Here is a 55477-nt window from a genome sequence, read left to right as displayed (position 1 = left end):
ACGGCCAAGGGTGCGCGGGTTTTCCGTCAGCCGAGCGATATTCCCGGCACCGGACGTTTCGCGATCCTTGCCGATCCGCAGGGCGCGGCTTTCGGCGTGCTCCAGCCGAATATGAGCGAGATGACAGATGAGCAGATCGCGAATATAGAATCGGGCGAAATCGCGGGGGCCTTCGATCAGAACCGCGCCGGACATGCCAACTGGAACGAGCTGATGACCAGCGATCCCGAGGCCGGGTTCGCCTTCTATGCCGGTTTGCTGGGCTGGGAGAAGGGCGAGGCGATGCCGATGGGCGAGATGGGCAACTACCAGCTTTTCCGCCGCAACGGGAAGGATATTGGCGCCATGATGGGTCTGGGCAATGCGCCGGTGCCGAACTGGCTGCCTTATTTCGGCGCCAACGGCTCCTGCGCGGCGAAGGCGGAGGAGATCACAGCGGCAGGCGGCAAGCTGCTTCACGGCCCGGTCGAGGTGCCCGGCCCGGCCTATATCGCCGTATTCCAGGACCCGCAGGGCGCAGGCTTCGCAATCGTCGCGCCGGAGAAATGAGCTGCAAGGCCGGGTCGAAAGGCCCGGCCCCGCACGCCGCGCAATCACATACGCGCGGGAGATCAGCTTCCGGGAACGGCTGATCTGTAGCTGACAGAAGGACGACCGCCATGATCCGACCCGGCCAGAATATCGCCATGAAAGTCCCCGCCCATAAATGGGCCGACACGGTGGCCTTCTATCGTGACCGCGTCGGGCTGACGGTCCAGAAAGAAAGCGGCGAGACGGTCGCATTCGCGTTCGGAAAGATCGTCCTGTGGATCGATAAGGTGCCGCATCAAAGCCAGACCGACATCTGGCTTGAACTGCTGTCGGATCATCCTGACGAAGATCTCGAACGGCTTGGCAGCCCGCGCCGCGACACGCTGGAGCCGCTGGACGGGACAGAGGGCCACTGGACCTCCGATCCTGCGGGCACGGTGCTGCTGCTTCGCAAGCCCTGATTCGGGAAGCAGGCCCGATCGGGGATTGGTGCAATATGCCTACCCGGGGGCATATGGGACAAATCCCATCCTTCCCGGGCCGGAAGGAAAGCCGGAAGGCTATAGCCCGCCCGAAATCCGGCACTCGCAATGACGGTCGGCGGCGGCGGCAAGCGAGATAATCGCGGAAAAGCATTTCCGCCGATTTAAAGGGTTCAGGATTTTCGTTCCAATCCACCTGCGAAAACAAGCCTGCCCGAAGCTGAAAACTCCGCCGGACAGATCATGCTCCAAATCCACCTGACCCGGCCGGAGCCATCGAATGGCATAAGATTCATGTTGCCAGCGGAATAAGGGGAATAACTCTTTGTCAGCATACAAAAATCTGCGATATTTCAATATATTCAAATGCTTAAAATAATCGTCAATTCAAATAATCATCACTTCGTATTTTCTGCCGTTGCAGCAGGAGCGGCATCAAAAGACATTTGTATCGAGAGCGTAGTCATGGAATTTCATACCTATCATTTCGAGGGATTTAAGGCGGAAACGAATATGTCGCAAAGCCAGCTATACGGGCTTGCGAACAATATCTATTCCTTCACCGGCTCCAACGCAGTGGTGTGGGATACCGGCAGCTATCGCTGGCAGGACAATGAAAGGCTCGGCGCGACGAACGGCTCCCCGCAGATCGAAGACAACAACCTGCTGAGCGACGATGATCGAAAGCCCGACCCGGACAGATCTTCCGCAAATGAGGGAATTCTGGTCAACGGGGCATTTCAGAAGGTGCAATCCGTCGGCTGCTATGTCGGTTCGACGGTGACGATGGACGATAACAACAGCTACCAGGTCAACGTCACCTCCGTCCTGTTGCAGGATGGAACGCTTCTGCTTCAGCTTCCCGATGGGGTCATCACAAATTTACGCTCGAAGGGCTACGGCTCGGCGCGGCTGAAATCGATCAAATTGGCACCTTCCTACCGGGAGGACGTGGCGCGCAATCCCACGAGGTATAATGATCGCTTCATCTGCTTCGCCGCAGGCACTCTGGTCGAGACGGAAGCGGGGCTGCGCCAGATCGACACATTGCAGGAAGGCGACCTTGTCCGCACGCGCGATCACGGGTTGCAACCGCTCCGCTGGATCGGATCGCGCAGTGTCGTTCAGCAACTCGGCACCAAAGAAACCGGACAGTTGCCGGTGCTGATCGAGGTCGGGGCGTTAGGGCCGGACCGGCCGCAACGCGAATTGATGCTGTCCCAGCAGCACCGTGTCCTGCTCAACTCCCCGATATGCCGGCGCATGTTCAGCAGTTCGGAGGTGCTGGTGGCGGCCAAGGAATTACTGGCGCTCGACGGGGTCCGGCTGCTTGAGGAATGTACGAGCATCAAATATTTTCACCTGCTGTTCGACCGGCACGAGATCATCTGCGCAAACGGGCTGGAGACCGAATCGCTGTTCACCGGTCCGGAGGCGCTGAAAATGCTTGGCGGCGCCGCGCGCGATGAAATTCTGGAACTGATGCCTGACCTTGCCGCGCCGGATTATCAGCCGGAGCCAGCGCGTCCGATCATTCGCGGACCCGCTTTGCGCAGGTTGATCGCGCGGCATTTGAAGAATGAGCAGCCCGTGTGTCAGGTCAGCAGGCGGCAGATTACGGGAGGGGCCAGTGCGCCCGGTATGACCTTCGACAAGGGGTCCGCTTCGATGCTGCGTGACACCCGTGACCATGATCCGCGCAACGGTCCCGTCTTGTCGTCTGCGGTTTCGGGCCGGGTAAAAAGCCGGAAGCGCGCCGCTTAGGTCCATCATCTGAACGGCTGCCCGCTGCGTGACGCGGGGCGTGAACCGGGGCGGGATCGGGCGGCATGGTCCCTCTCGGGCGGCGTCCTGTTGACCGGCAAGGTTTCTCTTGGAAATCCGGCCCGGCTGCGCCTATCACTGCGTCACGAAACAGATACGGGGAGCGCCCGATGAGAAATGCCATTGCCGCCGGTTTGATCGCATTCGCGGCCCCGGCCGCCGCCGAGACGACGGTCGGGCTGCTGCTGCCTGCCTCGGGCAATTACGCGGCACTCGGCCAGGATATCGAAGACGGTTTCCGCATGGCGATCACCGAGGCCGCACGCGACGACATCCGCATTCTGCGCGAGGATACGGAGGCCAAGCCGCAGGCCGGGCTGACGCGGGCGCGCAAGCTGATCATGCAGGATCAGGCGGATGTGTTGGTCGGCGTGGTGTCGTCGGCGGTGCTGGGTGCTGTGCGGGACGTGGTCCATCAGGCGCAGGTGCCGCTGATCGTCGCCAATGCCGGGAACAGCGACGCGACGGGCAAGGACTGCTCGCCCTATATCACGCGCGTCAGCTTCTCCAACGACCAGCTCAACCGCCCGATGGGGGAGTGGATGGCGGCACAGAGGATCGGTTCGGTCTTTACGCTGGCACCGGACTACGCGGCGGGCCAGCAGATGATCGGCGCGTTCTCGGAGGCGTTTACAGCGGGCGGCGGAGAGGTGGTCGGCGGCGATTTCACGCCCTTCGGCAAGACCGAGGATTTCGGGCCGTATCTTGCCAAGGCACAAGCCTCGGGCGCGGAGGCGCTTTATGTGTTCTACGGGGGCGCCGACGCGATCAGCTTCGTCAAGCAATATGACAGTTTCGGACTGCGCGAGAAATTGCCGCTCTATTCGGTCGGCTTTCTGACCGCGCCGCTTTACCTGCGCGCACAGGGCGAGGCGGCGGAGGGTGTGATCGGGGCGCTGCATTACTTGCCCTCGCTCGACACGGCGGAGAATGACAGCTTCGTCGAAAGCTATGCGCTTGAGCATGACGGCAATCTGCCTTCGGAATATGTCGTGGCCGGATATGATGCGGGTCGGCTGCTGCTCGGCGCGCTTGAAACCGGGGCCGAGGGGCGCGCGGAACTGGCCGCGGCCCTGCCCAAGGTGGCTTATACCGGCCCGCGTGGCCCGCTGGAGATCGACCCGGCGACGAATAACATCGTCCAGAATGTCTATGTGTTCGAGACGGTCAGCCGCGACGGAGAAATGACCCACCAATTGCTGGACACCGTCGAGGCAGTTCGCGATGCCCCGAATGGCTGCGAGATGGGCTGAGTGGCGGCGTTCTGGCTTCTTCAGCTTCTGAACACGCTGCAATATGCGGCGCTGCTGTTTCTGATCTCCGCCGGGTTGTCGGTCAGTTTCGGGCTGATGGGGTTTGCCAATCTGGCGCATGGGGCGCTGTATATGCTGGGTGCATATCTCGGCATTTCGGTCGCGGCAAAGGCCGGGTTCTGGGTTGCGCTGATCGCCTCGCCGCTGATCGTCGGGCTGACCGGGGCGGCGCTGCATCTGGGTTTGCTGCGACGGATCGCAGGCAAGGGGCCGATGCCGCAGGTGCTGGTCAGCTTCGGGCTGGTCTTCATCGCGGTTGAGCTGGTGCGCATCGTCTGGGGCGACGTGCCGCTGACACTGGCCGCACCCGAAGCCCTGTCCGGCACCGTGCGGATCCTTGGCGTTCCCTACCCCGCCTACCGGGTGTTCGTCATCCTGACCGGCGCGGCGGTTGCGATCCTGCTGTGGCTGATCGTCCACCGGACCGGCATCGGCGCGGCGCTGCGTGCCGCCGTCGAGAACCCGGATATGGCGCGCGCCATCGGGATCGACACCGGACGCCTGTTCCTTGGCGTGTTCACACTTGGCGCCGCGCTTGCCGGGCTGGGCGGGGTGGTTGCGGTGCCGATCGTCTCCGCCAGCACATCGATGGCGATGACGGCGCTGATACCGGCGCTGATCGTCACGGTAATCGGCGGCATGGGGTCGGTCACCGGCGCGATGCTGGGCGCGGTCATCGTTGCGGTGATCGAGGTGTTCGGCGCAGCGCTCTGGCCGGATGCGAGCGCGGTGCTGATCTATCTGGCGCTTGCCGCCGCCCTGATCTGGCGACCGCAGGGGTTGCTGGCTTCGGGGGCAAAAAGCTGATGTTCCGCCTGACGCCGATGCGCAGCGGGGTTTTCGCGCTGACGGTTGCCGCGCTGGCGATCTGGGCGGGGCTTGGCGGTTTCTTCGCGCGCGAGATGGTGGCGGAGATCGCGATATTGGCGATACTCGCCCTGTCGCTGGATCTGGCTGCGGGGTTCGGCGGCATGGTCTCGCTGGCGCATGGCGCGATCATGGGGGTTGCGGCCTATGGCTATGTGCTTGCCTGTCAGGCCGGTCTGCCGCCCTGGCCTGCGGCGGTTGTGGGGATCGCGGCTGCGGCACTGACCGGCGGCCTGATCGGCGCGGTATCGGCGCGCACGCAGGGCATCTTCTTCATCATGGCGACGCTGGCGTTTGGCCAAATGATCTGGACCGCCACATTCCGCAGCGATGCGCTTGGCGGCGATAACGGCATGGGCGGCATTCCGCGCCCGCCGCTGCCGCTGGCCGATAGCGGCGACCCGCTGGTCTTTGCGACCTATGCGCTGCTGCTGCTGGTCGCGGCATTTCTACTGGCGGCAGCATTGCTGCGAAGCCCGTTCGGGCGCGCGATGGAGGCCGTGCGCGACAACCCTGCCCGCGCCGCCGCCATCGGTCTGCCGCCCGCCCGTATCCGGGCAACCGGCTTCATGCTTTCTTCCGCCGTTGCCGGGATCGCGGGCGTTCTGGCGGCGCAGCATATCCAGTTTGTCTCACCCGAATTGATGGTCTGGACCGCCTCGGGAGAGGCGCTTGTGGTGCTGATCCTCGGCGGGATCGGCACGCTGACCGGGCCGGTGATCGGGGCTGCGATCTTCGTCGTGCTGAAGCACTGGGCCGCTGGCTGGACGGATCACTGGCATCTGGTGATCGGGGCGCTGCTGATCGCCGTCGTCCTCGCGGGCGGGCGTGGGATCTATGGCCTGATCGACCGGGGCCGCGATGCTTGAGATCGCCGACATCGCCAAAAGCTTCGGCGGGGTGGAGGTGATCCGCCCCCTGTCACTGCGTGTGGCATCGGGCGAGCGGCTGGTGATCCTTGGCCCGAACGGCGCGGGCAAGACCACGCTGATGCGGCTGATCGCCGGGGAAATCGCGCCGGATCGGGGATGCATCCGGCTGAACGGGCGCGACGTCACCGCCCTGCCCGCCGATGCCCGCGCCCGCGCCGGTCTCGGGCGCGGTTTTCAACGGACGAGCCTGTTTGACGGGTTCAGCCTGCGCGAAAACCTGATCCTCGCCGCGGCGTCTGCGGCTGGTCGAACCGGGCCGGGCCGCGATCCCTTGCGGGACGCAGCGCTTGAGGCGAAGGCCCGGGAGGCGGCGAGGCTGACGCATCTGAGCGATCTCGACCGCCCGGTTGCCGCCGCCGATCACGGCACCCGCAGACGGCTGGATCTGGCGATGGCCCTTGCCGGGGCGCCGCGCTTGCTGCTTCTGGACGAACCCGCCTCCGGCATCGGCGCGGGCGGGGCTGAGGAGCTGCACGGGCTGATCGCCGGATTGCCGCGCGCGCTGACCATGATCGTGATCGAGCATGACCTTGATCTGGCCTTCGCCATCGCGGACCGGATCGCGGTCATGGATCGCGGCGCGCTTATCTATCACGGCGCGCCAGAGGGCGCACGAGCGGTCTTGCGGGCGATCTACGATGCTTGAGTTGACCGACATCAGCGCCGGATATGGCCCGGTGCAGGTTCTGGACGGCCTGTCCCTTCGCGCCGAGGCGGGCCAGATCCACACCCTTCTGGGCCGGAACGGTGCCGGCAAAACCACCACGCTGCGCCGGATCATGGGGCTGCTGACCCCGGCGGGGGGCGCAATCCATCTGGACGGGCGGGACATCACTGCCTGGGCCACGCCCCGGATCGCCCGCGCCGGAATCGCTTGGGTGCCGGAGGGGCGGGAGATCTTCGGGAGCCTGAGCGTGCGCGAAAACCTGACGCTGGCGGGGCGGATCGGGAAAGGTGACTGGTCGGTGCAGCGCATCACCGATCTGTTTCCGGGTCTGGCCGGGCGGCTGGACGCGCCGGGGCGCGCGCTTTCCGGCGGCGAGCAGCAGATGCTGGCGATTGGCCGGGCGCTGATGACCTCGCCCCGCCTGCTGCTGCTGGACGAACCGACGGAGGGGCTGGCGGTCCCGCTGGTCGCGGCACTCAGCGAGGCGCTGCAAAAGCTGCGGGCTGAAGGGCTGACGATGATCCTCGTCGAGCAGAATATCCGCTTCGCGACCGCACTGGCCGACCGGATCACGCTGATCGCGCGCGGGCGGCATGTCTGGGGCGGCGACCCGGACGCATTCGCCGCCGCAACCGACATCAGGCGGCGTCATCTGGGGGCCTGAGCGGGCTTTGCCCTTTCGCCGACCTGTTGTCGCGCCTATATCCCCGGATCAGACAAAGGAGCTTCCTGATGGGCTACAAAATCGCTGTTGCCGGGGCCACGGGCAATCTTGGCCGTGAAATCCTGAATATTCTTTCGGAGCGGGAGTTTCCGGCGGATGAGGTGATCGCGCTCGCCCCCCGCCGCTCGCTGGGAACCGAGGTGAGCTATGGCGACGACACGCTGAAAACCCGTGACATCGACGGATTCGCCTTCGAGGGCTGCGATATCGCCCTGTTCGGAATGGGCCCGGAGGACGCACGCAAATACGCGCCGGTCGCGGCACAGGCGGGATGCGTGGTGATCGACTGTTCAGAGGCATGGCGGATGGATGCGTCCATCCCGCTGGTCGCGCCGGAGGTGAACGCCGCGGCGATCGAGACCTACCGTGAGAAGATGATTATCGCCTGCCCGGACGCGGCAACCTCGGAGCTGGTCGCGGTGCTGAAACCGCTTCATGACCGGGCGCGGGTGCGGCGTGTGGTCGTCTCCACCTACCAAGCGGTGTCGGGTGCCGGGAACGAGCAGATGGACGAGCTGTGGAACCAGACCAAGGGCATGTATGTGCCCGGTCAGGAGGTGGAGCCGGAGCATCTGCCGCGCCAGATCGCGTTTAACGTGATCCCGCAGGTCGGCGCGTTCATGGAAGACGGGGCGAGCCGGGCGGAATGGCAAATCGTGGCGGAAACCAAGAAGATCCTCGATCCCTCGATCCGGGTGTCAGCGACCTGCGTGCGGGTTCCGGTCTTTGTGGGCGACGCAGAATCGGTGAATGTGGAGTTCGAGGATTTCCTCGACGAGGACGAGGCCCGCGACATCCTGCGCGAGGCACCGGGGCTGCTGGTCGTCGATAAGCGCGAGGATGGCGGCTATGTGACGCCGACGGAAACGGTCGGGGATTTCGCCACGTTCGTGTCGCGCATCCGGCAGGATTCAACGGTCGAGAACGGGCTGAATCTGTGGCTGGTGGCGGATAATCTGCGCAAGGGCGCGGCGCTGAACGCAGTGCAGATCGCGGAGATATTGGGGCGCGAGCATCTCAGGAAAGGCTGAGGTTTTCTGCGCGAGGCCGGGGGTGCTACCCCCGGACCCCCGGGATATTTGGGCCAGGCTGAAAGGGCCGCGCGGGGTCAGGTTTCGCTGGTTTCCGCCGGGGTTTCTTCGTCTTCCGCCGGGGCTTCGCCATCGGTTTTGGCGAGGCTGCGCATGGCGCTGCGGAAATCGTCGGCGCGGGCCGTGGCGAGGGTGACCGGGGTCTGATCGGGGCGCGCGGCGAGATGTTCCGCGATCAGCCGGTGGCCGAGGCCGTAGCCGGACCATTTGCGGATCTTGCCGCTGCCGAAGAACCATTCGGCGTGATCGTAACCGAGCCGCGACCACTCATTCGAGGCGCGGCGGGCGAGCCCCTGCGAAGGGTTCACGGCGTCCCACGGATCCGGCTTTCCGCCCAGCACCTGAAGGACGAAATGACCGGCGAGCCCTTCGCTGACAAGCGCCTCGCCCAGCGATTTTCCATAGCCCGGACCGTCCCAGCGAATCAGGTGGTGGAATTCGTGAACGAGTGTGCGAACCACATAATCCGGGTTGTAGCGATCGGGGTCTATGGTCAGGTTTATCAGGCCCGGAGCGGGGCAGTTTCCGGCGACGCCCCAGTCGGGGATGACCTCGGTTCCGGTGCGGATGACGAGGTCCATGCGGGGCAATTCGACATGGTCGGAGGCGGCGCTGATTGCAGCGCGGATGGAGGTCCGGACCTCCGGGAGGATCCGGGTCACGCTGTTGCGCGCGTTCAGGAAATGGGTGTGCCAGACCGTCATGCGCGCAGTTTGACAGGTTCAAACGGCATTCGCCAGCAGGAACGGGGACGCGATCCGGGGTATCGGCGAATATATGCGGGTGGGGTGCAACGGGTGCGGGCGTTGCATCGGGTGCCGTTGCGCGGTGCGGGCGGTTTGGGGCAGTGATTGCTGGGGATTTTGGTGTGTCATGCGTACACGGGCGGTGCACAGGGTGTACACAGGCTGTGCACCGGGGAGGCATGGAAAGGGGTGCGACCGGAAGGGAGTGGTGCGTGGGAGGGAGTGGTGCACGGGAGGGATGGTGCGCTGAAGCGCACCCTACGGGGTTTGGAGGTTAGAATGGGATATCGGGGTGGTGTCAGATTTCGGGGACGAGGACTTCGCGCTTGCCGACATGGTTGGCGGCGCTGACGACGCCCTGATCTTCCATCTGTTCCACGATGCGCGCAGCCTTGTTATAGCCGATGGCCAGTTTCCGCTGGATATAGCTGGTCGAGCATTTGCGGTCCTTGGCCACGATCATCACCGCCTGATCGTAAAGCTGATCGTCGCCATCGGCGGAATTGCCGAGACCCAGCACGGCGTCAATATCGCCCGCGACCTCATCCTCGGGGCCATCGACGACGCCGGATTTATATTCCGGCGGGCCGAAGCTCTTGAGATGGTTCACCACCTCCTCGACCTCTTCATCCGACACGAACGGTCCGTGAACGCGGGTGATGCGCGAGCCGCCGGCCATGTAGAGCATGTCGCCCTGACCCAGAAGCTGCTCCGCCCCCTGTTCGCCCAGGATGGTGCGGCTGTCGATCTTTGACGTGACCTGGAAGGAAATCCGGGTCGGGAAGTTCGCCTTGATCGTGCCGGTGATGACATCGACCGAAGGCCGCTGCGTCGCCATGATCAGATGGATGCCGGAGGCGCGCGCCATCTGCGCCAGACGCTGGATACACGCCTCGATCTCCTTGCCCGCGACCATCATCAGATCGGCCATCTCATCGACGATGACGACGATATAGGGGAAGGTTTCGGGCTGAAATTCCTCGGTCTCGAAGATCGGTTCGCCGGTATCTTCGTCAAATCCGGTCTGGACGGTGCGCTTGAACAACTCGTCCTTCGCCAGCGCCTCGCGGACGCGGCCGTTATAGCCCTCGATATTGCGGACGCCCATGCGGGACATCTTGCGATAGCGTTCCTCCATCTCGGCCACGACCCATTTCAGCGCCACGACGGCTTTCTTCGGGTCGGTCACAACCGGGGAGAGCAGATGCGGGATGCCGTCATAGACCGACAGTTCCAGCATCTTCGGGTCGATCATGATCAGCCGGCAGTCCTCGGGCGACAGCTTGTAGAGGAGCGACAGGATCATGGTGTTGATGGCGACGGATTTGCCCGAGCCGGTGGTGCCCGCGATCAGCAAATGCGGCATCTTGGCGAGGTTGGCGACGACCGGGCCGCCGCCGATATCCTTGCCGAGCGCCAGCGGGAGCGGATAGGAGGCATCGCCATAGGATTTTGCCGACAGGATTTCGCGCAGCAGCACCTTTTCGCGGCGCGCATTCGGCAGTTCGATCCCGATCACGGTGCGCCCCGGCACGGTGGAGACACGCGCCGACAATGCCGACATGGAGCGGGCGATGTCATCGGAAAGCCCGATCACACGCGATGCTTTCAGCCCCGGCGCGGGTTCGAGTTCATAGAGCGTGACCACGGGTCCGGGATGGACGGCGGTGATCTGACCCTTGACGCCGTAATCGTCCAGAACCGCCTCCAGCATGCGGGCGTTTTCGGCCAGTGCCTCGTCCGAGAGGCGGTGGCGCTCGATGGTCGAAGGTTCGGTCAGAAGCGAGAGCGCCGGTTTCTCGAACTGGTTGCCGGTTTCGTCGAAGCGCAGGGCGGGCTGTGCCTCCGCCTGTGCCTGACGGGAGGGGGCGACGGGCTTCTTCGCCGGGACGACGACACGGGCGGTGTCCGCGCCGAAAGGCTGCGGGTCGGCGGGTTCGACCGGGGCGGCGTCATTGGCCGGGTCATGCAGGGCGCTGTCCTGCTGGCGGGCGTTCAGCCGCCGGGTGACAGAGCTGAGCAGGTTGCCCGCACCACCACGGGCGTTGATCGCGTCACCTATGCGGGCGCTGACTTCTTCATCGGTCGGGGCGTCGGCATCATGGGCCTGCGGTTCGACCAATTCGGACTCCGCCTCCCATTCGTCGCGCTGGCGTTTGCGGCGGAAGAGACCGCGGCGGGGTTCGTCGGGTTGTTCGGCGGTGTCGTCGGATTGCGCGCGTTCGGCGGCCCGGGCCTTGACGCCGCGCGCGGCCCCGACCGCACCTTGCGCGCCCTTGCCGAGCAGGTTCAGCAGGATTGCATAGGCGGTGACAAGGCCGACGAACAGCCAGTTGCGCAGGCGCTGAAGCTCTTCAAGGTCGAAGCCGAGGACGAAGCCGTAGAATGCGAGTGCGGCGAGCGCCATCAGCAGGGCACCGAATTTCAGCGAGGCGGCGGGGCCGAAGGGCAGCATATTCATCAGCCCGCCCATCATCATGTCGCCGAAATGGCCGCCGAGGCCGAAATTTTCCTGCCAGCCCGCAGGCGGCACCAGCGAGGCGCAGTAGACGGAGCCGAGGGCGACGGCAATGGGCAGGAACAGGCCGCGCATCAGCCGCTCCTCCCCCTTATGCAGCATCAGGCGCAGGCCCCAGACAAGCGCGCCCAGCACCAGACCCCAGACGCCGTATCCGGCGATCATCATCAGCGGTGCCGCGACATAGGCACCGAACCGGCCGAGCAGGTTTTCGGGCGGCTGGTCGGTTGCGGCAAGGAAGCTGGGATCGTCGGGTGACCAGCTCCACAGGATCAGCGAGAGCATCGCCGCAAGGACGATCAGACCCGCCCCGATCAGCTCTTTCCCGCGCCGTTCCAATGCGGCCTGCGTGTTTTGGTCAAACAGCGGATCGCGTTGTTTTGCCTGCCAGCTCGCCATAATCCTGCCCTTACTCGAATATCGTCTGTTTCAGGCGTTCGAGCGCCCGTTCGGTTTCGTCTTCGGTCGCGACCAGTGCGACGCGGATATATCCTTGGCCGGGGTTCTGCCCGTCCACCTCGCGCGAGAGATATGCGCCGGGCAGCACCTGAATGCCCGCCTCGCGCCAGAGGGTTTTTGCCGCCGCCTCCCCATCCGGGACCGGCAGCCACAGGAAGAAGCCGCCTGCCGGGGGCTGATAGCCCGGCACATTGCCCAGCACCCGGTCTGCGACCGCATATTTGCGCTGATAGAGTGCGCGGCTGGCGGTGACGTGGTCCTCGTCATTCCAGGCGGCAGCGCTGACCATCTGGGCGGGCAGCGGCAGGGGCGCGCCGGAATAGCTGCGAAGCTGGCGGAGCTGACGGATCGCCTCCCGCCCGCCTGCGGCAAAGCCGGAGCGCAGACCGGGAAGGTTGGAGCGTTTCGAGAGCGAGTTGAACATGACCACCCGGTCGGGCAGGCCCATGCGGGTGGCGGTCGCCAATGCTCCGGGGGGCGGCGTGTCGCGCCAGATCTCCGAATAGCATTCATCGGCGAAGATCAGGAAATCATGCTGCTCGGCCAGCGTCAGCAGGCGTTCGAGGTAGTCCTCATCCGCGACCGCGCCCTGCGGGTTGGCGGGCGAGCAGATATAGGCGATGGCGGTGCGATCCAGCAGATCGGCGGAAAGTGCTGCGAAATCCGGCAGGTGGCCGGTATCGGCGGTGGCGGGGACGAAGACAGGTTCCGCCCCCACGGCGGCGGCGGCGACGGCGTAGACCTGATAGAACGGGTTCGGGATCAGGATCGCGGGCTGCTTGCCGTTCTTGCGCTCCGGGCAGAGTGCGAGGGCGGCGTTGAACAGCCCCTCGCGGGTGCCGTTGAGGCTGGTGATCTGATCATGCGCGATATCGAGGCCGTAGCGGCGCGACAGCCAGCCGGAGATGGCGGCCAGCATCGGCGGATTGCCCTCGTTCGGGGGGTATTTCCCGAACAGCGCGATATTCTCCGCCATGATGGGGGCGACGAAATCGGGGATGCCATGACGTGGCTCGCCAATGGTCAGGACCATCGGTTCGCCGCCGGGTTCTATGCCCGACAACAGCGTCCGCAGGCGCGGAAACGCGTATTCCGGCAGGTTCGAAAACCGCTCGGGATTTGCCATGACTGCCTCTCACGATCGGGGTCGTCTCGCCCCGTTATGCTGTGAGGTTACAGAATCAGTGGCGTTCCGTCCAGTCAGTCTAGGCCAAAAGCGCGGTTTCCATTGCCTTTGCCACGCGCAGCAGCCGCAGATCGTCGTTTGCCGCGCCCATTGCCATGATGCCGCAGGCGGGACGCGCCGTCGGGAGGGTCGCGGCAGGCAGGCCCAGCAGGTTGCCGATGCGGGTATTTCTGAGCGTCAGCAGGTTCTCTGAGGCGAAGAAATCCGCATCTGCCAGCAGCCTCTCACGATCCGGCGGCAGGATCGGCACAGTGGGCAGGATCACGGCGTCGAAGCCGGCCACGGTATCGGCCCAGATCGCGCGCAAACGGCGAAGCGTTTCCCAGCCGGCGACGTAATCCGGGCCGGACACCTCTGCACCGGCACGGAACCGGGCGAGGATCGGGGGATACATCGCCTCCGGCGCGGCCTCGATATGGGCCTGCCAGATGCCGTATGCCTCCGGCGCGAACAGGATCGGGGACAGGGCCATCGCCTCCGCCACGCAAGGCGGCGCGGCGCGGCTGATGCTGGCCCCTGCCCGTGCTAGGCGTTCGACGCTTTCCTCAAACGCGGCCACGGGCGCATCGCGGGCATCTTCGAAGGGGACGCCGTCAAGGACCAGCAGGTTGAGGGACATGCGGTCGGCATCCGTCAGATCGGGCGTGCGGCAGGCGGTAATCGCGGCAAAGAGGTTGGCGCAGTCCTCAATATTGCGGGCGAGCGGGCCCGCGACGTCGAACTGACGGCAAAGCGGCAGGACGCCACGCGACGGCACGGCCTCCGGCGTCGGCTTGAACCCGGCAAGCCCGTTCCAAGCCGCAGGCGCGCGGATGGAGCCGCCAGTGTCCGACCCGATGGTCGCCGCCGCCAGACCAAGCGCCACCGATACCGCAGAGCCGGAGCTTGACCCGCCCGGCGCAAGTGCCGGATCAAGCGCATTTGGCGGGGTCGCGGTCATCGGGTTGAGGCCGAGCCCGCTGAAGGCGAGTTCCGTCATATGGGTCTTGCCCAGACAGACCAGCCCGGCGAAATCCGCGTTTTCCAGCACAGCCGCGTCGCGTTCCGGGACGCGGCCCTTCAGCAGCGCCGATCCATCCTCCGTCGCGACGCCTGCGCTGTCGACATTGTCCTTCCAGCTTATCGGCACCCCGTCCAGCAGGCCGAGACGCTGTTCGGCCTTGGCGCGATCATGCGCCGCAATCGCCTGCGAGCGGGCGCGTTCCGGCGTCAGCCGTGCATATATCTTATCGCCATCGGGGTGTTTTTCCGCCGCATACAGATAAGCCTCCGCCAGATCGACGGGCGACACCAGACCGGCCATGATGGCGCGGCCCTGTTCACTTGCGGGTTTGGTCAGCCAGTCCATCGCTCTCCCCTTCGCTTTAGGGAAGGCTAATGCGGGTAAACGGTTCCGTCCATCGCTTTTGCCGCATGGACGCGGCGCGGCCCGGGGCGTAGGTTCGGGCCATGAGAAACGAATATGATGTCGTGATTGCCGGGGGCGGGCTGAATGGTCCGGCACTTGGGCTTGCCCTTGCTGACGCGGGGCTGCGTGTGGCCGTTGTCGATGCCGCCCCGGAACGGGCGCGGGCCGATGACAGCTTTGACGGGCGGGCTTATGCGCTGGCGCTGGCCTCCGTCAGGTTGCTGGGCGGGATCGGCGTCTGTGACGGGCTGGCAGAAACCGCCCAGCCGATCCGCAAGGTGATTGCCCGGCAGGGGCGAGGGACCGAAATCGGGCCGTTCGGGTTGTATTTTGACGCAAACGAGATCGAAGAGGGCGTGCTGGGCCAGATGCTGGAGGACCGGTTCCTCTATCGCGCTTTGCTGGGCGCGATGCGGGACCGGCTGACCCATATTCCCGAAACGCAGGTGGTGGGCGAGGCCGCCGATGCGGGCGGCATCGATGTCAGCCTGTCGGACGGGCGCATCCTGCGGGCACGGTTGCTGGTCGGCGCGGATGGCCGCAGGTCCGGGGTGGCCAAGCGGGCCGGGATACGGCGGAGCGGCCATGATTACGGGCAGACCGCACTGGTCGCGGCGCTGGATCAGGAAATTCCGCATGACGGCGCGGCGCATCAGATCTTTCTGCCGACCGGGCCGCTGGCGGTGCTGCCGCTGAAAGGGGACCGGTCATCGATTGTCTGGTCGCTGAAACGGGACCGGGCGCAGGTGATTGGCGGGCTGGGGGATGAAGATTTCCTCTCCGTGCTTGGTCAGCAGATCGAAGCGATCACCGGGAAGGTGACGCTGGCCGGGCCGCGTTTTTCCTATCCGCTGAACCTGACGCTGGCGAACAGCTATATTGCCGAGCGGGTGGCGCTGATCGGGGACGCGGCGCATGGCGTGCATCCGATTGCCGGACAAGGCCTCAATCTGGGTCTGCGGGATGTCGGGGCGCTGGCGGAATGCGTCGTCGAGGCGGCGCGCAACGGCGAGGATATCGGCTTTGCGACGACGCTGGACCGCTATCAGGGCTGGCGGCGGTTCGATTCCACCTCATTGGCCTTGGGGATGGATGGGGTGAACGGTCTGTTCTCCAACGACAACCCGGTGCTGCGCGGGATGCGCGGGCTGGGGATGGGGGCGGTGAATGCCGTCCCGGCGCTGCGGCGGCGGTTCATGCGCACGGCGGCGGGGCTGAATATCGACCCGATGCCGAGGCTTTTGGCGGGGAAGGCGCTTTAGGGCGCCATCCATCTGCCCTGTTAATCTGAAGTATTTGCGAGGACAGAGCTAAGCTAAAAGCGGTCGACCGGGAGAGCTTGGCGGACACATCAGCGACGGGGTCGCGCGACGTTTTAATCCGCCTTCAGCAGCCGCGCCTCGTCCACCAGCATGATCGGGATACCGGCGCGGATCGGGAAGGCCAGACCGGCGGCTTTCGACACCAGCTCCTGCCGGGCGGCGTCGTAATGCAGCGTGGTGTGGGTCACCGGGCAGACCAGAGCCTCAAGCATGTGGCGGTCGAAACCGGGCGCGTCGGGCTGGGTGTTTTCGTCGGTCATTGGATCACCTCGTCATTTTCGCTCTGGCGGAGTTCATATTCCAGCAACCCTTCCAGAAGCGCGCGCCGCTCCGGCAGGGTCGGGGTTTCGAGCAGCGCCTGCTTGTCCTGAACCTCCAGCGGCAGGGCCATTGCGAGGGAATTCACCAGCAATTCCGCCTCGGCATCGTCGGCGGCCTCCCAATCGGTCGACAGGTCGTGGCGGTCCATGTAGCGGCGCATCAGCGCGAGGAAATTGTCGCGATGCCAGTCGGGGTCCTGTTCTTCATCGCCGCCATCCAGTTCGAACCCAGCCCAGTCAACCTGACCCAGGGGATAGGGGTGAAAACCCTGCTCCGCCTCGTTCAGCCGGAAGCGCGACACCTGCCCGAGAGAGATCAGATAGCGCCCGTCATCCTGTTCCGAAAACCCGACGATCCGCCCGGCGGAGCCAATCTCCGCCAGCACATCGCCGGATTCGTCCAGCGGCTGGATCATGCCGATCAGCCGTTCCGGTGTTTTCAGCGCGTCCTCGACCATCTGGAGATAGCGCGGCTCGAAAATATTCAGCGGCAGCCGGGTGCGCGGCATCAGCACCGCGCCCGGCAGGACGAAAAGCGGCAGGGTCGTCGGCAGATCGTAGTCGCGCCGCATCAGGCGAAGATCAGGCTGGACAGGCGGCGGCGGCCCTTTTGCGCAATCGGGTCGGTCGGTTTCAGGGCGTCGAAAATGGTGATGAGTTGGGCCTTTGCGGCGCTGTCATTCCATTCGCGGTCGCGGCGGAAGCTTTCGAGAAGCTGGTCCACGGCCTCCTCCACCTGACCTCCGGCATGCAGGGCGGTTGCATAGTCGAAGCGGGCCTGCTGATCGGCGGGATCGGCCTCTACCTTCGCGCGCAGATCGTCGAGGGGGCCTGCCGTCGCGGCCTGCTGGGCCAATTGAAGCTGGGCGCGGGCGGCCTCCACCGGCGCGGCGGAGGTGATGGCGGCGGGCACCTGCTCCAGCGCTTGTGCAGCGGCATCGGCATCGCCGCCTGCGAGCCGGGCGCGGATGAGGCCGCCCCATGCTTCGGCGTTTTCCTGCTCCTCACCGATGATCGCGGCGAAGGTCTCTGCGGCATCGTCATGCGCGCCCTCGGCCAGCATCGCCTCGGCAGCTTCAAGCGCCTCGCCCAGACCGCCATCGTCGCCGGACAACTGGGTGAGCTTGTCGATAAAGGCCTTCAGCTCGCTTTGCGGCAGCGCGCCCTGAAACGCATCGACCGGCTGGCCCTGCCAGAATGCGTAGACGGTCGGGATCGACTGGACGCGCAACTGGCTGGCGATCATCTGGTTTTCGTCGACATTGACCTTGGCCATGACGACGCGGCCCTTGGCCTTCGTCACCTCCGCCTCAAGCGCGGGGCCGAGCGTCTTGCAGGGACCGCACCACGGCGCCCAGAAATCCACGATCACAGGGACCTGCTGGGATTTCTCGACGACCTCTTTCATGAAGTCGGCCTCGGTCACATCCTTGATGATATCCCCCGCCGCAGGTGCCGCAGTGTTTTCTCCGATCAGCATTTCAGCCATTTGAACCTCGAATTCTCGTTTGACGCCAATATGGGGCGTGACACCCCTGCGCGAAAGGGGTGGCTACAGGTCGAAGCTGGCAAAAACCGGCACATGATCCGACGGTTTCTCCCAGCCCCGGAGCGGTCGCAGAATGCGGCTTCCGTGAGCGGCATTGGCAATATCCGGCGTCGCCCAGATATGATCGAGCCGCCGCCCACGGTCGGACGCGTCCCAATCCCGGTTGCGATAGGACCACCAGCTGTAAAGCTGACCTTCGGGAATATCCTTGCGGGTGATGTCGACCAGCTTGCCTGCGTCCTGCGCCGCGCCAAGATGTTCGACCTCGATCGGGGTGTGGCTGACAACCTTGAGAAGCTGCTTATGCGACCAGACATCATCCTCTCGCGGGGCGATGTTGAAATCGCCGACCATGATCGAGCGCTGCGGCTTTTCGTCGTGAAACACATCGCGCATCTCGGTCAGGAAATCGAGTTTCTGGCCGAATTTCTCATTCACCTCCCGGTCCGGCACATCGCCGCCCGCAGGAATATAAAAATTATGGATCACCACGCCGTTTTCCAGCCGCGCCGCAACATGGCGGGCATGGCCGAGCTTCGCATAGTCGCGGTCCCCGGCATCCTCCAGCGGCAGGCGCGACAAAATGGCCACGCCGTTATAGCCCTTCTGACCACGGGCAACCATGTGGTTATAGCCGAGCGCGCGAAACCCCTCGACCGGGATCTTATCGACCGGGGATTTGCATTCCTGAAGGCAAAGAATATCCGGTGCCTCCTCGCGCAGCAGGCGTTCGACCAGACCGGCACGCAGGCGGACCGAATTGATATTCCAAGTGGCGATGGTGAACATGGACGGCCTTTCTGTGAGCGCACGGACCCTAACGACAGCGTCCCTGACTGTCGAGAGCGGCGTTTTAAAACCTTTGCCTATAGCACTCAGGCAGTTACAACACCGCATCCGTGAACGGGGGACAGAATATGAAAATGACGATTGACGAGGCGCTGGCACGGGGTGGCGCGGGAACTTTCCAGAAACGGCTTCTCGGAATTTTCGGGCTGGTCTGGGCGGCAGATGCGATGCAGGTGATCGCCGTCGGCTTCGCCGCGCCCTCGGTCGCCGCGACATTCGGGATTGAACGTACTGTGGCGCTTCAGATCGGAACGCTGTTCTTTCTTGGCATGTTCGTCGGTGCCTTCGTCTTTGGCCGCGTGGCGGACCGGATCGGGCGGCGGAACGTGCTGCTGCTGACCGTCGCCGCCGATGCGGTCTTCGGCCTCGCCTCCGTCTTTGCGGGGGATTTCACGATATTGCTCGCGCTGCGCTTCTTCACCGGCGTGGCGGTCGGCGGCACGCTGCCGGTTGATTATGCGATGATGGCGGAGTTCCTGCCGCCGAAAAACCGGGGGCGCTGGCTGGTGTTTCTGGAAGGGTTCTGGGCCATCGGCACCATTGTCGTCGCGCTGACGGCGTGGATTGCCAGCGTAAATGGTGCGGCGGCACCGTGGCGTTGGATTTTCCTTGTCGCCGCCCTGCCCGCGCTGATCGGCATTTTCCTGCGCCTTTGGGTGCCGGAATCGCCGATGTATCTGCTGAAAACCGGGCGCAAAGAGGACGCATTGCGCGTGGTCAATCGCGTGCTGAGCGTCAACGGTGCCGAGACGCTGCCGCGCGGTACGGAACTGACGCTTGCCCTGCCGCCGGAAGGTGCGCCGACCTCCATCCTGTCGGACAGCCTGCTGCCGCGGACCATCGGTATCATGGCGGTCTGGTTTCTTGTCTCGCTTTCCTATTACGGGGTGTTCATCTGGGTGCCGGGCTGGCTGGCCGGTGAGGGCATGGGCTGGGTGCGCGGCTATGGCTTCCTTGTGATCCTCGCATTGGCGCAGATCCCCGGTTACGCTCTGGCCGCTTACGGGGTGGAGAAATGGGGCCGGCGCGCCACGCTGATGGGGTTCCTGATCGCCTCCGCCGCCGGATGCTTCCTGTTCACCATGTCGCTGAGCCCCGCCATGATCGCGTTTTCGCTGATCCTGATGAGCTTTGCGCTGCTGGGAACATGGGGGGCCTTGTATGCCTTCACGCCGGAGCTTTATCCGACCAATCTGCGCGGCACCGGCATGGGCACGGCCTCGGCGGTTGCGCGACTGGGCGGGCTGTTTGCGCCGTCGCTGCTGACCTTCGCCTTCGCCAAGGGCTTCGCCTTCGCCATCGGCGTCTTCGCAGCGCTTCTGGTGCTTGGCGCGCTGGCGCTGCTGATGGTGAAGACAGAAACAAAGGACCGGGCCATCGGCTGACCCGGTCCCGGCGCGGGCTGATCTGCATCGGCCCGCACCAGGCGCATGGATCAGGAATTCAGACTGTTCTGCGCGCGCACAGACGCCTGCGTCGATTTACCTAATTTGCCACGAATTTCTTCGCCTGAACGGCCCTGATAGCGGGAAATTGACCGCGTTTCCGCAGGTGAAAGCAACGTTCACCATTAAAATCCGCCGCGAAACCCTGTAAGTGCATCCAATATTGTAGCACCTCATGCTGGTCCATATTCTGTCCGGCGAGACTTACTTGTCTACGACATTGTTTTCATTTCATTTTTAACGACGGGTTGAATAAATTATGTCCGTATATAATCTCATTACGAATCCCGAGTTCGATCAAGGACTTAATGGCTGGCAGACAGATGGAAATGTCTCCCATAATTTGGGCTATAACACCGTAACCATCGACGGGGGCAGTAAAACGGGCGGCGGATATGTTTGGCAGGACATAGATGTCAGACCAGGTAAGCTTTACGGTTTCAGCTGCTTTTTCGGGCTATCAAGCGTTTTAGCGGCCAATGAGACTATGCCCGTCAGTATAAAATGGGAGATTACCGCTGTCCCGGAACCCGGATCCTCGGCCCCACCCGAGGTCTATAAGACTGGTTCCGCGTCCGACAGCCGGCCAAGCTATAATGGCACAACTGGACAGGCTGCCGACGTATTCATCCACGACAATTTTACAATGCCCGCCGGCGTTACCAAGGTCAGGGTTAAAATTTACCTCCGTGCTATGGACACCAACCGGCAAGACGCCGTCTTGGGCAAGGTTGCATTTGGATCGGTCGTGTGTTTTTCCCGCGGCGCGCTGATCGAAACCGATACGGGTGAGCGCGCTGTCGAGACCCTGCAGGCTGGCGATCTGGTCAAAACGCTCGGCAACGGGCTGCAGCCGATCCGCTGGATTGGTCATAAGAAGCTGAACCGCGCGGCGCTTCGCAAGAACCCCAAGCTGCGACCGATCCTGATCCGGAAGGATGCGCTTGGTCCGGGTTCGCCCCGGAACGATCTTGTGGTTTCGCCGCAGCATCGCATGCTGGTTTCATCCGAGATCGTTCACCGGGTTTTCGGCGAAAATCAGGTTCTCGTCCCTGCCTGCAAGCTTCTGCCGATCGATGGTGTTTCCGTGGTCGAGGATGACGCGCCGGTCGAGTACTGGCATTTTCTGTGCGACGACCATCAGATCGTCAAAGCCAATGGTGCGCTGACCGAGACACTGCTGCTGGGGCCAGAGGCGCTGAAAACGATGAGCGGCGAGTCGCTGGAAGAAATCAACGCCATTTTCCCTGAGCATTCCTCAAACGACGTCGCGGTGCCCGCAGCAGAGATCGCAGACGGCCGACGTTGCCGCAAGATGATTGCGCGGCATCTGAAACATGAGAAATGTCTGATACCGCAGATCGGCACTCGTTGGGACAATATGAACCAGCCTGTGAAAGCGGAGCTCAGGAAAATCGCCTGAACCGGCCCGATCCGAAACCCCGGCTTAGGCCGGGGTTTTTTGACAGGTTGGGTCCGAACCCGACCATTGGGCTAGCCAAATACCAGGTGCAGCGTATCCATTTGATGCACGGCAGTCGTGGGCTCCAAGATCACCCGCCACATATCCTTCTGATAATCAAAGAAAATAGCTCCCATCTTCCGTCTTGAGGTGTCGAGACGGGATAATCGCCTTATTTTATGGACTCAAAACCCCTAAATTTGTAAAGTTCCGGCGCTTGGAGATTGCGGCAGAAGGCCAAGCACCGGCCCGCATTCCCCGTTGTTCGCGTAACGATCTTCGGATCGCTTTGGTTAGTAGGTATAGTAACGATGCCGCCGCCCAATCTGGTCGTAAATCCAAATTTTAACAGCCTTCTGTCAGGCTGGAATTACGACGGAAACACGAGCTACTATAACAACCCAAAGGTTGCCGTCTTTGACATAGCCGGCAATACTGGTGGTGGGTCAATCTGGCAGGAAATTGAGGTCAAGCCAGGGAAGACTTACGATTTCAGCTTCCTTTACGGATTGGCGGTTAACGAAGTAAGCGGCGGCTCTGCCAATATTTCGTATGAAATCATAACTGTCCCAGATGCCGGTTCGACGACCCCTCCGGTCGTGCTGCTTTCGGGGAGCGGCTCAGACACGACAGGTACGCAATATTCAAATAATAATCCTCCAAGCAAGCCCTATGCAGCAGACACCAGCGCTGCGGGACAAATCACGATCCCTGCCGGCATTACCAAGATCAGGATCACCATCTCAGGCAACGTCAGTGCTACCGACAAAAGAGATGTCGTCGTCGATGACGTCAGCCTTACGAAGGTCGTCTGCTTCACCCGCGGCACATTGATCGGGACTGACGCGGGAGAACGCCCCGTAGAAACCCTGCGCAAAGGTGATCTGGTGCGTACGCTGCATAGTGGTTTGCAGCCAATCCGCTGGATCGGGCGCCGTCGTCTGACATCTGCCGATCTGGCGAAGCAGCCAAAGCTACGTCCCATCCTGATCCGCAAGGACGCGCTTGGGTCGGGGGTGCCTGCGACCGATCTCATCGTTTCGCCACAGCATCGGATGCTGGTTTCATCGACGATCGTTCACCGTGTCTTTGGCGAGAATGTCGTTCTGGTCTCAGCAAAACAATTGCTGCCGCTGGACGGCGTCTCGGTGATTGAGGACGAGCATCCTGTCGAATACTGGCATTTCCTGTGCGACGATCATCAGATTGTCACGGCAAATGGCGCTATGGCGGAAACCCTGCTGTTAGGGCAGGAAGCGCTTAAAACGCTCAGCGGCGATGCGCTGGATGAAATCCGGACGATTTTTCCCGAACTTGATCTGCAGGATACAGCCATCCCGGCGGCGACAATCGCCCGCGGCCCGCGCTGTCGGCAGATGGTTGCGCGGCATCTCAAGAATCGTAAAGCACTGGTGCAGCATCTGAGCCTGCCTGGCGACAACCTGAATGCGCCTGTCGCCGTGAAAGCCAAAGAGCGCGCCTGACCCGTCAGGCTGATTGTTTTCAAGTCGTGTTAAAAAAGAACCCCGGCTTTCGCCGGGGCTGTCAGAGACGTTGAGGGCGTGGCCGTATCCCCGAACCACTGGGCTTCGGAGTAAAAACGCCGTCGACTGCGACGGGTTCCCGCCCCGCCCTCACGCTTACGCGACCAGCCGGTATCCGCCGCTTTCGGTGACCAGAAGCCGCGCATTGGAGGGATCCGGCTCGATCTTCTGGCGCAGGCGGTAGATATGGGTTTCCAGCGTGTGCGTGGTCACACCGGCGTTATAACCCCAGACCTCATGCAGCAGCACGTCGCGGGCCACGACGTCATCCTGTGCGCGATAGAGATATTTGAGGATATTCGTCTCTTTCTCCGTCAGGCGGATCTTCCGCTCCTTCTCGTCGATGAGCATCTTCATCGCGGGTTTGAATGTATACGGTCCAAGCTGGAAGATCGCATCTTCCGATTGCTCATGGGTCCGAAGCTGCGCCCGCAGGCGCGCCAGAAGCACCGGGAATTTGAACGGCTTGGTAATGTAATCATTCGCGCCGCTGTCAAGGCCGAGGATCGTATCGGCGTCGGTATCATGCCCGGTCAGCATGACGATGGGGCATTTGACGCCCTGCTTGCGCAGCCGCTTGCACAGCTCGCGGCCATCGGTGTCGGGCAGGCCGACATCCAGCACGACGAGATCGAAAATCGCGCCCTTGCATTTCTCGACCGCTTCCGCGCCCGTACCTGCCTCGAACACGTCGAATTCTTCGGTCGCGACCATCTGTTCGGCCAGCGCTTCGCGCAGGTCCTCTTCGTCATCTACCAACAGAATCTTTTTCAGTCCGGCCATACTCTTGCCTCCTTTGGCTTTGTCACGCATGAAGCTGACTTGCGAAGGACGCTGCGTCCAGCGATGTTGCGAAATCCTCACGTGCTGTTGTCACGGGGGCGAGAAATGTTTCAGTTTGTTTCAAGATGAGCCTGCTGCCGACCCTTTCCGAACGGATTTCCCGCGCCCGCGCCGATCTGCGCATGGGGCTCGCGGTCGGTATTGATGGCTGGCTGGTGGCGGCCATCGAGACCCTGCGGCCCGAGCGGCTGACCGCGCTGCGCGAGATGGGCAGCATCGTCGTCGCGATCACGGCACGGCGGGCGGAGACCCTGAAGATCCAGATCTATGACGGCGATCTGGCGCGGATCGAGGCACCTGCCGGGATGGACCTCGGCTGGCTGCGGGCCGTCGCCGATCCGTCAAGCGATCTGATGACGCCGATGAAGGGCCCGTTCCATCCGCTGCGCGGCGGCGATACCACGGCGCATATGGCCGCGATTGCACTTGCGAAATCTGCCCAGCTTCTGCCCGCCGTGGTGATGGTCCGGGCCGAGGCCCCGGCAGAGTTGGCGCGGCTGAGTGCGTCGCCCCTGCTTGAGACGCTCGCCGCCGAATCGGTCATGTATCCTGTCGCCGCAGCGAGGTTGCCGCTGGAATCGTCGGAGAGATCCCGGCTGCATATCTTCCGGCCCAAAGATGGCGCGGCTGAGCATTACGCGGTCGAGATCGGTGATCCGCCCCGTGACAGCGCGCCACTGGTCCGGCTGCATTCGGCCTGTTTCACCGGCGATGTTCTCGGCAGCCTGAAATGCGATTGCGGCCCGCAGCTTCACACCGCATTGGCACGGATGGGAGAAGTTGGCGAGGGCGTGCTGCTCTACCTCAATCAGGAAGGGCGGGGGATCGGGCTGGCCAACAAGATGCGGGCTTATGCGCTGCAAAATCAGGGGTTCGACACCGTTGAAGCCAATCACCGACTGGGTTTTGAAGATGACGAACGCGATTTTCGCATCGGTGCCGGGCTGCTGCGGGAAATGGGATTTTCACGGGTCCGGTTGATGACCAACAACCCGCGCAAGGTCACGATGCTCGCCACGCACGGGATCGAGGTGGTGGAACGGGTGCCTCTGGTTCTGCCGACCAACCGTTTCAACCGCGCCTATCTGGCGACGAAGGCCGCCAAATCGGGGCATATCTTGTGAAGCCGGGCGATATCGTCCTGACCCCGCAGGGGTTGCGCGTTCTGGGCCGGATAATTCCATGTAGCATCGGCCGTGGCGGGGTGACCAACAGAAAGCGCGAGGGTGACGGGGCGACGCCAGCCGGCATCCACCAGATTGCAGAGTGCTGGTATCGCCCCGACCGGCTGCCACGCCCTGCTGCCTGGGCGCGAGCCATCGGACCCAATGACCTTTGGTGCGACGAGAGCGGTCATGATGACTATAACACCCATGTCTGCAAGCCTTTCGCTGCCAGCCATGAGGTATTGCGTCGGCCTGATCCGCTCTATGACATCATCCTGACGACGAACTGGAACTGGCCGGATGCAAAACCCGGCAGAGGTTCTGCGATCTTTCTTCATCAATGGCGGCGTCCCGGATTTGTGACAGCTGGCTGTATCGCCATGAGTCGGTGCGACCTGATCTGGCTTGCCGCAAATGCGCCGCCGGGAACGCGGCTGATCATTCCCTCTTCAATCCCGAAATATCAACGCATTCGCAGCGCCAGCCCAAAAACCCGGATCTGAGGTTCAATGCTTGGCGGAATAATCCCGTGCGCCAAAAATGGCGCTACCGACACGGATATGGGTCGCGCCTTCAGCGATGGCAGTTTCGAAATCCGCGCTCATCCCCATCGAGAGTTTTTCAAGCCCTTCAGCTTCCGCCAGTTTTTTCAGCATGCGGAAATGCGGGACGGGATCTTCCGATTCGGGGGGGATGCACATCAGACCCTGAGGTTTCAGGTTGAGCGCCCGGACCTGCTCCAGAAAGCCTGAAAGCTCCTCGGGAAGGATGCCAGCTTTTTGCGGCTCGTCCCCGGTATTCACCTGTACGAAAAGGTCCGCCGCGCGATCCAGCGTCTCAATGGCGGTGGCGAGTTTCCGCGCCAGCGACATTCGATCAAGCGTATGGATGGCATCGAACATGCCTACCGCGAGCTTGGCCTTGTTGGATTGCAGCGGCCCGATCATATGCAGTTTCACACCATCGAACCGCGAGCGCCATTCCGGCCACTTGGCTTGCGCTTCCTGCACATAATTCTCGCCAAAAATGCGCTGCCCCTCAGCAAGCACTGCCTCGACGCGTTCTGCCGGTTGCACCTTGCTGACCGCAATCAGCTCGACCGAGCCTTTCGCCCGGCCCGCAGCCGCCTCTGCCGCATAAATGCGGCGCTTTATGTCGTCCAAACCCATGAACGGTAATTCCCAAAAGAAAAGAGCGGGCGCAAGGCCCGCTCTTCCAGAAGATTGTCCGACTTCAGATCAGAAGTTGAACTTGATGCCCATGTCGGAGCGGATTTCTTCCTGGTAGCCACGCTCGATCGAGCCAGCGACGATCGCGCCGCCCAGGTCGTATTTCACGCCAACGCCGAACGCGTTGTCGGTTTCTTTGGCCATGTCGCCGTCGTTGTTGGCGATGTAGGCGCTCAGCGTGGTCATCGGTGCAACTTCGTAGTCACCGTACAGAACGATGGTGTCGCCGGTAGCGTCGTCGCCGTTGTTGACCCAGTTCAGACCAACGCCGTTCGAGGTGCCGGCCATGGTGTAGTAAGCGCCGACGAACTGCTGGTCGTTGCCGTCAATGCCAGCGCCGTTCTGAACAGCAGCGGCGGACAGTGCCAGGTCGTTCCATTCGTAGTCGATGGCGACGCTGAGCTCTTCCTCTTTGCCCTGCTGATCACCGCTGACGGTCTGGTCAGGGTCGACATAGGACAGGCGACCGGTGAAGCCACCAGCGCTGTATTTGACAGCGAAGCCCATGCGGTTTTCTTCGTCGCCGTAGCCATTGGTGTCGAAGGCGTAGAAGTCGCCCATCGAGTTGCCGAAGGAGCGCGAGATCAGGCCGACTTCCGATTCGTAGATCAGGCCAGCGGAGTCGTAAGCGGTGCCGACGTTACCGACGGACACTTCGAAGCCGCCCGAGGTGACGTAGATGTAGGCCGGCGACAGGGTCGAGTTCGAGCTGCCATCGTCGTACTGCATACGGATACGAGCACCGAAGTCGACGCCTTGGTCGGTGGTGGTCGAAGCGTCGAAGTTCATACGAACGCGGGTTTCGATGGTGGCTTCCTGATCGCGGTTGTCCTGATAGTCAACTGCGGCACGGCCGTAACCGGAAATGGTCACGTCAGCGGCGGCGACGCCAGCGGTCATGACGAGCGCGGTGGTCGCAAACAGAACCTTTTTCATAGTAATTTCCCTCTTGTCTCTCGGTGTTGGCCCCAACGGCCAGTGCCTTTGGGTATGGGCCATATGTCGCGCTTTCGACTTTGCAATGCAATGAAAACGCCTGAACTCTGCCGGATTGAGCTTTTTGTGGTGCTTATTGGTCACACCCGGTTTCACCCGGCTTTTTATGCGCCAACCCGGTCAATTATGGGAAAAGCTTGTCCGCCCTGCCCGTTCCGCGCTAATGAGCAGCAAGACCGTTTTAAGGCTGTAATACAAGGACTCTGTCATGACCCGTTTCGCTCTCCGCTCAGCCGCGACGATTGCACTGACGATGACTCTGACGGCCTGCGGCGGCGGCGGCATATTCGGGGGCGGGAATCAGGCACCGCAGCAGCCGGAGGTCGAGGAACCCGAGACGACGATCTGGGACCTGTTTTCGAATCGGCAAAACCCGAACGACGCCGTTGCGGTCAACAAATACCTGTGGAACGCCAGCCTCGACGTGCTGAACTTCCTGCCGATCCAATCGGTCGATCCGTTTACCGGGGTGATCGTCACGGGTTACGGCACCCCTCCGGGCGGCGGTCGCAGCTATCGCGCCACGATTCACATCACCGATCCGGCGCTTGACGCGCGCTCGCTGAAATTGTCGCTTCAGGGACCCGGCGGCACGGCTGTCGCCCCCGGCACGGTGCGCGCGGTCGAAGACGCGATTCTGACCCGTGCCCGTCAGATGCGCATCGCTGACGGTCGTCTTTAAGCCCCGGCTGGACCAGACCGCGGCCAGAGGCTAAACCCTGCGGGCAGAATAACGCCCGGAGGCCCCATGTCCTATAATCCCGCCACCAGCGAGCCGCATTGGCAGCAGGCTTGGGCCGATGCCGACAGCTTCAAGGCTGTGCGGGACGAGCGGCCCAAATATTACGTATTGGAGATGTTCCCCTATCCTTCGGGGCGCATCCATATGGGTCATGTCCGCAACTACACGATGGGCGACGTGGTGGCGCGGTTCAAACGCGCACAGGGGTTTTCCGTGCTGCATCCGATGGGCTGGGACGCATTCGGGATGCCCGCAGAAAACGCCGCAATGGAACAGGGCGGCCATCCGCGCAACTGGACCTATGGCAATATCGCGACAATGCGCGACCAGTTGAAGCCGCTGGGTCTTTCGATTGACTGGAGCCGCGAATTCGCCACCTGCGACGACGATTATGTCGCGCAGCAACAGGCGCTGTTCCTCGATTTCCTCGACGCCGGGCTGATCACCCGCAAATCGGCGCAGGTGAACTGGGATCCGGTCGACATGACCGTGCTGGCGAATGAACAGGTCATCGACGGCAAGGGCTGGCGCTCGGGTGCGCCGGTCGAGCGCAAGGAACTGACGCAGTGGTTCTTCCGAATCTCGGATTACTCCGAGGAGCTGCTCTCGGCGATTGACGGCCTGGAAGGCTGGCCGGAAAAGGTCCGGCTGATGCAGCAGAACTGGATCGGCAAGTCGCGCGGCCTGCAGTTCCGGTTCCACACCGTAGACGCGCCGGAAGGCTTTGACAGTATCGAGGTCTACACCACCCGCCCCGACACGCTGATGGGGGCGAGCTTCGTGGCGCTGTCGCCCGATCATCCGATGGTCAAGTACCTGGCCGGAAACTCACCCGAAATCGCTGCCTTCATCGAGGAATGCCGCCGCATCGGCACCACCGAAGAAGCCATTGAAACGGCCCCGAAAATGGGCTTCGACACCGGGCTGACCGTTACCCATCCGCTTGATCCGGAATGGAAACTGCCCATCTGGATCGCAAATTTCGTGCTGATGGATTACGGCACCGGCGCGATTTTCGGCTCTCCGGCCCATGACGAGCGCGACCACGAATTCGCCACCAAATACGGCCTGCCGATTCGCGCAACCTTCGGTGAGGAGGGCATGGACCTCGCCGCTGCCGATGCGATGGTGGCGAAAGCACCCTATGTGCCGCTGAAATCCGAAACCGTATCCTATGTGCGCGGCTTCTCGGGCCGGCCGGAACAGACCGGCGAGGATGCCGTGATCGCCGCCATCGCCCATGCCGAGGAACAGGGTTACGGCGAGGGCGTCACGAAATACCGGCTCCGTGACTGGGGCATCTCGCGGCAGCGCTATTGGGGCTGCCCGATCCCGGTCGTGCATTGCGCGAAATGCGGCACCGTGCCCGAGGCGAAGGAAAATCTGCCGGTGCTGCTGCCGCAGGATGTCAGCTTCGACCAGCCCGGGAATCCGCTCGACCGCCATCCGACATGGCGTCAGGCGACCTGCCCGCGATGCGGCGGCGAAGCGACCCGTGAAACCGACACAATGGACACCTTCGTCGATTCGTCCTGGTATTATGCCCGCTTCACCTCGCCCCACGCGGCCACGCCGACCGACCGGGCCGATGCGGATTACTGGATGAATGTGGACCAGTATATCGGCGGGATCGAACATGCGATCCTGCATCTGCTCTATTCCCGCTTCTTCGCCCGCGCCATGGTCAAGACCGGCCACCTGCCCGAACGCGCCTCCGAGCCGTTCGACGCGCTGTTCACGCAGGGTATGGTCACGCATGAGATCTACATGACCCGCGACGCCAAGGGTCGGTCGGTCTATCATCTGCCTGAGGATGTGACCGACGGAAAGCTGTCCGACGGCACGGCGGTTGAAATAATCCCTTCGGCCAAGATGTCCAAATCCAAGAAGAACGTCGTCGACCCGGTGAATATCGTCGCGAATTTCGGCGCCGATACCGCCCGCTGGTTCATGCTGTCCGATTCGCCGCCCGAGCGGGATGTGGAATGGACCTCTGCCGGGGCCGAGGCCGCGTTCAAATTCCTGTCCCGCGTCTGGCGGCTGGCGGATGACGCACCAGATGGCGGGGATGACCCGGAGCTGACCCGTGCCGCGCACCGGGCCATTGCCGATGTCACGAAATCCATCGAAAGCTTTGCGTTCAACAAGGCGGTCGCGAAGCTCTACGAACTCGCCAACGCCATCGGTAAATCGAAGGCAGGGGGTGAGGCGCGGCAACGGGCATTGCGGATCATGGCCCAGCTTCTGGCCCCGATGGTGCCGCATCTGGCCGAGGAGATCTGGGCAAAATCGGGCGGCACCGGCATGGTCGTGGACGCAGGCTGGCCCGAGGCTGACCCGGCGATGCTGGTCGATGACACGGTAACGCTGCCGATCCAGATCAACGGCAAACGCCGGGCGGAGATCAGCGTTGCCAAGGATATGCCCAAGGAAGAGATCGAATCGCTCGTCCTCGCCGATGAGACGGTGCAGAAATTCCTCGACGGGGCGGCGCCCAAGAAGCTGATCGTCGTGCCGGGGCGGATCGTCAATGTCGTGGCCTGACCGCCTGACCCGTCGCGGCCTGATCGGCGGCGCGCTTCTGCTGCTGACAGCCTGCGCACTGACGCCGGCCTACGGCCCGGGCGGCAGCGGCACCGCACTGCATGGACGCGTCGCACTTCCGGTGCCGGACGATGTCGACAGCTTCGCGCTGAACCGGCGGCTGACGGAACGGCTTGGCCCGGAAAACGCCGCCGCCTTTGCGCTGGATTACCGGCTGACCACGGCCATTGTCGGGCAGGGAATTACACCTGACGAGGTCACGACGCGGTATTCGCTGAACGGCACCGTTGATTTCGTCCTGACCGATATCGCGACAGGGGCGACGGTCACGCAGGGCAGCGTCTCCAGCTTCACCTCCTACTCCGCAACCGGCACCACGATTGCGACAACCTCGGCAGAGCGTGACGCGCATGAGCGGCTGATGATCATGCTCGCCGATCAGATCGTCACCCGATTGCTGGCCAACGGTCCGCGCGCGCCATGATCGTCAAGGGCGCGGAGATCGGTCGCTATCTGGCAAAACCTGACCCGACCCGGCCGGCGCTGTTGATTTACGGGCAGGACGCTATGCGCGTCGCGCTGAAACGCGCCGAAGCGGTTGCGGCGCTGACCGGACCCAATGCGGATGAAGAGATGCGCCTGACCCGAATCGCCGGGGGCGATCTGCGAAAGGATGCCGCGCAGCTTCTCGACGCGGTCAAGGCGGTCGGTTTCTTCCCGGGCCAGCGGGTTGTTCTGGTCGAGGACACACCCGACGCAGCCGCCCCCGCCGTCGCCGCAGCACTTGAGGAATGGGCGCATGGCGATGCTGTCATCGTCGTGACGGGTTCCGGCCTCGCCAAATCCTCCGCACTGCGAAAACTGTTCGAGAAACACGCCAGCGCCGTAACCGCGCCGATCTATAACGACCCGCCCGGAGAAGAAGAGATCACCCGCTGGCTGAATGATGCCGGGCTAAGGGATGTCGCCCGCGATGCCATGCGCGATCTGATGACCCTGTCCCGCGCCCTCGATCCCGGCGATTTCCGGCAAACGGTCGAGAAAATCGCGTTGTATAAATTCGGCGACGCCGCCCCACTGACACCAGCGGAAGTTGCGCTGATGGCCCCCAGCACCATTGACGCCGAAGTCGATGAATTGATCGACGTGGTCGCTGAAGGCAACGCCGACCGCTTCGGCAAGATCATGCGCCGGATCGAGGGACAAGGCATCGCGCCTGTCACCATCTGCATTGCGGCGCTGCGTCATTTCCGTGCGCTCCACGCCGCCAGCACAGACCCGGGCGGCCCGCAGGCCGGTCTGTCCCGCCTGCGCCCGCCCGTATTCGGCCCCCGTCGCGACCGGATGGCGCGGCAGGTGCAAAGCTGGGGCATGCGCAATCTGGAGGACGCCGTCCATCACCTGCTGGACACGGACCTGCAATTGCGCAGCTCCACCCGTGCCCCGGCAATGCCACTGGTGGAACGCGCCCTGATCCGGCTGGCGATGATGCCACGCGGCGGGCGATAGTGGTGTGATGACCGAGGCGCTCGTCATCGGCGCAGGCCCTGCCGGATTGATGGCCGCCGAAGAACTCGCCCGCGCCGGACATGCTGTGATCATTGCGGAGGCGATGCCGACCCCGGCGCGGAAATTCCTCATGGCGGGGAAATCGGGGCTGAACCTGACCAAGGACGAACCGCTTCCAGCCTTCATGCGAAATTTCAGCGTCGGCACCGGGGGCGGCCTGCCCCCGGACCCCCGGGGATATTTGTGCCAGGATGAAAGCCAGTTCGGTCCCGAGGACGTCATGGCGTGGGCGCGCGGGCTTGGGATTGAATTGTTTACCGGCTCCACGGGCCGGGTTTTTCCTGTGGGGATGAAGGCATCGCCTTTGCTGCGCGCTTGGGTCTCGCGTTTGCGGGAGATGGGTGTGGAACTGCGGACGCGCTGGCGATGGCGGGGTTTTGATGGCAGCGGTTTGGTCTTTGATACGCCCGACGGCTCACAGTTGTTATCACCTGAGGTCACCGTTCTTGCCTTGGGCGGGGCGAGTTGGCCGCGACTTGGATCCGACGCGGCCTGGGTGCCGTGGTTGCGGGACATGGGTGTCGGGATCACACCATTCCGGCCCGCGAATATGGGGCTGCGCGTGGACTGGTCGGGTCCGATGGCGCGGTATTTCGGCCAGCCGGTGAAGGCCGCCGCGATACATGCCGGGGAACAAATCAGCCGGGGGGAATGGGTGATCTCTCGCCGCGGGATGGAGGGCGGCGGCGTCTATGCCGTCAGCGCTGCGATCAGGGACGGCGCGGATGCGACACTGGATCTCGCACCCGACATGGAAGCGGACCGGCTTGCTGAAAAATTCGCCCGCAATCGGGGCAGATTGTCCATCGGCAACTGGCTGCGCAAGCTGCTGGGCGATCCGGTCAAGGTCGCACTTCTCCTGGAATGGGGCCGACCGTTACCGGAGACACCCGAAGCATGGGCGGCGCGCGTCAAGTCGCTGCCGATCCACCATGACGGCCCGTTCAGCCTTGACCGCGCCATTTCATCCGCCGGGGGTATCCGCTTTGACGCAGTGACCGGGGATCTGGAACTCCGCGCGCTTCCCGGCATCTTCGTCGCCGGAGAGATGCTGGACTGGGAAGCCCCGACCGGCGGTTATCTGATTACGCATTGTCTGGGTCAGGGACGCCATGCGGGGCGGGCGGCGGCGCGCTATCTTTCCTCGGTCCGGCGATAGGCCGGGCGGGCGCGCATCCGCGCCTGATATTCGTTCAGCCAGTCCCCTTCGATCGGAAACCGTGCCGCATTCGCCCAGATCAGGCAATGTGTCAGGATGATATCCGGCACCGTCATCTCCTCCCCCATCAGGAACGGGCCGTCACTGGCACGCTGCTCCAGCGTTTTCTGGCTGTTCTGAAACTCCCAGCGAAGCGTATCCTTGATACCGGAGACCCGCAGCGCCTCGGGCAGCACGAATGTATGCCGGGCCGCCGTCCAAAGCACCGCATCGAACTCGTCGAGCAGAAACTGCGTCATGCTGTCCTGACGGGCGCGCGCCCGGCTTCCGGCAGGATGGGTCAGCGCATTGTGGCGATCCGCCAGATACTGAATGATCGCCGTCGAATCGGTGATCGGCATACCGTCATCGATCAGCACCGGCACCTTGCCCGCCGGGTTGAAGGCGATCACCTTTTCGGATCGGGGTGCCGCCGGAACATGTTCAAACGGCTCGCCCAGCTCTTCCAGCATCCAAAGCACTCGAAAAGCGCGGGTCTGTCTGGTGCCAATAACTCGGTACATCTGTAGCTCCTCGATAAGGCGAGGCTAATTTGATCGAGGCCCGGCCACAAGACGATCATCCGGGACCGGCAGGATCACGCAGTTCGGCTTGACCTTCCCCGACCAACTCCGCAAAGCTGCCACGAAGCGCGGAGCCCGACATGTCGTCATCATCAAAACTGTTTACCCCGATTCTCATCGGGGGGTGTATCATCCTGCTGATCAACTTTGCGTTGCGCGCCAGTTTTGGCGTGTTTCAGATCCCGGTGCAGGAGACCTTCGGCTGGCCGAGGGCGGATTTCTCGATGGCCATCGCCATTCAGAACCTCGCCTGGGGGATCGGGCAGCCGCTGTTCGGCGCGCTTGCGGAACGCTGGGGTGATCGCTGGGCAATCATCCTTGGCGCATTGCTTTACGCAATCGGCCTGGCCATGTCGGCGATGGTAACCACCCCCGCTGCCATGCAGTTCTGGGAAATCGCCGTCGGCTTCGGCATTGCAGGCACCGGCTTCGGCGTCATCCTCGCTGTGGTGGGCCGGGCCGCAAGTGACGAGAACCGCAGCCTCGCACTCGGCATCGCGACCGCCGCCGGTTCTGCCGGGCAGGTCTTCGGTGCGCCGCTGGCCGAGGGGCTGCTGTCGATCATGGAATGGCAAAGCGTCTTCCTGACCTTTGCCGGCCTGTCGCTGACCATGATGCTGTTCCTGCCGCTGCTCGGCCCCGGCAAGCCCGCCTCTCCAAGCGAGTTGGAAGAAAGCCTCGGCTCCGTTCTGAAACGCGCCTTTCGCGACCCGTCCTATCTGATGATCTTCTTCGGATTTTTCTCCTGCGGCTATCAGTTGGGGTTCATCACGGCCCATTTCCCGGCACTGGTGACCGAAATGTGTGGCCCGATTGCGCCGGGCAGTCTGCTGCACAGCATCGGGATTACCACCACATCCTCACTGGGGGCATGGTCGATCTCGCTGATCGGGGCGGCGAATATCGCGGGCACCATCTTTGCCGGATGGCTGGGCAACCGATTCTCACGCAAATATCTGCTGGCCGGGGTCTACACGCTGCGCACGATCATCGCAGCGGCGTTTATCCTGTCCCCGATCACACCAACCAGCGTCATGCTGTTCAGCGTCGGCATGGGCGCGCTGTGGCTTGCCACCGTGCCCCTGACCTCGGGCCTCGTCGCCTATATCTACGGGCTGCGCTATATGGGCACGCTGTATGGCTTCGTGTTCCTCAGCCACCAGATCGGGTCTTTCCTCGGCGTCTGGCTGGGCGGTTCGCTTTATGACCAGTACGGAGACTACACGCTGGTCTGGTGGGTCGGTGTCGGCGTCGGTGCGTTCTCCGCACTTATCCATTTGCCGGTCCGTGAGGCCCCGTCCCGCCTGCCCGCAGCCGCCTGATACCCCGTTTCAGCGGCGATGATAGGTCAGCGCCGCCGTCACCAGCAGCCGCAGCCGGTCCACGGGCGGCGGCGCGCCGTCCGGGAACATCACGGCACGGTTGCCCTCATAGCTGAAATCATCCGGGAAAGGCGCTTGGAAATCTGACATGATCGTCGTCTGGCAATGGGTGAAAACCGCATATCCGCCTGATTTCGGCACGCCAAGCCGGATGGTCGACCCCGATTTCGTCTTTGACGTCAGATAGGCGGGCTGCCCCCATTTCAGCGCCTCCTTCACAGGACCGATCTGCGGCACCTCCGCCGCCACCTGAAAGATCATCTCGCGGATTGCCAGAAGCTCGGGGCGCGCGCCCTCGGGGAAGGCCGCAAATGCAGCCTCGACGGCCTCGTCCTCGAAAGGTGTTTGCGCAATCGTCATCGCCCCAGCCTATCGCCCGCCGGATAGCGAAACAATAACAGCCTCAGCCCTTCAGCGCCGCCGGTTCCTTCCAGATGATCGTCATCTGGGTCTGCGTGACCCGCGCCGCGACCTTGCCGTCGCCACGCGTCACCTCCACCTGCCAGATCTGGGTGGTATTGCCGATATGCACCGGCGTCGCCGTCGCCCGCGCGACATCGCCAACCCGGATCGGGCGCAGGAAATTCACCTTGGATTCAAGCGTCGTGGTCCGCTCCCCCTCCTTCAGATTCACCGTCGCCCCGGTTCCTGCGATGTTATCGGTCAGCCCGAGGATTGCGCCGCCATGCATCACCCCGTTGCGGTTCGACATCGCCTCGGTCACCGGCAACTCCATCACGATACGGTCCCGCGCGGCCTCGATCAGCCGCATCCCCAGCGTCTCGGCAAAAACGGGTTGCAGCGCGGCAATCTCCTGAACACGGCTCTCATCACTCATTATCAGTCCTTCAGGGCAAACGCCGCAACGCAGCGAAACAGGGTCGCGCGCATATTCCGGTGGCAGGCCGGGAATGGCAAGCACCCCCCTCGCCAAGGCGTCGGCATCGCGTTATTCATCGCGCATGATCTGGGACACGATTGCCAATATTCCGACAGCACAGCTCCTGACCTTCATCGGGGGTGGATTGCTGTTGAACCTCGCGCCGGGGCAGGACGTCATGTTCGCCTCTGCCTGCGGGATCAAGGGCGGCCCGCGCGCCGGGGCGCTTGCCGGGATCGGCGTCGGGCTCGGTGTGATGTTCCACGTTGTCCTCGCCACCATCGGCCTCGGCGCACTTGTCGCCACCAATCCCGGCTTGCTGATCTTCATCAAATATATCGGTGCCGCCTATCTGCTGTTCCTCGCCTGGCAAAGCTGGAACGCCAAACCCCACAGCCCCGCCACAGCCGCGCCAGAAAAACCATGGCGCATTATCCGGCGCGGCGCGCTGTCGAATATGCTGAACCCAAAGCCGGTGCTGTTCCTCCTCGCCTTCCTGCCGCAATTCACCCATGTCGATTACGGCCCGATCTGGCAGCAAATCTTCGGCCTTGGCCTGATCTTTGCAGTCCCTGGAACACTGGTCACGATTGCTTACGGCGTCGTGGCGGGCTGGCTTGGCCTGCGTCTCGGCAAGCATCTGGGGATCATGAACCGGGTGGCGGCGGTGATCTTCGCCGGCCTCGCGGTGCGTATGGTCGCAAAGTGAGCTTCACCTACGCGCCGCCCCCAGATCCGCCGGTGATCCTGCATGACGACCACCAGATCCTCGTCGTCGACAAACCGCCCGGCCTGCTCTCCGTCCCCGGACGGGGCGAGGACAAGAGCGACTGCCTGATCAACCGGCTGCGCGGCGCCTTCCCGACCGTGCTGCTGGTTCACCGTCTGGACATGGACACGTCGGGCGTGATGATCTTCGCCCTCACCCCCCATGCGCAGCGCGACCTGTCGAAACAATTCGAAGAGCGGCGGGTGAAGAAAACCTACCTCGCACGTGTCGCAGGCCGGGTGACAGAGAAGACCGGCACCGTCGATCTGCCCCTGATCGTCGACTGGCCCAACCGCCCGCGCCAGAAGGTCGACCACGCCGAGGGCCGCCCCGCCCGCACCGACTGGCGCGTGGTCAAGGCCACCGATCAGGAAACCCGCATCCGCCTGATGCCCCTGACCGGGCGATCCCACCAACTGCGCGTCCACATGGCCGAAACCGGCCACCCGATCCTCGGCGACCCGCTTTATGCCGAGGGAGAGGCCGCCAACCACTCCCGCCTGATGCTCCACGCCGAAGCCTTGCGGGTGAAGCATCCCGAAAGCGGGGTGCAGATGACGTTTTCGGTGAAGGCGGGGTTTTGAGAGCGTTTTCCTTTCGGCGGAAGCCTATCCTATTAGAAAAATTCTGGTACACTTCAACAGAAAGCGAATCATATTATTTTCCTGGATGTTCACCACCATGATTCTCGATTTCAGCGTAATAATCGCAATTTTAACATTAGTGTCGTCAATTACCGCTTTTTTCTACAAGAAGGATGGAGAAAGAAACACCATTAGGGGTTGGGGATTAGCGCTACTATTTCTTATTTTTTTAGTATCTTCAATTAATTTTTATTCTTCAATTAAAAAATCCAGCCACCAAGCTCAACTAGCAGAACAAGAAAAGACACTTAGAGCTGAGAACCGTCGAGCCAATACGATGATTCAGACAACTTATCTAGATCCAGAGCTTCCCTTTTCCTCTGCTCAGATTAATTTTATATACGACTCTCACAACGAAACTCCATCATCGATAGCTAACCCATTTAAGGAAGGGTACGTACTTTTTCCTTCCGCATTCGGAGCAAAAAACAATGCTTACATCTCTATTGAGATTCCTGGGCTTAATGGAATTCAGATTGCGTTAGAAGATTCTGATAGGCCTCAACTATCTGTAAAAGCCTATGAAAGCTCAGATAGCGGAATAAAAGAAGTATCCTACACATTCCCATCGGGAACCGACTGCACGCGAAAAAATGGGCTGTCCTGCGACGATTCTGACATCAGCCTTGGCTTTGATACATTAAGTTCTATTTACGGAGATGCCGGCCTTTATCTCAAAATAGAAGAAGCAACACACCGACCGTCTCTCGAGGTTGTTTCGCGAATACTGCAAAAAGAATATTTAGGATATATTAGGCTTCCAGCCTCGTCAACCGAACACACTCGGAAGCAATTAGAAGACTTCTATCAAGATAGGGTAACTTCCTTTTTATATTTCATTCAAGAATATAGCTCCACCCCAGCTCTAAAAGAGTGCAAACGGACGGCGCTACTTCCTATCAGGATTTCTATAGTTGAAACTCTCCCTGATTACGACGTCTGCCCAGACGACAGTCTGTGTCTGGCCTTGACTCATGAGTCAAATATGATGGTGAATTCCTGCCAAATCTCCGAGATATAGTCTACGGCCTTGCAAACAGATCTTTCCGAAAATTAATTTTCAATGCGCCGCTGGGAGGCTGACGATCAGCCTATATACAGTTGTTTATTGATGTGATGTACAGTCGTTTCTTGGCCGGCTGACCCGACGCAGCCGTTCAAAGAAAACCGCTACAATTGTCGGACAGCATCACCGTACGACACGGTCAGCCTGCCCCCGGCTTCTGCCGACGATCAAACCATACCCACCAGCCCCGCCACAGCGCCCCCACCCCATAATCCCCGCCCCTCGCTTGACTTTCGTCCACCTGCGCAGCATTCACCCGCCAGAGGCGGAAAACCCGAAGGACAGCATATGGCGCAGAAGAAGGAAGGCATCTGGGAAACGGTCAAGACCGTGTTCTGGGCGCTCATCATCGCGGGGATATTCCGCACGCTGTTCTTCCAGCCGTTCTGGATCCCGTCAGGCTCGATGAAGGACACGCTGCTGATCGGGGATTTCCTGTTCGTCAACAAGATGGCCTATGGCTACTCGCAATATTCCTGCCCCTTCTCCATGTGCCCGGTCGATGGCCGCATCTTCGGCTCCGAGCCCGAGCGCGGCGATGTCGTCGTGTTCCGCCACCCGGTGCAGAATGTCGATTTCATCAAGCGCGTCATCGGCCTGCCCGGCGACACCGTCCAGATGCGCGGCGGGCGGCTGATCATCAATGGCACGCCGGTCGAATATGAAGAACAGCCCGATTTCATCGAGGTCAAGGAACAGCAGGGCTCGCAGCGCCGCCTGCCGCGCTGCATGAACGACCCGGTGCCGGAGGGCGGCGAATGCCGCAAGGGCCGCATGACCGAAATCCTGCCCAACGGTGTCAGCCACAGCGTGCTGAACATCGTCGATGGCTGGATCAAGGACGACACCCCGGTCTTTACCGTGCCGGAAGGCCAGTATTTCTTCATGGGCGACAACCGCGACAATTCCGAGGATTCGCGCTTCGCGGCCATCTCCGGCGGGCTCGGCTTCGTCCCGGCAGAATATCTGATCGGCCGCGCCGACCGGATCATGTTCTCCTCCGCCGGCAGTTCCATGCTGTATTTCTGGACCTGGCGCGGCGACCGCTTCTTCCGCGCCGTCAACTGATGGGGACGGCGTGAAGGTGGCGGCGGAACTCCAAGGTTTCATGACCCGGCTGGGCCATGAATTCACGCGCCCCGAACTGCTGGTGCAGGCCCTCACCCACGGCTCCGTCTCCACCCCGACGCGCCCCCACAACCAACGGCTGGAGTTTCTGGGCGACCGCGTGCTGGGCCTGACCATGGCCGAGGCGCTTTACGCCGCCGATACCGACGCCTCCGAAGGCCAGCTTGCGCCGCGCTACAACGCCCTCGTCCGGGGGGAGACCTGTGCCGCCATCGCCCGCCAGATCGGGCTGGGCGATGTGCTGAAGCTGGGCCGCTCCGAAATGGTCTCCGGCGGTCGCCGCAAGGAAGCGCTGCTCGCCGACGCGATGGAGGCGGTGCTGGCCGCGATCTATCTCGACGCCGGGTTCGAAACCGCGCAACGCGTGATCCTGACCCTCTGGGCCGACCGGCTGGACAGTGTCGAGGAGGACGCCCGCGACGCAAAGACCGCACTTCAGGAATGGGCGCAGGCCAATGGCATGACCCCGCCGGACTACACCGTCACGAACCGCAAAGGCCCCGACCACGCCCCGGAATTCGAAATTACCGTCAGCCTCGATAACGGTCGGAAGGCCGTGGCGAAAGGCAAGGGCACCAAGCGCAGCATCGAACAGAAGGCCGCGCAGGCGATGTTGGCGGAGATCGGGGTTTGAATCGTGCGGGTGGTGTTGGGGATGGATATGGTCGTGAGGGTGGTTATGGTGCGCTGAAGCGCACCCTACATGTCCCACACCAATCCTCCCGTTGGTGCGCTGAAGCGCACCCTACGTATCCCACACCGATCCCCGTAGGGTGCGCTTCAGCGCACCATGACCACCAACACCACACCCCGTAGGGTGCGCTTCAGCGCACCACCACCCTCACCACACCGCCCCCGCCCCCCAGGACCAACCCCATGACCGAAACCCCACAAACCCGCGCCGGCTTCATCGCCCTGATCGGCGAACCCAATGCCGGGAAATCCACCCTGCTGAACCAGATGGTCGGCGCCAAGGTCTCCATCGTCACCCATAAGGTCCAGACCACCCGTGCCCGCATCCGTGGCATCGCGATGGAAGGCGACGCCCAGCTCGTGTTCGTCGACACCCCCGGCATCTTCCGCCCGCGCCGCCGCCTCGACCGCTCCATGGTTGCCGCCGCTTGGGGCGGGGTCTCCGACGCCGATATCATCGTCCTGCTGATCGAGGCGCAGCGCGGCCTGACCGACGGCGTGCAGGAAATCCTGACCAATCTGCGCGAAACGGCTGGCACCCGCCCGGTCGCGCTCGCCATCAACAAGATCGACCGCGTCAACCCGGAGGTGCTGCTGGCCCTTACCAAGCAGATGAACGACGCGTATGACTTCGCGCAAACCTTCATGATCTCTGCGCAAAAGGGACGCGGCACCGGCGATCTGCGCAAATGGCTGGCCGAAACCCTGCCCGCCGGTCCTTGGCTCTACCCCGAGGATCAGCTCGCCGATCTGCCCATGCGCATGATCGCCGCCGAGATCACGCGCGAGAAGCTGACCCTCCGCCTGCATGAAGAACTGCCCTACCAGCTCACCGTGGAAACCGAGAACTGGGAGGACCGCAAGGACGGCTCCGCCAAGATCGACCAGATCGTCTATGTCGCCCGCGACGGCCATAAGGGCATCGTCCTTGGCCATAAGGGCGAAGCGATCCGCGCCGTCGGCAAGGCAGCCCGCGAGGAACTGGCCGAATTCCTCGACCGTCCGGTGCATCTGTTCCTGACCGTCAAGGTCCGCGAGAAATGGCTGGACGAGGCGGAGCGTTTCACGGAAATGGGCCTCGATTTCAACGATGGCTGAGCGGCTGGCCGCGCATGTCTGGGTCGGCGCCTATCTGACCCGGCTCGGGCTGGCGAACATCCCCGCCTATGTGCTGCGCCACGGCGACGACACGGCGGGCGCGATCATGGTCAAATGCGCCACGCTCGACGGCAATGCGACGCTCTGGCGGCGCGAGTGGGACTTCGAATCCGACACCCGCCCTTGGACCCGCATCGCCACCGGAGCCGAGGCCGATATGGACGACATCATCCGCCGCGAAACCGGCTTCGACCCGGACCTTTGGGTCATCGAGATCGAAAGCCGCGACGGTCACACCCTTCTTCAGGAAGACGGACTGAACTGATCAGTCCCGCGCAGGCTCACGCAGAATAAAGCCGTCGGTCATTCTTTATATGTCGGGAAATCAAACGACGAAGCTGCTTTCCGGACGGGACAAACCGCGCTGGCCGGGGCTTGAAATCAATCTTGGCAAGCTCCGGGAACAGCGCGTAAATTTCATCCCGCGCCGCCTGCCCGATTGAAGCCATCGCTTCCGGGCCGGTGAACAAAGCCTCAGTTTCCGCGCCGTTCGAATATACGATCTCGTGCCGGTCGAACAGGAAATGGACATAGGTCACCTCGTCGCAATCGCGAACCAGCTCAACGCCCTCAATGTCCAGCAATTTCTTCGCCGCCACCAACACCTCATCGCCGCCGGTCATGCGCCGCGCAATCGGTGATTTCAGCAACACACGATGCTGCTGCGACAGATACATATCCGCAACGGGCAAGCCCTGACCCAAGGCCCCGGCCCGAATTCTGACCGGATAGATTTTTTCCGCATCAGCAACGCCCGCCACCCGAAAGCTGCGCCTGCTGATCCATTGAACCGGTTTCAGGCCGCGATCCTTGGTCCTGACCAGATCGCCCTGCGCAATCTCTTCGACCGGGCGAGGTCCGCTGTCGGTCTCGATCATTGTCCCCGCGACGAAACACAGCAGATTGTCATAGCTCTGACCGTAAACCGTGCCATCAAATCCGTAGCTGTCATCTTCGGTCGCCGATCTGTTCGTCGTCCCGCCGTGATAGATGACGCCTTTTTGCGGTAATGCACCGCCATAGATCAGATATCCCGACAGCCCCTGATTGCCGAGAGGGGTCGCATTACTGTAGCTCAGGACATGATAAATATCCATTTCCCCGGCCTCATAATCCAGGGCCGTCGGATCTCCCGAACCCGGATCACTCGCCGTTTCGACATTCATGGACGCAGAGTCGATCGAGAACCCATTGTCATAAATTGTCCTGCCCGAGGCGTTCTTGATGGCGATATGCTGAAGCGCGCCTTGTTCCTCGGCCGCTGCATCATTCGGGTCCTCGGAAAAATATGTAATATCGTTCAGATACGGATCGTCATCGGTGATGGTTGCCTGAAGCGGCACGGCATTCTGCTTCAGCCGGAAATATCCCCTCATCGCATTGCTAAATCTGTCGGAGGTCACCCCGATCCAGTATCCGTTGCTCCAATATTCAAAATCGGACAACTTATAGGCGACGGCATTTGTGACAGGCATGAACTCGTTCCCGGACAGAGACCATTTCCGACAGCCCTGCGAAAATGGGTAAATTATTAAATAACAGACGGTTACAAGTATATCATTGAGATTCCAGGCGAAATGATCAAGTAAATTTCTCGTTTAAGTTGCGCAAACCTGGCAATCCGCCTGTGCCGATATCGGGGCCTTGCCGTGTCCGCATCACGTCGCCCCTAAAGACGCGAAGCGATAACGTTCCCCCCTGTCCTTCCCCCGCGCCGCGACATATCGTCCACGCCATGACGCAGCCCCAGCAAAATGGCGATTCGCCGCTTGGATTTCTCTACGCCCTCGGCGCTTACGGCATCTGGGGGATCCTGCCGCTTTACATGAAGCAGCTCTCCCATATCGACCCGGCAGAGATTATCGCACACCGGGTCATCTGGTCGCTGCCAATCGCCGCTGCCGTACTGATCGCGAGGGGCAGAACCGGAGACGTCCGCGCCGCCTTCGCCCGCCCGCGCCTGCTGGCGATGGCCGCGCTGACTGCGGCGCTGATCACCGTCAACTGGCTCACCTATGTCTGGGCCATCACCAATAATCACGCGATGGAGGCCGCGCTCGGCTATTACATCAACCCGCTATTCTCGATCTCGCTCGCCGCGCTGCTGCTGGGCGAACGGCTGGGCAGGCTGCAACTGGTCGCGGTCGGTCTTGCCGCGCTCGCCGTCATTATCCTGACACTCGAAACCGGCAGCCTGCCGACCGTCGCGATCGTGCTGACCTTCAGCTGGGGGTTCTACGCCTTCTTCAAGCGCTCCCTGCCGCTCGGCCCCAATCAGGGGTTCATGCTGGAAGTCCTGATCCTGTTTCTGCCGGCGCTGGCCTATCTGATCTGGCTGGAATCCAATGGCGGCGGCCATTTCGGGCGGAACTGGACCGACACGCTTCTGCTGATCGGCTGCGGCCCGGTGACGGCGATCCCGCTGATGTTCTACGCCAACGGGGCGAAGCTGCTGCGCCTCTCCACCATCGGCGTCATGCAATATATCACACCGACAATGGTCTTCCTCATCGCGCTGTTCTTCTTCAACGAACCGTTTGAGGGCGCGCGCCGCATCGCCTTCCCGCTGATTTGGGCGGCGCTGTTCATCTATTCCTTCACCCTCATCCGCGACGCCCGCGCCCGCCGCCGCGTGGCCCAGATGAAAACCGCACTCCGCCCCGAATGACCCTGCCGCTGTTCGAGACCGACCGCCTCATCCTGCGCCCCCGCAGCATGGCCGATTTCGACGCCTGCATCGCAATGGACCGCGACCCCGAAGTCACCCGCTTCGTCGCCGGCCCGTGGCAGGACCCCCCGCGCCACGAAGCCTTCACGAAAACCCGGATAACCACCGATTACGGTCCCGGCCTCGGCTATTGGTCGATCTTCCCCAAAGCCAGCCCGGAGATCTTCCACGGCTGGATTTTGCTGATCCCCATCGACGCCATCGGACCCGAGATCGAAATCGGCTGGCGCATTCCGCGCATAAGCTGGGGCCAGGGCTTCGCGACCGAGGCCGCACAGGTCATCGCAGATCACGCGATGAACACCCTGCGCCTCGACCGCATCATCGCGGAAATTCACCCGGAGAACCACGCCTCGATCAACGTCGCCACAAAAATCGGCATGATCGAAACCGACCGCACGCCGGACGCGATTATCTATGCACGGTCGTGATTGGGGACGTGGGATTGGCAATGACGGTGCGTTGAGGCGCACATCGCCACATAACCGGATTTGAATATGATAGTGCATTAAAAACGCACATCACCACATGACCGGATGTGAATGCGATGATGCGTTGAAACGCACCCTACGGTCACCATATGGCCGGATACCAAATAACGGTGCGTTAAAAACGCACCCTACGATCACCATCTGGCCGTCTTCGAATGTAACGGTGCGCTGAAGCGCACCCTACACCCAATCCGTAGGGTGCGTTTCAACGCACCAATGAACCACACCCCACACCACCCGTAGGGTGCGTTTCAACGCACCATTCCCATAAACCCCCGGTGGCACCCCCTGTGTACAACCTGTGTACGCCCGGTGTACGCGCAGTGCGGGCCAAATCTCACCCCGTTTTCGGCAGCGCCTCGATCACCACGAACGCCTGCGCCCACGGATGATCGTCGGTCAAGGTGACATGAACCACCGCCTCATGGCCATTTGGCGTCATCTTGTCCAACCGCTCTGCTGCCCAGCCGGTCAGGTGCATCACCGGCTGGCCCGAACGCAGGTTCGACACCGACATATCGCGCCAGCTTATCCCCATGGCCAACCCCGTGCCGAGCGCCTTTGAACAAGCCTCCTTCGCCGCCCAGCGTTTCGCCAGCGTCCCGGCCTCATCCCGGCGGCGCGCGGCCTTGGCAAGCTCGCGTTTAGTGAAAACCCGGTTGCGGAACCTGTCGCCATGCCGGTCGAGAACGCCTTGTATCCGCTCAATATTGGCGAGATCCGTCCCGATGCCGAGGATCATTTCCGGCCCAAAGCCGCAGGATTATTCACCCCGCGCCTCATCCATGCAGCGACGCATCTCCCGTATCGCGGCAGGCAGTCCGATGAACACCGACTCCGCGATCAGGAAATGCCCGATATTGAGTTCCATCAGTTCCGGGATCGCTGCGACCGGCCCGACCGTGTCGAAGGTCAGGCCGTGACCGGCATGTACCTCCAGCCCCAGACTATCGGCCAGCGCCGCGCCCTCGCGCAGCCCCTCCAGCTCGGCATCCCGCTCGGCGATTTTGCCTTCCGTGTCGTAATCGCAATAAGCCCCGGTATGCAGTTCCACCACAGCCGCCCCGATCCGGGCGGCGGCGCGAATCTGCGCCGGTTCATGGCCGATGAACAGCGAGACCCGGCACCCGGCATCGCGCAGCGGCTCGATATAATGGCCGAGCGCGTTGTCGTTTCCGGCCACGTCCAGCCCGCCCTCGGTCGTGCGTTCCTCGCGCTTCTCCGGCACCAGACAGACCGCATGCGGCTTGTGGCGCAACGCAATCGTCTGCATCTCCGCCGTCGCCGCCATTTCAAGGTTCAGCGGCAGGCGCAGCCCCGCCATCAGCGCGTCAATATCGGCATCGCTGATATGGCGGCGATCCTCGCGCAGATGGGCGGTAATCCCGTCGGCCCCCGCCTCCTCCGCCAGCTTTGCGGCCCGCAGCGGATCGGGCCAGGGCGTGCCCCGCGCGTTCCGCACCGTCGCCACATGGTCGATATTCACCCCGAGTCTCAGCATCGCGCGCCCCCTAAACAAACGCCTCCGCCGACAATAACCCCGTCGCGCGGATCCACCAGTTTTCATATGCCGCACCAATACGATAGGCGGCAAGCCCGGCAGAGGCCGCATCAGGAAAAATCCCGAAACAGGTCGCGCCGGACCCCGACATCCGGGCCAGCATAGCACCTTCTTCCTCAAGCGCGCGCAGAACCTTGGCGATCTCCGGGCAAAGCGACATCGCCGGACCCTGCAGATCATTGCGGCACCGGCGAAGGAAATCCACGAAACCGGCCAGATCCAACCCGTCCGGCAGCGGTGGCATGGCGTCGTTGTTCTTCTGCGCCAAAGCGCCATAAACCCCCGGGGTGGAGGTCGAGACGCCGGGATTGACCAGCACCAGCCGCATCTCCGGCAGCGGCGGCAGCGGGTCCAGAATTTCTCCGACGCCGCGCATCCGCATCGGGCGGGAGGCGATGCAGACCGGAATATCCGCGCCAAGCGCCTCCGTTTTCTGCGGCATTTCCGCGCCCATCCGGGCCAGGCCGCGCAGCACCGCCGCCGCATCGGCAGAGCCGCCGCCAATGCCGGAGGAGACCGGCAGATCCTTGGTCAGCGTAATCCGCGCCTCCGCATCCGCCAGCCGCGCCGCGCGCAGGCACAGATTATCGCCATCAAGCGCCTCGGCGAATGCGCCGTTCACCGTCAGCGACAGCGGACCCGGTTCCAGCGTTACCTTATCGCCCACATCCGCAAACACGACCAGCGAGTCGAGCAGATGATAGCCATCCGCCCGCTGCCCGGTGACATGAAGTGACAAATTCAGCTTGGCAGGCGCGAATTCCGACAGGCTCATTCCCCGTCAGCCGCCCCGGTGCCCTGCTGCGCACCCGGCGGCACATGCGCCCCGCTGCTCTCATCCTCCAGCACCGCATCCAGCCCACGCTCGATTTTCGCCCGTATCCGCTCGGCCTCAGCCTCGGTTTCGGGGCCGTAGCTGAGGGCGCGTTTCCACTGGATTTCGGCCTCGCGTTCGCGGCCGACCATCCAGTAAATATCGCCCAGATGATCGTTCACCAGCGGATCGCTCGCCATCTCCGCGACGGCACGTTCCTGCGGGCCGACGGCTTCTTCATAGCGGCCCAGCCGATACAGAACCCAGCCCAGCGAATCGAGGATATAGCCGTCATTCGGCGACAACTGCACGGCGCGTTCAATCAGGCGCAGCGCCTCATCCATATTCTCGTTCCGGTCGACATAGGAATAGCCCAGATAGTTGAGCATCTGCGGGTGATCCGGCTGGATCTCGATGGCGCGTTTCAGATCCGCCTCCGCCCGGTCAAACGCACCGGAGCGTTCAAGCGCGATGCCGCGCGCATAATGCGGGAACCAGAGCGCGTCCTCATCCGCCGGATCGATCAGCGAGATCGCCTTGTCATAGGCCGGAACCGCCTGCGCCCATTTCTCCTGCTGGCGTAGCAGATCGCCAAGCGCGATCCAGCCGGGCGCGAAATCAGGCTGGGCCGCGGTCAGGGTCAGCGCCGCCTTCTCCGCATCGGGCAGACGGTCGGCGCGGGACAGGGCGTCAATCCGCGACAGTTCCACGGTCGGGCGCATCTCGCCCTGCTGACGCAGCGCATCGAATTCGGCCTCTGCAGCGTCGTACTGGCCGAGATTCTGAAGAAGCTGCGCCACCATGATCCGTGCGTCGACCATGTCCGGCGCAATATAATTGGCCAGCCTTGCATGGATCAGCGACAGCGGATTGGGATCAACATCATTCGCCATCAGCGTCGCAAATGTCAGGAAAACCTGGGCGATACCGTCACGCGGGTCTGTGATCACATCGAAGGACACCTGATCGCCATTGCGGATCCGCGCGGCCAGATCGTCAACCGTGCTGTCGATGCCCATTCCTTCGAACGCGCTGAGCACCTCCAGCGCGTCTTCACGGCGATCAAGCTGGGTCAGCACCTGCGCTTCGACAATCGCGCCCATGACATTCTCGACCTGACTGTCACGGCCGAGCAGTGCCGCCGCCGCCTCGAAATCCCCGACAAGCGCCTTTGCGAGCGCCATGTGATAATCGACCAGCGGGCCGGTGCCGCGAATCTGGCGGATCCGGTCGAAGGCAAGATCGGCCTCGGACGCATTGCCGGACCCCAGCAGAGCCCAAGCGCGCAGCAGCCCATCCAGCAGGCGTTCCGATCCGGGGTCCTCATTGGCAGCGGCGTTGTCGATTTCCGCGATCAGCCTTTGCCAGTCCTGCTGCCGGGCCGCATCCGCGCGCTCCACCAGACCGACCAGCCGGGATGTCGTGCCGGGCTGGGCGGTGCCTGAAAGCTCGTCCGCGAGCTCTATAGCCCGGTCGATCCTGCCCGAGGCGAGCAACGCGACAAGGGCGCTGTCATTGAGATAGGCGGATTGCCCATCCTCTTCGATTGCACGCAGATAATAATCCGCCGCAGCACCGAAATCATTTTCCATCGCGGCATTGCGCGCGGCGAGATACGGACCGGCCAGCCCCCGTGTCAGCGGCGCAGGCGACGTTTCCGCCGACGGCTCGGCGGCTGCGGCAGGTGTCGCGACCTCCTGTCCACGCATGGGGCGCGGCGGCGGCGGCGTCGCATCCTGAGCAAGTGCCGCAGGTAGCTGCGGCAGGGCGATCATGGCGGCGAGTGCCAGCGAATGCAGGGTTTTCATAAGGTCAGATCCGGCTCCGGTTCGGCGCAACCCTATCTGCGCCGCGCCCGGCGCGCAACGCCACGCATTACGCTGCGCCGGGAGCCGCCGATCACATATTCGGGTAGTTCGGGCCGTCCGCACCTTGCGGGCAGGTCCAGACGATATTCTGCGACGGGTCCTTGATGTCGCAGGTTTTGCAATGGACGCAGTTTTGGAAATTGATCTGGAACCGCGCCTCGTCCCCCTCTCCGATAACCTCATAGACGCCGGCGGGGCAGTAACGCTGCGCCGGTTCGGCATATTGCGGAAGGTTCACATCAATCGGGATCGACGGGTCTTTCAGCTTCAGATGCGAGGGCTGCGATTCCTCGTGATTGGTAAAGCTGAAGCTGACATTGGTGAGCCGGTCGAAGCTGAGCTTGCCATCGGGCTTAGGATACTCGATCTGCTTGTAATCCGCAGCCTTTCCGGTCGCCTCCGCGTCGGTCTTGCCGTGCTTCCACGTTCCAAGCGGGTTCCAGCCGGTCAGATTGGCGACCCACATATCGAAACCACCAAGCGCCAGCGACGCGGTCAGGCCAAGTTTCGACCAGAGCGGTTTGACGTTGCGCACCGGCTTCAGATCCTTCGCGATCGGGCCGGAGCGGAGATCGTCCTCGTAAGCGGTCAGTTCATCACCTTCACGACCTTCCGCAATTGCAGCAGCAGCGGCGTTGGCAGCAGCGATGCCCGAGAACATGGCGTTATGATTGCCCTTGATCCGCGGCACGTTGACCAGACCGGCCGAACAACCCAGCAGAACCCCGCCGGGGAAGCTGAGTTTCGGGATCGACTGCCAGCCGCCTTCGCTGATCGCGCGGGCCCCGTAGGCGACGCGCTTCCCGCCTTCCAGCAGTTCGGCGACCATCGGATGATGCTTGAAACGCTGGAATTCCATATAGGGGAACAGCCACGGATTGGCGTAGTTCAGGTGGACGACGAAGCCGATCAGCACCTGATTATCCTCGAAATGATAGATGAACGATCCGCCGCCCGCGTTCTTGCCGAGCGGCCAGCCCATCGTATGGGTGACGGTGCCGGGCTTGAATTTCGCCGGGTCGATCTCCCAGATCTCTTTCATGCCGAGGCCGAATTTCTGCGGCTCATGCCCGTCGGAAAGGTTGAACTTCGCCATCACCTCTTTCGACAGCGACCCCCGCACGCCCTCGGCCAGCATCACATATTTGCCACGCAGTTCCATGCCGGGCTCATATTGCGGACCCGGAGTGCCATCGGCGTTCAGCCCCATCTCCCCCGCGACGACACCGGCCACGCGATCGCCGTCCCAGACGATTTGCGAACAGGCCATGCCGGGGAAAATTTCGACGCCCATCCCCTCTGCCTGCTCCGCCATCCAGCGGGTGACATTGCCCATCGAGACGATGTATTTGCCGTGGTTCGACATCAGGGGCGGCATCGGCCAGTTCGGCACCCGCATCTGACCGGATTCGCCGAGGATGTAGAAATTATCCTTGGTCACCTCTTGTTTAACCGGCGCGCCCTTTTCGGCCCAGTCCGGCATCAGCGCATCAAGGCCCGCCGTGTCCAGAACCGCACCCGACAGGATATGCGCCCCGATTTCGGAGCCTTTTTCCAGCACGACGACATTCAGATCCTCATTGATCTGTTTCAGCCGGATTGCCGCGGACAGGCCCGCAGGACCGCCGCCGACGATGACAACGTCGAAATCCATCGACTCGCGTTCAATGCTATTTTCCTGTCCGGTCATGGCTTGCCCTCCGCTCGCGTTTACCTGTCTGTAACTAGACGGCTGAAACCGGGTCGGCAATGTTTACGCGGCGGTGCAGCACTCATGTTAACGCTAATTTAGTGGTTTAGAGGGTGAAGTGGACGCAAAAACGGGGAAAATCTCGGCGATGCTTTGCCTAAATGATGGCTTGCGGCTTGCAATAAGGGACCGGATCGGGGAACGCTGGTCATAACGGAATCGCACCCCTGCCATTCGTTTGGCGGGGGTTTTGTACAACCCAACCGCGCCAGAAGCGCAGAACGAACTAGGAAAGACCATGGAAAAGATCCCGATGACCCGCGCCGGTTATGACAGGCTGGATGCAGAGCTGCGCGATCTGAAAGGGACCGAACGACCGGCTATCATTGCCGCCATTGCCGAGGCACGGTCCCACGGCGACCTGTCGGAAAATGCCGAATACCACTCCGCCCGCGAAAAGCAGAGCTTTATCGAGGGCCGGATACAGGAGCTTGAGCAGGTTCTGTCGCGCGCCGATGTGATCGATCCGACGAAGCTCTCCGGCTCGGTCAAGTTCGGGGCCACGGTGGTTTTGCTGGACGAGGATACGGATAAGGAAATCACCTATCAGATCGTCGGGGAGCATGAGGCCAATCTGGAAAACGGGCTGCTCAATCTGCGCTCGCCGCTGGCCCGCGCCCTGATCGGGAAGGAAGAGGGCGACGAGATCGACGTCCAGACCCCCGGTGGCGTGCGCAGCTACGAAATTCTGGAGGTACGGTTCGTGTGATGATGTCCCGGCGCGATTTGACGGATAAAGGCGATCGCGCCGCAATGATTGGTATCGGCCTGAGCGTGTTGTGGCTCGGGATGCTGCTGGTTCTGTGGCTGTTTTCGGGTAATGGAACGCAGGGTCCGGGTCGTTGGGTTTCCATCGTTGCGGCGGTCATGCCTCTCGCCCTGATCTGGATCGCGGTCGGGCTGGCGCGTGCCGTGAACGAATTGCGGGAGGAAGCAGCATCGCTGCGCGAGGAGATCGGGCGCAGCGCGCTGCGCGTGCCCGCCCCGCAGGAGCAGCGCGCGCCGCAAATCCCGTCCGCGCAGATGCCGGCGCGTCCCCGTCCCGCAGCGCCGACACAAAATAACCCTGCATCGACGCAGAGGGCGGCAGCGGCAAAGCCCGCTGGTCCGTCGCAGCCCCCACAAAGCCCGGCAGAGGTGCCGAGTGATCCAAGGCAGCACAGCTTCAGCCTTGATGCTCCCGAAGCGGTTGAACTCGCCCCACAGACGCTTATCCGCGCGCTGAACTTCCCCGATGGCCCGGACGATGTGGAAGCCGTTGCGGCGCTGCGCGAGACGCTGCGCGATCCCGCACAGGCCCGGCTGATCCGAAGCGCGCAGGACGTGGTCACGCTGCTTGCCGACCGGGGCATCTATACCGATGAGTTGGAACTGGAGCCCGCCAGCCCCGCAGCTTGGCGGCGATTCAGTGACGGCCAGCGCGGCAAGGCGGTCGCCGATGTCGGTGCGGTACGCGATCCGGAAATCATCGCCGCTGCGGTCGAGGCGATGCGTGGCGACGATGTGTTCCGCGATGCGGTTCACCATTTCCTGCGCCTCTTTGATCGCAGCGTGATGATGCTTCTGCCGCAGCTTTCCGACGATGAAATCGTCTGGATGTCCGACACACGATCCGCCCGCGCCTTCATGCTGCTGGCCCGTGCGGCAGGGCTATTCGGTCAGGAAAACTGAAACAGTTATTTGCGACCGAAGGGTGATGCTGCGCTTGCGTGTGGCCCGCATGCCGGTAAGTTGGCTGGACGTAATCTAGGCCAATCCAGATGACCGACAAACCTTCTCCAGCCTCGCGCCGGGCGCGAGCGTTTGAAGCCGCCCGCAACCGCGCAATGGCCCGCACGCCTGCGCAGTGTTTCAGACATGGTGCCTTGCAGTCGCTGCCGTTCTTGCTTGTCATCGGCCCGTTCGGGGTGTTGTTCGGCGTCGTCGCGACGGCGGCCGGGCTCAATATCGGTGAGGTCATGGGGTTCACCGTGCTGGTTTTTGCCGGGGCGTCGCAGTTTACCGCCCTTCAGCTGATGACCGATAACGCCCCTGTCTGGCTGGTGATCCTGTCGTCCATCGCGGTCAATCTGCGGATGGCGATGTATTCCGCCTCGCTGGTGCCGTGGCTTGGTGGGGCATCGGCCCGCGTGCGGATCTGGATTGCGCTTGGCCTGATCGACCAGACCTATGCCATGTCGATCGATCATTATCAGAGCGTGCCGCAACTCAGCCTTGCCCAGCGGATCGCCTATTTCGCGGGGACAGCGGTCGTGATGTGCGGCGCGTGGACATTGTGCAGCTTCCTTGGTGCCACGATGGGCAAGATCATCCCGGACAGCATTCCGCTGGATTTCGCGGTGCCGATCACGTTCCTTGCCATGATCGCACCGGCGCTGCGCAGCTTCGCCCATATCGCGGCGGCTGGTGTCGCTGTCGTCCTGTCGTTGCTGCTGGTCGGGCTTCCGCCCGGTGTCGGCACCATGATCGCGGCACTGATCGCAATGCTGGTCGGCGCGGCGGTTGAAACGGTGATGGTACGCCGGAGCGGGGGACAGCTATGAACGGGTACAGCACAGCCGAAATCTGGTTCATCATCCTGACCATTGCGCTCGGCACGTTTTTCCTGCGCTACAGCTTCCTCGGCGCCATCGGGAACCGGCCGATGCCGGAATGGTTGCTGCGGATGCTGCGCTATACCGCCGTTGCGGTGCTGCCGGCGCTGTCTGCCCCGCTGGTGCTGTGGCCAGCCGCGACAGACGGTCAGACCGATCCGGCACGGCTTGCAGCGGGGATTGCAACGCTGGGGGTCGGCTACGCCACCCGGAACACGCTGGCCGCGATCTTTGCAGGCGCGGCCACGCTGTTTATCGGGCTTTACCTGTCGTAAGCCTCAATCGAGCCGTCTTTCATCCGCAACAGATCGCCATGCACCAGACGCGGATCGTTGTCGCGATAGCTGGTGGATTGCACACCCGGAAGCGTCAGGAACCAGTCACGCATGCGGATCGGGCTGAACCCGCCCGGTGCGCCCTCGAACCCCGGAACCTTGTGCAGAACATTGGACGTGCCGACGGCGCAGAACGCCTTGTTGACCGCGCCGTTTTCCTGCGCTGCGCGCAAAGCGGCCTCCGCCACCTCCGGGCTGACCTGAACCGTATCGACGGTCACATAGTATCTTTCGCGCGGAAGGTTGCGGGCGTGATAGTCGATATAGACGTTCAGCATCTCCGGCGTGACACCGTAGAGCACATCTTGACGCTCGGGCGCGCGCGGATGGGCGAAGCTGCCCGCCGGATCGAAGATCACCCGCTGGCTGCCATTGATGAGAAGTGCGGTATGACCGCCCTCGCCCCGGACGAGGCCGATCACCGTGATCAGCGAAATTGAGGTGGGCTCGTTCGACGTATACCGGACAGACCGCACGGCCTCGTCACTCGCCCATTTGTTGTCGGCACCACAGGCTGCCAGAAACAGCGGCAGCGTAAGCGCGATCAATACTCGGCGCAGCATGTCAGGCGTTCGTCAGCGCCAGGAAAATCAAAACCACCCCTGCGAGAACGCAGACCCAGGTGGCAAAACGGACGAAGGAGGCGAACATTTTTTCATGTGCGCGGATGTCCATCGTTCCGGGTTCGTGCTCGGTTACTTCATTCTCTGCCATGACCTGTCCCTCATCGCGGCTATTTTTGTATTTAATAGCTTATCGGGACAGCCCTGTCACCCGGCAGCGGACCATAGCACAGCACCGTGATTGTCGGTGCCCGCCCGTGTGATCTGCCCAGCTTTGGCGAGGTAATTCAGATGCGCGACCGCCTCGACCAATGCCAGACCGAACTCCCCCTCTCCGATGGGACGTTTAAACAGCAGCGGAAAACACCCGACCGCAGAGCGGGGCGATTCGCCAAGCGCCACCCGCAGCCGTTCAAGCGCGGAGACATGGTTTTCGCGCATCTGCGTCAGGCGCAGCGGCAGGCCCCGGAACGGCAGCTTGTGACCGGGCAGGACGAGGTGCCGGTCCTCGGCCAATTCCGAAAACCGTGTGCAGCTGTCCAGCCACTCACCGACAGGGTTTGCCTTAGGCTCGGTCGGATAGACGCCAAGATTGGGCGAGATACCGGGCAAAAGCTGATCGCCGCCGATGACAAGATCGTCCTGCTGCGACCAGAACGTCGCGTGTTCCGGCGCGTGACCGTCCCCCGTCGCGATAAGCCAGTCGCGCCCGCCGAAACGCACCGTCTCGCCATCTATCAAACGCGTGTAGCCGGGCGGGATCGCATGCACCGAATCGACGAAGTTGAACGGCCGCTCGCCAGCGCGCTTAGCGACCAGTTCCGGCGGCATCCCGGCGGCCCGCCAGAACGAGATCGTCTCGGGCGTCGGGACTGGTTGTTCATCCAGCACCAGCATCCGGGCCATCAGCCAGGCAGTGCGGGTCGTCCACAGCTCCGCCCCG

The 55477-nt window shown here is 62.5% G+C and carries 57 protein-coding genes (2 of these 57 only partly in view); 34 read left to right on the top strand and 23 right to left on the bottom strand.

The window, feature by feature from the left end; genetic code table 11:
* The 9 genes from PAF12_RS15625 to PAF12_RS15585 all read left to right on the top strand — a co-directional run.
* A protein-coding gene (locus PAF12_RS15625) for a VOC family protein (RefSeq protein ID WP_271107942.1) crosses the window boundary here: on the top strand, positions 1–549 show its 3' portion. Its footprint begins 261 nt before the window's first position; 549 of the gene's 810 nt are visible here — the last part of the coding sequence; its start codon lies off the left edge, out of view; it ends in the stop codon at positions 547–549.
* Between the two features lie 110 nt (positions 550–659).
* Positions 660–992, top strand: a complete 333-nt coding sequence (locus PAF12_RS15620) for a hypothetical protein (RefSeq protein WP_271107941.1) — start codon at positions 660–662, stop codon at positions 990–992.
* 486 nt (positions 993–1478) lie between these two features.
* Positions 1479–2777 carry a Hint domain-containing protein gene (locus tag PAF12_RS15615; protein WP_271107940.1) on the top strand — a complete coding sequence of 433 codons (1299 nt, stop codon included), beginning with the start codon at positions 1479–1481 and terminating at the stop codon, positions 2775–2777.
* 170 nt (positions 2778–2947) lie between these two features.
* Positions 2948–4090: an ABC transporter substrate-binding protein gene (locus PAF12_RS15610; protein ID WP_271107939.1), complete on the top strand. Its 1143-nt coding sequence runs from the start codon at positions 2948–2950 to the stop codon at positions 4088–4090.
* Complete coding sequence (locus PAF12_RS15605; RefSeq protein ID WP_271107938.1) at positions 4091–4957, top strand: branched-chain amino acid ABC transporter permease; 867 nt, start codon at positions 4091–4093, stop codon at positions 4955–4957.
* Positions 4957–5886 carry a branched-chain amino acid ABC transporter permease gene (locus tag PAF12_RS15600; RefSeq protein ID WP_271107937.1) on the top strand — a complete coding sequence of 310 codons (930 nt, stop codon included), beginning with the start codon at positions 4957–4959 and terminating at the stop codon, positions 5884–5886. Before PAF12_RS15605 ends, PAF12_RS15600 begins: the two co-directional genes overlap by 1 nt.
* Positions 5879–6595 (top strand): ABC transporter ATP-binding protein, encoded by a 717-nt coding sequence (locus PAF12_RS15595; protein ID WP_271107936.1) that lies wholly within the window; start codon positions 5879–5881, stop codon positions 6593–6595. Before PAF12_RS15600 ends, PAF12_RS15595 begins: the two co-directional genes overlap by 8 nt.
* Positions 6588–7280, top strand: a complete 693-nt coding sequence (locus tag PAF12_RS15590) for an ABC transporter ATP-binding protein (protein ID WP_271107935.1) — start codon at positions 6588–6590, stop codon at positions 7278–7280. The genes PAF12_RS15595 and PAF12_RS15590 overlap by 8 nt, the downstream gene beginning before the upstream one ends.
* A 68-nt stretch (positions 7281–7348) precedes the next feature.
* The gene (locus PAF12_RS15585; protein WP_271107934.1) at positions 7349–8371 is read left to right on the top strand and encodes an aspartate-semialdehyde dehydrogenase; all 1023 of its coding nucleotides are present in this window, start codon (positions 7349–7351) and stop codon (positions 8369–8371) included.
* A gap of 77 nt (positions 8372–8448) precedes the next feature.
* Here PAF12_RS15585 and PAF12_RS15580 read toward each other — a convergent pair whose 3' ends face one another.
* The 4 genes from PAF12_RS15580 to PAF12_RS15565 form a co-directional block, all read right to left on the bottom strand.
* The gene (locus PAF12_RS15580) at positions 8449–9135 is read right to left on the bottom strand and encodes a DUF2268 domain-containing putative Zn-dependent protease (RefSeq protein WP_271107933.1); all 687 of its coding nucleotides are present in this window, start codon (positions 9133–9135) and stop codon (positions 8449–8451) included.
* A gap of 340 nt (positions 9136–9475) precedes the next feature.
* Entirely contained in the window at positions 9476–12094 is a 2619-nt protein-coding gene (locus tag PAF12_RS15575; RefSeq protein WP_271107932.1) for a DNA translocase FtsK, read from the bottom strand.
* A gap of 10 nt (positions 12095–12104) precedes the next feature.
* Positions 12105–13280 (bottom strand): aminotransferase class I/II-fold pyridoxal phosphate-dependent enzyme, encoded by a 1176-nt coding sequence (locus tag PAF12_RS15570; protein ID WP_271107931.1) that lies wholly within the window; start codon positions 13278–13280, stop codon positions 12105–12107.
* 79 nt (positions 13281–13359) lie between these two features.
* The gene (locus PAF12_RS15565) at positions 13360–14688 is read right to left on the bottom strand and encodes an amidase (RefSeq protein ID WP_271107930.1); all 1329 of its coding nucleotides are present in this window, start codon (positions 14686–14688) and stop codon (positions 13360–13362) included.
* A gap of 101 nt (positions 14689–14789) precedes the next feature.
* On the opposite strand from PAF12_RS15565, the gene PAF12_RS15560 reads away from it, so the two are divergent.
* On the top strand, positions 14790–16010 hold the full coding sequence (locus PAF12_RS15560) for a UbiH/UbiF/VisC/COQ6 family ubiquinone biosynthesis hydroxylase (protein ID WP_271107929.1): 1221 nt from the start codon (positions 14790–14792) through the stop codon (positions 16008–16010).
* A gap of 113 nt (positions 16011–16123) precedes the next feature.
* Here PAF12_RS15560 and PAF12_RS15555 read toward each other — a convergent pair whose 3' ends face one another.
* The 4 genes from PAF12_RS15555 to PAF12_RS15540 form a co-directional block, all read right to left on the bottom strand.
* Entirely contained in the window at positions 16124–16330 is a 207-nt protein-coding gene (locus tag PAF12_RS15555; RefSeq protein ID WP_271107928.1) for a Trm112 family protein, read from the bottom strand.
* A complete protein-coding gene (locus tag PAF12_RS15550) occupies positions 16327–16962 on the bottom strand; it encodes an LON peptidase substrate-binding domain-containing protein (RefSeq protein WP_271107927.1) in 636 nt (211 codons plus the stop codon). Before PAF12_RS15550 ends, PAF12_RS15555 begins: the two co-directional genes overlap by 4 nt.
* Positions 16962–17879, bottom strand: coding sequence for a thioredoxin (trxA, locus tag PAF12_RS15545; protein ID WP_271107926.1), 918 nt, complete (start codon positions 17877–17879; stop codon positions 16962–16964). Before trxA ends, PAF12_RS15550 begins: the two co-directional genes overlap by 1 nt.
* A 63-nt stretch (positions 17880–17942) precedes the next feature.
* Positions 17943–18728 carry an exodeoxyribonuclease III gene (locus PAF12_RS15540; protein ID WP_271107925.1) on the bottom strand — a complete coding sequence of 262 codons (786 nt, stop codon included), beginning with the start codon at positions 18726–18728 and terminating at the stop codon, positions 17943–17945.
* Positions 18729–18856: 128 nt separating this feature from the next.
* Between PAF12_RS15540 and PAF12_RS15535 the strand changes: the two genes are divergently transcribed.
* The 3 genes from PAF12_RS15535 (at position 18857) to PAF12_RS15525 (ending at position 23179) form a co-directional block, all read left to right on the top strand.
* Positions 18857–20173, top strand: a complete 1317-nt coding sequence (locus PAF12_RS15535) for an MFS transporter (RefSeq protein ID WP_271107924.1) — start codon at positions 18857–18859, stop codon at positions 20171–20173.
* Positions 20174–20492: 319 nt separating this feature from the next.
* Entirely contained in the window at positions 20493–21656 is a 1164-nt protein-coding gene (locus PAF12_RS15530; RefSeq protein ID WP_271107923.1) for a Hint domain-containing protein, read from the top strand.
* 350 nt (positions 21657–22006) lie between these two features.
* Entirely contained in the window at positions 22007–23179 is a 1173-nt protein-coding gene (locus tag PAF12_RS15525; protein ID WP_271107922.1) for a Hint domain-containing protein, read from the top strand.
* A 156-nt stretch (positions 23180–23335) separates the two neighbouring features.
* On the opposite strand, the gene PAF12_RS15520 is transcribed toward PAF12_RS15525, so the two are convergent.
* A complete protein-coding gene (locus PAF12_RS15520) occupies positions 23336–24022 on the bottom strand; it encodes a response regulator transcription factor (protein ID WP_271107921.1) in 687 nt (228 codons plus the stop codon).
* A gap of 125 nt (positions 24023–24147) precedes the next feature.
* On the opposite strand from PAF12_RS15520, the gene ribA reads away from it, so the two are divergent.
* Together ribA and PAF12_RS15510 are read left to right on the top strand one after the other, a co-directional pair.
* A complete protein-coding gene (gene ribA, locus PAF12_RS15515) occupies positions 24148–25206 on the top strand; it encodes a GTP cyclohydrolase II (RefSeq protein ID WP_271107920.1) in 1059 nt (352 codons plus the stop codon).
* The gene (locus PAF12_RS15510; protein WP_271107919.1) at positions 25203–25751 is read left to right on the top strand and encodes a L,D-transpeptidase; all 549 of its coding nucleotides are present in this window, start codon (positions 25203–25205) and stop codon (positions 25749–25751) included. Before ribA ends, PAF12_RS15510 begins: the two co-directional genes overlap by 4 nt.
* A gap of 3 nt (positions 25752–25754) precedes the next feature.
* Here PAF12_RS15510 and PAF12_RS15505 read toward each other — a convergent pair whose 3' ends face one another.
* Both PAF12_RS15505 and PAF12_RS15500 read right to left on the bottom strand, forming a co-directional pair.
* Complete coding sequence (locus PAF12_RS15505) at positions 25755–26417, bottom strand: YggS family pyridoxal phosphate-dependent enzyme (protein WP_271107918.1); 663 nt, start codon at positions 26415–26417, stop codon at positions 25755–25757.
* Between the two features lie 69 nt (positions 26418–26486).
* Entirely contained in the window at positions 26487–27413 is a 927-nt protein-coding gene (locus tag PAF12_RS15500; protein ID WP_271107917.1) for a porin, read from the bottom strand.
* Between the two features lie 268 nt (positions 27414–27681).
* On the opposite strand from PAF12_RS15500, the gene PAF12_RS15495 reads away from it, so the two are divergent.
* The 5 genes from PAF12_RS15495 (at position 27682) to PAF12_RS15475 (ending at position 33487) form a co-directional block, all read left to right on the top strand.
* Positions 27682–28155, top strand: coding sequence for a DUF3576 domain-containing protein (locus tag PAF12_RS15495; protein WP_271107916.1), 474 nt, complete (start codon positions 27682–27684; stop codon positions 28153–28155).
* Between the two features lie 66 nt (positions 28156–28221).
* Positions 28222–30759, top strand: a complete 2538-nt coding sequence (leuS, locus tag PAF12_RS15490; RefSeq protein ID WP_271107915.1) for a leucine--tRNA ligase — start codon at positions 28222–28224, stop codon at positions 30757–30759.
* Positions 30746–31243, top strand: coding sequence for an LPS assembly lipoprotein LptE (gene lptE, locus PAF12_RS15485; protein WP_271107914.1), 498 nt, complete (start codon positions 30746–30748; stop codon positions 31241–31243). The genes leuS and lptE overlap by 14 nt, the downstream gene beginning before the upstream one ends.
* Positions 31240–32268, top strand: a complete 1029-nt coding sequence (holA, locus tag PAF12_RS15480) for a DNA polymerase III subunit delta (RefSeq protein ID WP_271107913.1) — start codon at positions 31240–31242, stop codon at positions 32266–32268. The genes lptE and holA overlap by 4 nt, the downstream gene beginning before the upstream one ends.
* A gap of 7 nt (positions 32269–32275) precedes the next feature.
* Complete coding sequence (locus PAF12_RS15475; RefSeq protein WP_271107912.1) at positions 32276–33487, top strand: TIGR03862 family flavoprotein; 1212 nt, start codon at positions 32276–32278, stop codon at positions 33485–33487.
* Here the strand turns inward: PAF12_RS15475 and PAF12_RS15470 are convergent.
* Positions 33463–34050, bottom strand: a complete 588-nt coding sequence (locus PAF12_RS15470) for a glutathione S-transferase family protein (RefSeq protein ID WP_271107911.1) — start codon at positions 34048–34050, stop codon at positions 33463–33465. The genes PAF12_RS15475 and PAF12_RS15470 overlap by 25 nt on opposite strands.
* 140 nt (positions 34051–34190) lie before the next feature.
* Between PAF12_RS15470 and PAF12_RS15465 the strand changes: the two genes are divergently transcribed.
* The gene (locus tag PAF12_RS15465) at positions 34191–35432 is read left to right on the top strand and encodes an MFS transporter (protein ID WP_271107910.1); all 1242 of its coding nucleotides are present in this window, start codon (positions 34191–34193) and stop codon (positions 35430–35432) included.
* A 9-nt stretch (positions 35433–35441) separates the two neighbouring features.
* Here the strand turns inward: PAF12_RS15465 and PAF12_RS15460 are convergent, their stop codons facing one another.
* Together PAF12_RS15460 and PAF12_RS15455 are read right to left on the bottom strand one after the other, a co-directional pair.
* On the bottom strand, positions 35442–35852 hold the full coding sequence (locus PAF12_RS15460; protein ID WP_271107909.1) for a DUF1801 domain-containing protein: 411 nt from the start codon (positions 35850–35852) through the stop codon (positions 35442–35444).
* A gap of 43 nt (positions 35853–35895) precedes the next feature.
* Positions 35896–36330 (bottom strand): PaaI family thioesterase, encoded by a 435-nt coding sequence (locus PAF12_RS15455; protein WP_271107908.1) that lies wholly within the window; start codon positions 36328–36330, stop codon positions 35896–35898.
* Positions 36331–36403: 73 nt separating this feature from the next.
* Here PAF12_RS15455 and PAF12_RS15450 point away from each other — a divergent pair, with 73 nt between their 5' ends.
* The 7 genes from PAF12_RS15450 to PAF12_RS15420 all read left to right on the top strand — a co-directional run bounded on the left by PAF12_RS15450 (position 36404) and on the right by PAF12_RS15420 (position 42095).
* The gene (locus PAF12_RS15450; protein WP_271107907.1) at positions 36404–37081 is read left to right on the top strand and encodes a LysE family translocator; all 678 of its coding nucleotides are present in this window, start codon (positions 36404–36406) and stop codon (positions 37079–37081) included.
* Complete coding sequence (locus PAF12_RS15445; protein WP_271107906.1) at positions 37078–37725, top strand: RluA family pseudouridine synthase; 648 nt, start codon at positions 37078–37080, stop codon at positions 37723–37725. The genes PAF12_RS15450 and PAF12_RS15445 overlap by 4 nt, the downstream gene beginning before the upstream one ends.
* Before the next feature lie 85 nt (positions 37726–37810).
* Positions 37811–38806: a hypothetical protein gene (locus PAF12_RS15440; protein ID WP_271107905.1), complete on the top strand. Its 996-nt coding sequence runs from the start codon at positions 37811–37813 to the stop codon at positions 38804–38806.
* A 333-nt stretch (positions 38807–39139) separates the two neighbouring features.
* A complete protein-coding gene (gene lepB, locus PAF12_RS15435) occupies positions 39140–39919 on the top strand; it encodes a signal peptidase I (protein WP_271107904.1) in 780 nt (259 codons plus the stop codon).
* 10 nt (positions 39920–39929) lie between these two features.
* Positions 39930–40613, top strand: coding sequence for a ribonuclease III (gene rnc, locus PAF12_RS15430; protein ID WP_271107903.1), 684 nt, complete (start codon positions 39930–39932; stop codon positions 40611–40613).
* Between the two features lie 242 nt (positions 40614–40855).
* Positions 40856–41770, top strand: a complete 915-nt coding sequence (gene era, locus PAF12_RS15425) for a GTPase Era (RefSeq protein ID WP_271107902.1) — start codon at positions 40856–40858, stop codon at positions 41768–41770.
* The gene (locus PAF12_RS15420) at positions 41763–42095 is read left to right on the top strand and encodes a DUF1491 family protein (protein WP_271107901.1); all 333 of its coding nucleotides are present in this window, start codon (positions 41763–41765) and stop codon (positions 42093–42095) included. Before era ends, PAF12_RS15420 begins: the two co-directional genes overlap by 8 nt.
* Positions 42096–42111: 16 nt before the next feature.
* Here the strand turns inward: PAF12_RS15420 and PAF12_RS15415 are convergent, their stop codons facing one another.
* On the bottom strand, positions 42112–43305 hold the full coding sequence (locus PAF12_RS15415) for a Hint domain-containing protein (protein ID WP_271107900.1): 1194 nt from the start codon (positions 43303–43305) through the stop codon (positions 42112–42114).
* Between the two features lie 260 nt (positions 43306–43565).
* Here PAF12_RS15415 and rarD point away from each other — a divergent pair, with 260 nt between their 5' ends.
* Positions 43566–44498, top strand: coding sequence for an EamA family transporter RarD (gene rarD / locus PAF12_RS15410; protein ID WP_271107899.1), 933 nt, complete (start codon positions 43566–43568; stop codon positions 44496–44498).
* Positions 44495–44989 carry a GNAT family N-acetyltransferase gene (locus PAF12_RS15405; protein WP_271107898.1) on the top strand — a complete coding sequence of 165 codons (495 nt, stop codon included), beginning with the start codon at positions 44495–44497 and terminating at the stop codon, positions 44987–44989. Before rarD ends, PAF12_RS15405 begins: the two co-directional genes overlap by 4 nt.
* Positions 44990–45386: 397 nt before the next feature.
* On the opposite strand, the gene acpS is transcribed toward PAF12_RS15405, so the two are convergent.
* The 5 genes from acpS to PAF12_RS15380 form a co-directional block, all read right to left on the bottom strand.
* Complete coding sequence (acpS, locus tag PAF12_RS15400; RefSeq protein ID WP_271107897.1) at positions 45387–45791, bottom strand: holo-ACP synthase; 405 nt, start codon at positions 45789–45791, stop codon at positions 45387–45389.
* Between the two features lie 21 nt (positions 45792–45812).
* Positions 45813–46550 carry a pyridoxine 5'-phosphate synthase gene (locus PAF12_RS15395; RefSeq protein WP_271107896.1) on the bottom strand — a complete coding sequence of 246 codons (738 nt, stop codon included), beginning with the start codon at positions 46548–46550 and terminating at the stop codon, positions 45813–45815.
* A 10-nt stretch (positions 46551–46560) separates the two neighbouring features.
* Positions 46561–47385: a 4-(cytidine 5'-diphospho)-2-C-methyl-D-erythritol kinase gene (locus tag PAF12_RS15390; RefSeq protein WP_271107895.1), complete on the bottom strand. Its 825-nt coding sequence runs from the start codon at positions 47383–47385 to the stop codon at positions 46561–46563.
* Positions 47382–49232 (bottom strand): tetratricopeptide repeat protein, encoded by a 1851-nt coding sequence (locus PAF12_RS15385; RefSeq protein WP_271107894.1) that lies wholly within the window; start codon positions 49230–49232, stop codon positions 47382–47384. Before PAF12_RS15385 ends, PAF12_RS15390 begins: the two co-directional genes overlap by 4 nt.
* A gap of 91 nt (positions 49233–49323) precedes the next feature.
* The gene (locus PAF12_RS15380) at positions 49324–50982 is read right to left on the bottom strand and encodes an electron transfer flavoprotein-ubiquinone oxidoreductase (RefSeq protein WP_271107893.1); all 1659 of its coding nucleotides are present in this window, start codon (positions 50980–50982) and stop codon (positions 49324–49326) included.
* A 298-nt stretch (positions 50983–51280) separates the two neighbouring features.
* On the opposite strand from PAF12_RS15380, the gene greA reads away from it, so the two are divergent.
* The 4 genes from greA (at position 51281) to PAF12_RS15360 (ending at position 53911) form a co-directional block, all read left to right on the top strand.
* Positions 51281–51751, top strand: coding sequence for a transcription elongation factor GreA (greA, locus tag PAF12_RS15375; RefSeq protein ID WP_271107892.1), 471 nt, complete (start codon positions 51281–51283; stop codon positions 51749–51751).
* Between the two features lie 44 nt (positions 51752–51795).
* A complete protein-coding gene (locus tag PAF12_RS15370) occupies positions 51796–52713 on the top strand; it encodes a hypothetical protein (RefSeq protein WP_271107891.1) in 918 nt (305 codons plus the stop codon).
* An 89-nt stretch (positions 52714–52802) separates the two neighbouring features.
* Complete coding sequence (locus PAF12_RS15365; RefSeq protein ID WP_368045147.1) at positions 52803–53585, top strand: AzlC family ABC transporter permease; 783 nt, start codon at positions 52803–52805, stop codon at positions 53583–53585.
* On the top strand, positions 53582–53911 hold the full coding sequence (locus PAF12_RS15360) for an AzlD domain-containing protein (RefSeq protein WP_271107890.1): 330 nt from the start codon (positions 53582–53584) through the stop codon (positions 53909–53911). The genes PAF12_RS15365 and PAF12_RS15360 overlap by 4 nt, the downstream gene beginning before the upstream one ends.
* Here PAF12_RS15360 and PAF12_RS15355 read toward each other — a convergent pair.
* The 3 genes in view from PAF12_RS15355 to PAF12_RS15345 are tightly spaced (at most 56 nt apart) and all read right to left on the bottom strand, a layout consistent with a single transcriptional unit that may run on beyond the window.
* Positions 53899–54534, bottom strand: coding sequence for a hypothetical protein (locus tag PAF12_RS15355; protein ID WP_271107889.1), 636 nt, complete (start codon positions 54532–54534; stop codon positions 53899–53901). The genes PAF12_RS15360 and PAF12_RS15355 overlap by 13 nt on opposite strands.
* A 1-nt stretch (position 54535) precedes the next feature.
* Positions 54536–54685 carry an aa3-type cytochrome c oxidase subunit IV gene (locus PAF12_RS15350; RefSeq protein ID WP_271107888.1) on the bottom strand — a complete coding sequence of 50 codons (150 nt, stop codon included), beginning with the start codon at positions 54683–54685 and terminating at the stop codon, positions 54536–54538.
* Positions 54686–54741: 56 nt separating this feature from the next.
* A protein-coding gene (locus PAF12_RS15345; protein ID WP_271107887.1) for an MBL fold metallo-hydrolase crosses the window boundary here: on the bottom strand, positions 54742–55477 show its 3' portion. It continues 314 nt past the right edge of the window; 736 of the gene's 1050 nt are visible here — the last part of the coding sequence; its start codon lies beyond the right edge, outside the window; its stop codon occupies positions 54742–54744.

Origin of the sequence: Paracoccus sp. SCSIO 75233 (assembly GCF_027912675.1) — a bacterium.
Lineage (GTDB): Bacteria > Pseudomonadota > Alphaproteobacteria > Rhodobacterales > Rhodobacteraceae > Paracoccus.
The sequence above is the reverse complement of the archived record's forward strand: the minus strand, read 5'-3'. Positions and strand labels throughout refer to the sequence as shown.

What these genes read in the sequence shown, in the direction of transcription:
- PAF12_RS15460 (WP_271107909.1), bottom strand. Translation starts at nt 35,852, where the DNA reads ATGACGATTGCGCAAACACCTTTCGAGGACGAGGCCGTCGAGGCTGCA.
- PAF12_RS15395 (WP_271107896.1), bottom strand. Translation starts at nt 46,550, where the DNA reads ATGCTGAGACTCGGGGTGAATATCGACCATGTGGCGACGGTGCGGAAC.
- PAF12_RS15465 (WP_271107910.1), top strand. Translation starts at nt 34,191, where the DNA reads ATGTCGTCATCATCAAAACTGTTTACCCCGATTCTCATCGGGGGGTGT.
- PAF12_RS15580 (WP_271107933.1), bottom strand. Translation starts at nt 9,135, where the DNA reads ATGACGGTCTGGCACACCCATTTCCTGAACGCGCGCAACAGCGTGACC.
- PAF12_RS15440 (WP_271107905.1), top strand. Translation starts at nt 37,811, where the DNA reads ATGTTCACCACCATGATTCTCGATTTCAGCGTAATAATCGCAATTTTA.
- PAF12_RS15590 (WP_271107935.1), top strand. Translation starts at nt 6,588, where the DNA reads ATGCTTGAGTTGACCGACATCAGCGCCGGATATGGCCCGGTGCAGGTT.
- PAF12_RS15540 (WP_271107925.1), bottom strand. Translation starts at nt 18,728, where the DNA reads ATGTTCACCATCGCCACTTGGAATATCAATTCGGTCCGCCTGCGTGCC.
- PAF12_RS15525 (WP_271107922.1), top strand. Translation starts at nt 22,007, where the DNA reads ATGCCGCCGCCCAATCTGGTCGTAAATCCAAATTTTAACAGCCTTCTG.
- PAF12_RS15595 (WP_271107936.1), top strand. Translation starts at nt 5,879, where the DNA reads ATGCTTGAGATCGCCGACATCGCCAAAAGCTTCGGCGGGGTGGAGGTG.
- PAF12_RS15350 (WP_271107888.1), bottom strand. Translation starts at nt 54,685, where the DNA reads ATGGCAGAGAATGAAGTAACCGAGCACGAACCCGGAACGATGGACATC.
- PAF12_RS15415 (WP_271107900.1), bottom strand. Translation starts at nt 43,305, where the DNA reads ATGCCTGTCACAAATGCCGTCGCCTATAAGTTGTCCGATTTTGAATAT.
- PAF12_RS15505 (WP_271107918.1), bottom strand. Translation starts at nt 26,417, where the DNA reads ATGGGTTTGGACGACATAAAGCGCCGCATTTATGCGGCAGAGGCGGCT.
- ribA (WP_271107920.1), top strand. Translation starts at nt 24,148, where the DNA reads ATGAGCCTGCTGCCGACCCTTTCCGAACGGATTTCCCGCGCCCGCGCC.
- lepB (WP_271107904.1), top strand. Translation starts at nt 39,140, where the DNA reads ATGGCGCAGAAGAAGGAAGGCATCTGGGAAACGGTCAAGACCGTGTTC.
- PAF12_RS15570 (WP_271107931.1), bottom strand. Translation starts at nt 13,280, where the DNA reads ATGGCAAATCCCGAGCGGTTTTCGAACCTGCCGGAATACGCGTTTCCG.
- PAF12_RS15470 (WP_271107911.1), bottom strand. Translation starts at nt 34,050, where the DNA reads ATGTACCGAGTTATTGGCACCAGACAGACCCGCGCTTTTCGAGTGCTT.
- era (WP_271107902.1), top strand. Translation starts at nt 40,856, where the DNA reads ATGACCGAAACCCCACAAACCCGCGCCGGCTTCATCGCCCTGATCGGC.
- rarD (WP_271107899.1), top strand. Translation starts at nt 43,566, where the DNA reads ATGACGCAGCCCCAGCAAAATGGCGATTCGCCGCTTGGATTTCTCTAC.
- PAF12_RS15385 (WP_271107894.1), bottom strand. Translation starts at nt 49,232, where the DNA reads ATGAAAACCCTGCATTCGCTGGCACTCGCCGCCATGATCGCCCTGCCG.
- PAF12_RS15535 (WP_271107924.1), top strand. Translation starts at nt 18,857, where the DNA reads ATGAAAATGACGATTGACGAGGCGCTGGCACGGGGTGGCGCGGGAACT.
- lptE (WP_271107914.1), top strand. Translation starts at nt 30,746, where the DNA reads ATGTCGTGGCCTGACCGCCTGACCCGTCGCGGCCTGATCGGCGGCGCG.
- PAF12_RS15565 (WP_271107930.1), bottom strand. Translation starts at nt 14,688, where the DNA reads ATGGACTGGCTGACCAAACCCGCAAGTGAACAGGGCCGCGCCATCATG.
- PAF12_RS15390 (WP_271107895.1), bottom strand. Translation starts at nt 47,385, where the DNA reads ATGAGCCTGTCGGAATTCGCGCCTGCCAAGCTGAATTTGTCACTTCAT.
- PAF12_RS15600 (WP_271107937.1), top strand. Translation starts at nt 4,957, where the DNA reads ATGTTCCGCCTGACGCCGATGCGCAGCGGGGTTTTCGCGCTGACGGTT.
- PAF12_RS15520 (WP_271107921.1), bottom strand. Translation starts at nt 24,022, where the DNA reads ATGGCCGGACTGAAAAAGATTCTGTTGGTAGATGACGAAGAGGACCTG.
- PAF12_RS15610 (WP_271107939.1), top strand. Translation starts at nt 2,948, where the DNA reads ATGAGAAATGCCATTGCCGCCGGTTTGATCGCATTCGCGGCCCCGGCC.
- PAF12_RS15575 (WP_271107932.1), bottom strand. Translation starts at nt 12,094, where the DNA reads ATGGCGAGCTGGCAGGCAAAACAACGCGATCCGCTGTTTGACCAAAAC.
- PAF12_RS15450 (WP_271107907.1), top strand. Translation starts at nt 36,404, where the DNA reads ATGGCAAGCACCCCCCTCGCCAAGGCGTCGGCATCGCGTTATTCATCG.
- holA (WP_271107913.1), top strand. Translation starts at nt 31,240, where the DNA reads ATGATCGTCAAGGGCGCGGAGATCGGTCGCTATCTGGCAAAACCTGAC.
- PAF12_RS15355 (WP_271107889.1), bottom strand. Translation starts at nt 54,534, where the DNA reads ATGCTGCGCCGAGTATTGATCGCGCTTACGCTGCCGCTGTTTCTGGCA.
- trxA (WP_271107926.1), bottom strand. Translation starts at nt 17,879, where the DNA reads ATGGCTGAAATGCTGATCGGAGAAAACACTGCGGCACCTGCGGCGGGG.
- PAF12_RS15500 (WP_271107917.1), bottom strand. Translation starts at nt 27,413, where the DNA reads ATGAAAAAGGTTCTGTTTGCGACCACCGCGCTCGTCATGACCGCTGGC.
- leuS (WP_271107915.1), top strand. Translation starts at nt 28,222, where the DNA reads ATGTCCTATAATCCCGCCACCAGCGAGCCGCATTGGCAGCAGGCTTGG.
- PAF12_RS15560 (WP_271107929.1), top strand. Translation starts at nt 14,790, where the DNA reads ATGAGAAACGAATATGATGTCGTGATTGCCGGGGGCGGGCTGAATGGT.
- acpS (WP_271107897.1), bottom strand. Translation starts at nt 45,791, where the DNA reads ATGATCCTCGGCATCGGGACGGATCTCGCCAATATTGAGCGGATACAA.
- PAF12_RS15380 (WP_271107893.1), bottom strand. Translation starts at nt 50,982, where the DNA reads ATGACCGGACAGGAAAATAGCATTGAACGCGAGTCGATGGATTTCGAC.
- PAF12_RS15555 (WP_271107928.1), bottom strand. Translation starts at nt 16,330, where the DNA reads ATGACCGACGAAAACACCCAGCCCGACGCGCCCGGTTTCGACCGCCAC.
- PAF12_RS15475 (WP_271107912.1), top strand. Translation starts at nt 32,276, where the DNA reads ATGACCGAGGCGCTCGTCATCGGCGCAGGCCCTGCCGGATTGATGGCC.
- PAF12_RS15405 (WP_271107898.1), top strand. Translation starts at nt 44,495, where the DNA reads ATGACCCTGCCGCTGTTCGAGACCGACCGCCTCATCCTGCGCCCCCGC.
- PAF12_RS15615 (WP_271107940.1), top strand. Translation starts at nt 1,479, where the DNA reads ATGGAATTTCATACCTATCATTTCGAGGGATTTAAGGCGGAAACGAAT.
- PAF12_RS15370 (WP_271107891.1), top strand. Translation starts at nt 51,796, where the DNA reads ATGATTGGTATCGGCCTGAGCGTGTTGTGGCTCGGGATGCTGCTGGTT.
- PAF12_RS15420 (WP_271107901.1), top strand. Translation starts at nt 41,763, where the DNA reads ATGGCTGAGCGGCTGGCCGCGCATGTCTGGGTCGGCGCCTATCTGACC.
- PAF12_RS15495 (WP_271107916.1), top strand. Translation starts at nt 27,682, where the DNA reads ATGACCCGTTTCGCTCTCCGCTCAGCCGCGACGATTGCACTGACGATG.
- PAF12_RS15550 (WP_271107927.1), bottom strand. Translation starts at nt 16,962, where the DNA reads ATGCGGCGCGACTACGATCTGCCGACGACCCTGCCGCTTTTCGTCCTG.
- PAF12_RS15530 (WP_271107923.1), top strand. Translation starts at nt 20,493, where the DNA reads ATGTCCGTATATAATCTCATTACGAATCCCGAGTTCGATCAAGGACTT.
- PAF12_RS15360 (WP_271107890.1), top strand. Translation starts at nt 53,582, where the DNA reads ATGAACGGGTACAGCACAGCCGAAATCTGGTTCATCATCCTGACCATT.
- PAF12_RS15585 (WP_271107934.1), top strand. Translation starts at nt 7,349, where the DNA reads ATGGGCTACAAAATCGCTGTTGCCGGGGCCACGGGCAATCTTGGCCGT.
- PAF12_RS15365 (WP_368045147.1), top strand. Translation starts at nt 52,803, where the DNA reads ATGACCGACAAACCTTCTCCAGCCTCGCGCCGGGCGCGAGCGTTTGAA.
- PAF12_RS15620 (WP_271107941.1), top strand. Translation starts at nt 660, where the DNA reads ATGATCCGACCCGGCCAGAATATCGCCATGAAAGTCCCCGCCCATAAA.
- PAF12_RS15455 (WP_271107908.1), bottom strand. Translation starts at nt 36,330, where the DNA reads ATGAGTGATGAGAGCCGTGTTCAGGAGATTGCCGCGCTGCAACCCGTT.
- greA (WP_271107892.1), top strand. Translation starts at nt 51,281, where the DNA reads ATGGAAAAGATCCCGATGACCCGCGCCGGTTATGACAGGCTGGATGCA.